Raw genomic sequence first — 57,671 nt, 5'->3', positions numbered from 1 at the left:
TGTTACCACATATAAAAGCAATACCTTACTATCATTTCTTCGCTATAAAGAACAATCGTTGAGAATCTTCTTTAGATTTTTGCAGATCGAAATCACCAAAAACTTTTATATATCCGAATCCGACTTCCTTTAGCAGTGTTACCAATTCGCTTTCTTCATATGCTCTTTGACGATGAAGCTCTCTATATCTTTCGTATAGATTGTCTTCCTCATCGTCTTCAGCTTCAACCTTTACAAAGAAATCTAATTCCATATCTATCAGCTTCGTTTCTTCGTCAAAGTAATTTGTCCACATATACGACAGGCTTTCCCTAGACTCTCCCATGAAATTATTACCTAAAATATTTTTTATTTTATAATATGAGCTGATATCAAAAATAAATACACCTTCTTTTTTCAATAATTCATACACTTTTACAAATATTTTCTTTAAATTATCTATTTCAGTTATGTAATTAAACCCATCACAGGCACATAGTACACAATCTAAATCGTACAAATCGAAATCTAATTCAACCATATCTTGCTCCAGGAGAACTAAAGGTATTCCCCTTTCCTCTGATTTCGACAGTGCAACATCTAACATCGAGTACGATATATCCACACCTGCGATGTCGTATCCTTTCTCTGCCAATGGAATGGTAATATTTCCTGTTCCACAAGCTAATTCAAGAATATTTTTCACACTCGATCCGCTTTTTTCAATAATTTTTTCAATATGACTTACCCACATTTCATAGTCTACATCATCCATCAAATCATCGTATATATACGCAAAATTTTCGTATTGACCCATATTTTTTCTCCATATTTGATACTACAAAAAAATGGTATAGAGACAAAATGCCCCTATACTCATTAAATTAACATTCAAACCACTTTGCCAAACCACCCTTGGCAGTTTCTCTATACTTATCCATCAAATCTATACCAGTTTCTTTCATTGTCACAGTTACCTGATCGAAAGAAATAGTATGTGTTCCTTCGGTATTTAGTGCATATTTTGCAGCTGCAATAGCTCTTTCTGCTGCCATTGCATTTCTTTCTATACAAGGAATTTGAACATAACCATATACTGGATCGCATGTCATTCCAAGGTGATGCTCCAATCCTATTTCAGCGGCATATTCTATTTGTTCCAATGTTCCACCAAATAAATATGCTGCACCTGCTGCTGCCATTGAACAGGCTGTTCCAACTTCACCCTGACATCCAACCTCTGCACCTGAAATCGAGGCATTTGTTTTTACTAGATTACCTATAAGACCCGCCACGATTAATCCTTCTATTACATGTTGCTTAGTATATCCATTGTGTACCATCAGCGAATAGAAAACACCAGGTATTACTCCTGCCGCACCACAGGTTGGAGCTGTTACTATATTTCCACCAGAAGCATTTTCTTCAGATGCTGCCAATGCAAATGCATAATCAAGTGTCGTATAGTCTTTCGTAGCTAGGTATTTTTTATAAAATCTCGGTGCACGTCTCTTCAAGTTAAGCTTTCCAGGTATTACAGTGTTTGTTTCAATACCCTTGTCTATAGAGGCTTTCATCGCATCTGCAATTCCATTCATAAAATCTAGAAAATCGTCATCCTCTCTTTCCAAAACGTACTCAACAAAATTCATTTCTCTTTCTTTACAGTATTCTATTATATCATCCAATTTTGAGTGTTCATAATATACTTTACCAGTTGTCTCGTTTCTTTTTCCTTCTTCGGCAAGTGTTCCTCCACCTACAGAAAATACTGTCCATTCATCATATAAATTTCCATCTTTATCCAATGCCTCAAGCTTCATTCCATTAGGATGAAACTCAGGATTGATATCGGCTCTCCAGATAATTTCAACAGATTTTGGAGCAATAGTTTTCTCAATGATGTAGTCAGTTAAATGACCCTTACCAGTTGCCGCCAAACTACCATACAATGTACATCTGTAGCTATTTGCCTCGGGATTTTTATCTATAAACCGCCTAGCAGCTCTCTGTGGTCCCATTGTATGTGAGCTCGATGGTCCAGATCCTATCTTATATAATTCTTTAAGTGTATCCATTTTTCCTCCATTGTATTATCTACAAATTAATTTTTTCTTCACATTAATTATATCATAAATATAAATAAATGTATTAATGTATTTATTTATATTTATGATATAATTAATGTGTATTAGATACTACATATGGGTATGAAATACTTATAATTAGGTTTTAGTATCAATAAAATTACAGGAGGAATATTATGATTAATAAAGGTTTATCTATAAATTTATTAACACCATTCACAGAAACAAATGAAATAGATTTTGAAAGTATTGAAAGACAAATCGAGGTATATATTGCAAATGGTGCAAAATCATTAATTTTGGGGCGTTCTTTCGGAGAGTTCTTGACAATGAATGATAACGAAATTATCGATGTGGTTGAGTTTGTAGTAAAAAAGGTAGACAAAAGAGTTCCAGTTATTGCACAAACTGGCTTTAACGATACGATTAGATCAATAAAGCTTTCGTTAAAGGTAAAAAGCATTGGCGTTGACGCTATAATATTGCTTGCTCCATATTATAGCTTGGGCAATGAAGCCGGAATATTAAATCACTTTAAATCAATTGCCACTGCTGTTAGATTACCATGCTATATTGAAAATGATTACGAAAAATCAGGAGTTGATCTATCAGAATACATTGCGTCAATTTCAGAAATTAAAAATATTGTCGGCATAATTGAAAATACTGATGACACAAGAAAATACATATCAATTATTTCAAAAGTAAGCAATGATTTTCAAATAATCTGTGCAAATGATAGAGCCATATTCCCTGCACTCAGTCTTGGTATTAAGGCTTTTATTTCACCAATTTCAAATATTTGTCCTTCTGATATTAGTGAAATCATTGATTTTTTTGAAAAATCGGACATTGTTAAATCTAGAAATAAATTTTTATCTATGCTGGAGTATTTCGATGTATTCTATCAAGATATTCAACCAGTTCCAATAAAAACTGCAATGAATATGCTTGGTTATGATGTTGGAGATTTCAGATTGCCATTGAGTGGAATGAATACAGACCATGCTGCAAGAGTCGCAACATTGATTATGGATCAAAATATAAGAAAGCTTTAGCTTTAAAATGGGATTGACTAAAAAGCCACCGAAAATAAATCAAAATCATTGAAATTATATTTTTGAAATAAGCTCTATACAAAAAGCATCCAAGCATTCATTTTCATACTTGTAGGATGAGGATGCTTTTTTGCATAGAGCTGACTTTTGAGTCAGACCTTATTTTTTAACATTTACTGTCTCCAAATAATGTCTTTAAATTATTACAATAACGAACGTATTTCTTTAATATTTATATACTTCCATCCAATGCATTTGATAATATCCATCCTGTTACACTAACATTTTTTGTAGAAAAATATGTTACTTTACACCACATTCTAGATGAATTTTCGATATGTGTATCTTCAACATAGACCATATCTCCTTTTTCTAGAGTATCTGTTATCATAGAATTTTTATCATGATTTTCTCTAACATTTGCTTTTACAGCCGTAACATACTGTTCACTTCCTATAATAGACTTCGATAATTCTAGCAGCCTCTGATGAATTTTGATTTCCATTTTTCTTATCCAGTATTTTTTCTCTAAGTGCAATTGCATACTCATTGTCTGGCAGTATATTTATCATTTTCTCAATCTGAATAAGTGCAGAGTCCAAATCATTTTTCAAGTATAACAACTCAATTTCGTTGATCCAATTATTCGCCGCATCATCTATCAATTTATTAATATTCTTTATCAGCTTTTCGTCAGTTGTAGATATCGTCAGTAGTCTTTCGATAGCATTTTCATAATCCTGAGACATAACCATTGAATTAGCTTCTTTCAGCAATTCCATATTTTCTAATACAGATTCAATTTGCTTACATTTTTTGTCATATTCAATATCGCCAGTTTCATAATATAAAATTTTATAAAGATCCATCGCACCTCTATAGTTTTCATTTGCCAAATGTCTATCTGCATCCGCTTCCAGATGAGATATTCTTGTTGAATATCGCATGAAAATCAGACCAAATATGACTAACAAAATCAACACCAAGAAAATAATTAATGCCAAAATTTTATTTTTCCTTCGCTTGACGACTTTTCTATGTTCTTCAAATTCATCCAATTCTCTTTTGGTAGCTTGTTCCTGATATTTTCTAATTACTTCGCTGTCCAGCTTTATTTCCTGAGTGTTTTGACTCAAATCCTTGCTATCGATAACTCTATGCCTATTTATATCTTTATTTTTCCATATCATTATCTGCCTCCAAAGTGTTAGAAATCAATATAAATTCCTACTCTTCATCAATTCTAGATTCAATCATATAAATTAGAGATTCAACCGGCATATCACCCATTTCTGCCAATAGCTCAAGTGTTACTTTTTCAAAATCAGAGCTTGCCGTAATGGTTTTTAATACATTAAATCTCGGATTTATCATCAACAAATATTCTTTTACAAATGGATATTTCTCAAACATTTCCTTAACTGAAGAGCTATATTTAAAGCCCAGTCTGCTTACATCAAATATTTCTTCATCGATTTCCTTTGGCAAGCTTTTATACATTCTTTTTATTTCATTTTCAGGAATATATTCCAACGCAAACTCAAATCCTTGCTTTCTAATAGTGTTCAAAATCTTTACTCTTGGTTCAATCCCTCTAGAAAGCATATTAACAACATGACTACTAAAAGATTCTAACCTAAAATTATCTTCTCTATTTTCATAGTAAGCTTTCATTATATTGTCATATTTCTCTATAGCTTTGCCATAGTCTTCTTCTATTTTATATTTGTTTTCGAATACCTTTAATTCTAGCTCCATCCTTGGTTTAACATCTGGATCTTCATCAGGATAGCCAAATTCCAAACCTAAGGCTGGAAAAGTATATTCTGGAAGCTCTAACAAATCAATTAATTTTTGAGAATCGTTCAATATGCTTCCCAAAAAAACACCACCTAACCCCATACTTTCCAATGCAACCATAACATTTTGTGCACTTAGCAATGCATCAGAAAAGCCTTGAAAAAATCTATCCATAGAATTACTATAGTCTGTATATACATCCTTACTTGCAGAAATCTTTGCATTTCTATAAGCATCCACAACAAATATCCACACTTCTGGTGCAACAGACACGTGTTTTTGCATACAAATATCAGATATTTCCTTTTTTAAATTACTATCGGTAATTCTTATTATACTATACCCCTGCATAGCAACACTAGAAGATGTCTGATTTGCAACATCCAACAATGTTTTTATGATTTTGGGTTCAACAGCCTTGTCCTTAAACCTTCTTATAGATCTGTGATTAAGCTGATTATTTATAGTTTCATTAACAATGCTATTATTCATTACAATTATCCCTCCATAGATTATTTATATGGATATCTATACCCAAAAAACACACTATTGCTTCTATTCTTTACCAAATTTTTTGTAAAAAAAGTTTCCTAATGTATCACAGCTAATTGCCAATACTGCACCGCACAAGAATGAAATAATAACATATAGAATTTCTCCACTCAATACATTTATTCCCATTGACGCCACACCGAAGGTCGTAAAGCAACCTATGAACGCTCCAGGTATAAACCACAACACTTCAGCCTTTGCTTGCCAACACATCGTCGCAGAAATCACGCCTGTCATAATAACTGAAAGTGCCATAGAATTTGGAACAAAGCTTGAAACAAACATAGCTACCAATGCGGAAATCATTCCTGACATAGTCGAAAATATTGCCGTTTTTACGCCTTCTAACCCATGCTTACCGGAAGCAAAATAAGCTGTACAACCAGCAAATCCAACCCAAGTTATCAATCCCAAAGCTTGAAATGAAGAAATTAATCCCCAAATTCCACAGCAGATTCCCGTCCCTAATCCAAGGGCAAATAACATACTCATCTATCTTATACCTCCATCCTTTATATTTCTAAATAACTAAACCAATTCTTTTTTAGATACCGCAGCTTTTACACTTACGCTGTCGATTGCACCTATTTTCCCAGTTAATTCGTTAATATCATCCATTGTTCCAATCACTGTAATACTTACAACAGAAATTCCTTCTTCCGGAAATGGAAGTCCCATTCTGCCTCTAACAATATCCTTATATTCTGACACAATACGATTGAAATCACTCTGGCTTTGTACTGGATTATCCAATACAGCACTTATAACAGCAACTCTTTTTTCCATAAATTATTTACCCCCCTTGAAAATATTTTCTCGTCTACTATATTATACTACATTTGAGTTCGAATTCTCAAAAATATATATCAAAAAAAATAAAGATTTATTGCTTTTTTTTGATACTAGTTATAAAATATAATAAATTAAAAAATGGAGGGAAAATATGTTCGATATAAAGATTTTTGATGGTCTATCAACTGAAGAAAAATACGCTTCGATGGTTATGGCTATAAGAGGACTTGTCGATACCGACGATTCTGTAGTGAGTAAATTAGCAAATGCATCTGCATTGATAAATGCAATTGTTGGAAGAATGAATTGGTGTGGATTTTATTTAGACAATGGAAAACAGCTTGAGCTGGGACCTTTTCAGGGAATGCCAGCATGCACAAAAATAAATTATGAAAGTGGTGTTTGCGGAAAATCCTTTAGCATAAAGAAGACATTGAGAGTAGATAATGTTCACAATTTTGAAGGTCATATCGCCTGTGATGCTGCTTCCAACTCAGAGCTTGTAATTCCTATCATAAAAGACGGCGTTTGCAAGGGTGTATTAGATATGGATAGTGCTGAGTTTTCACGATTTGGTGAGCTAGAAGAAAAATATATAGGTGAATGTGTAAAAATTATAGAAGCTCATGTATTTTAATATTTATGGAGGTATAACAATGAAAGTAATCGAATTTTTAAACAATGCAAAGGTATATTATTTGGCAACTGTCGATGGAGATCAGCCACACGTTAGACCAATAGGCTTCGTGATGGATTACAAGGATCAATTAGTATTTTCAACTGATGCAAGAAAAAAAATGTGCAATCAAATTAAGAAAAACCCAAAGGCTGAAATAAGTGCAATCGATGAAAATATGAATATCCTTAGACTTACTGGAAAAGTTAGATTTATTACGGACACAGATTCTCAAGCAGCAGCTATAAACGCATTCCCTCTTTTTGGTCAAATGTATACTGTTGGTGACAGCAACTTTGAAATATATACACTTGATGAGATAGAAATATCTTATACAACAATGACCGGAAAAAAACTAGATGGCATTAAGCTATAACAAATAGGTATAAAAAAACAGCTAATTCAATACCTGTACCGCCCCCCAAAAGCTAGACCTAAAAATCTAACGATTGGGAGGTCGGTACAAATTTTTATTGTACCAATAGAAGGCTATTTTTGATTTTAATTTACAGACTTTTTTACAGTCTCCAATAAATTAATGCATGTCAAGGTGCTGCTCCAAAAGCCCCTTCTGTAATATTAAGCTATGCAATTTTTTATTTTGCTACTTTATGGCTGTAAATCAAATCAACAGCTAATCCAATTAGAATAATGATTGCAATCAACACATATAATATTATGCTTCGAAATATCAAGCTAAATATTGCAATGAAAATTCCTGTTATCATAGTTGCAATCCCTGAAATTCTTTGACATTTCTTCCATGCTTCATCATTTTTCATACTATTCCTTGTTCTAAACCCCAAAGCACCATTCTTTTTCAGCTTAGGCATTACATTGCCAATTACAATAAAGACAATTCCCACAAAAAAGAATAAAGCTTGTTCAAACTCAAAAGAGGCAAAAGACAATTTTTCAGCCTTACTCAAACCCGAATAAATCATCACTCCAGAAATGATGTTAAAAATCAACAATGAACAAATTCCAATAATTAAGCCGTTCTTTTCGTTATTATTCCCTTGTACCTCTTGTTTCTTGGCAATTCTCCCCATAAGTAATAAAAATTGTCCAAATAGAATTGTTACAACTGGGAATATCAAAATTTCATATTTGCTGCCCCATCTATCAATCTTATTGTCAATATTATAGTGAGCGGGGATTAAATCCGGCAAAAACAACAATGCAACAATACTCACAACTAATGGTAAAAACATAAGTATATAAAACAGTTTTTTATTCTTCATTTTTTTCTCCTTTCAAATCGGAAATCCACATGATCGCTTCATCTAAAATAGATAAATTTAATTCATAAAAGATAAAATTCTTATACTTTGTTTCGTAAATCAAATCAGATTTTTTCAGTTTCGCTAAATGATAAGATAAGGCTTGAGGAGACATTCCCAAATTTTCAGCCAAATCCCCGGAATTTATTTTTCCGTCCTTTAATTTCATCAAAATATTTCTTCTATTATCATCTGCTAATGCTGACAAAATATCTTTAATTGCCATTACATCACCTCGCAGTCTATTTTAATAATTATTTAAATAGATTATAGCTTTTTCAATAAAAGAAATCAACACTATTTAAAAATATTTTTAAATAGTTATAGCGCTATATTTTTTCGTTACCTCTTGTAAATTGATGCGAATGTTACTGCACCTTTTTTAACTTTGCTCCCCATGTTATATCTTCATTTAATGGTAGCATAAGTAGGCTATGGACGTGTGGAAAAATTTTTTAAAAATAACTTATGACAAATTCTTATTTTTTTACATAATGTTGAATTGCATCACAAACATATTGTGCAGTTCCTTTACCAAACTTATCCAAGTTATCCCTAAATTCATCATTTTGTACATATCCAAAGCCGATGCTAGAAAACACGTCAATAGTGCAATCAAAAGCATATTCACAAAGAAGCTTATGTAATCTTTGTGCTAGCTCTACATTTTCTTTATCCAAGGAATTTAGTCCGTTCGACATATTTTTTGAAAAAGCAAAGAATATTTCATTGAATCCATCAGTGATTTCTTGTTCCTTTCCTCTTTGTCTTTCAATAGCCTGCTCAATAACATCTTCCCCATACATATCCACTGCTGCTTGTTTGTATTTTTGATTATCATGATATGTAAATCCATTAAATTTTTCCTTTGCTGACATATTCATTCTCCTTTCTCTTGATTCAATTGTCTTTTCCAATGTTTCTATCAACGTTAGGATACGTTCCTTCTCTTTTTGCATTAAAATCAATTGTTTTTTCAAATGAAAAGTTATTTCTTTTCCATCATTATTTATCAATTCTTTTATCTGCTTTAGAGAAAAACCCAAATACTTATAAAATAAAATCATCTGCAAAATAGACATATCTTCTTCAGAATAATATCTGTATCCATTTTCATATTTTTGAGGAGAAAGTAAACCAATCTCATCATAATGATGTAAAGTGCGCACCGATACACCACTAATCTCACTAGCTTTTTTTATCAAGTACATAAAATCACCTCCTAACTATAAAGTATAGGCTATTACGTTATGTTATAGTCAACATGTTTTCGAAAAATTTTCAACAAAAAATATGTTTCCATCTCTCACAAATAAATTGTTATGAATTACATTAAGTAAAAAAGCTACAACACTCTATTTCAATTCAGAATGTCGTAGCCAATCTCATTTATCGTATAAACGATACTAATATTTTCCTGTAATTTCCCTCTCTATTCTTCTTTGAGCATCCTTTTTCGCTATAGCTTGACGCTTATCATATAATTTTTTCCCCTTAGCAAGTCCAAGCTCAACCTTTACTTTACCATTTTTTAGATAGACACTCAGAGGTATTAGAGAGTAACCCTTTACTGTTGTCGCCCCTATCAGCTTTCTTATCTCACTCTTGTGTAGCAATAGCCTCCTATTCCTAAGAGGATCAACATTATATCTATTCCCTTGCTCATATGGGCTGATATGAACCTGCTTCAAGAAAACCTCGCTATTATCAACAGAAGCATACCCATCCTTCAAGTTTATTTTTCCCATTCGTATTGATTTTACTTCAGTTCCCTTTAGCTCTATTCCACATTCGTAAACTTCATCTATAAAGTAGTTATGTCTAGCCACCTTATTTTTGGCTAGTATCTTAACTCCAGACATAAAGCTACCTCCCCTTTTAAATATTTCAAGTTATCAGTTAATTTTTTTACCATTTTACCTTCTATTACTAAAATCAATTCATTTTTAATTTAAAATATATACTCTATTGATTTTTTATCGTAGCCTATTCCTGTATAAAAGAAAAATCTATTTTTCTAGTTTCGACTTCAACTTTTATCAATTTTACCTTGTGCTTTTGACCTATTTTGTATACTTTCTTTGTAGTTTCCCCAACTAAAGTCTTACTTCTCTCATTATAAATATAATAATCTGGAAGACCTTCCAAGCTTATCATCCCTTCTACACCATTTGACAGCTCGACAAAGATACCAAAATTTGTTATTCCAGAAATATGTCCTTCAAACTCGTCTCCAATCTTGTCGCTCATAAACACTGCTTTATAATAATCGTCCACATCTCTTTCAGCCATTTCAGCCTTTCGCTCCAGCACTGAACTCTGATCACTCACTCCATACAATATATTTTCATAGTGAGTTATTCTCTTATCGCTCAGCTTTCCTGAAATATGTTCCTTTATTATCCTATGAATCTGTAAATCTGGATATCTTCTAATTGGTGATGTAAAATGACAATAGTACGTCGCAGCCAAGCCAAAATGTCCCAGACATTCAGGAGAATATCTAGCTTGTCTCAATGTTCTCAGCATGATTGAACCAACAGCCTGTTTTATTTCAAAATCTTCAATGCTATCCAGTACTCTTTGTAAATCACTCGGTCTAATTCCACCCTTTGAAATTCTCAATATAATATCTAATTCATATAAATATTCCTTCAAAATTGTGACCTTTTCATTGTCAGGTAATTCATGAACTCTATACACAAAAGGAGTTTTCAACCAGAAGAAATGCTCCGCAATAGTTTCATTTGCCAAAAGCATAAACTCCTCTATTAATTTGTTTGATACTCTTCTTTCGTATGGCGAAATCTCAATTGGATATCCATTTTTGTTAAGTACTATTTTTGATTCAGGAAAATCAAAATCAATTGCTCCTCTTTTAAATCTGTTTTTTCTCAATAGTTCAGATAACACACCAGCATTCCTCAAGCTATCAAATAGTTCCTCCGTTAGCTCTGGATTATCTATATTCTCAATCAGAGATTTATCGTCATTTTCCAAAAATTCACTTACCTCATGATAAGTCAATCTGGCATTCGATCTAATCACAGATTCTGAAATTACATGACGAACCACCTTTGCATTTTGAGGATTTACTTCCATAATACAAGATAAAGTCAATCTATCTACATGTGGATTCAAAGAGCATATACCATTAGAAAGCTTTTGTGGAAGCATCGGTATTACTTTATCAACCATATACACAGAAGTCCCTCTTCTCAAGGCTTCTCTATCAAGTGGAGAATTTTCTTTTACATAGTATGCTACATCAGCAATATGAACTCCCAGCTCGTAATTTCCATTATCCAAAAGCTCCACACTTATTGCATCGTCAAAGTCTTTAGAATCATCCCCATCGATTGTATAAATCATTTTTTCCCTTAAATCTAGTCTTCCATCTATCTCGTTAGGCTTAACCTTACTTTCAATCATTTCTAATTGAGCAATAACCTTATCTGGAAATTCCTCCTGAAATCCATGACTCCTAACAATTGAATCTATTTCTACAAATCGCTCACCACTCTGACCAATTATCTCAGTAATTATTCCCTCCGGTTTTTTTTCATCATCGGGCCATACCTCAATTTTACAAACCACTTTGTCATTATTTTTCGCTCCACTAAAGTATTTTTTTGGAATAAATATATCCTTATCAAATTTTTTATTGTCAGGAATCACAAAACCAAAACCATTATTTTCGTGAAATAAACCAACGATATTTCTGTTCGCCCTCTCTAAAATTTTTATAACTACACCTTCCTTATTCATTCTTCCTGTAGGCTCTTTTGTAATTTTTACCAGCACAGTATCTCCATCAAAAGCACCATTTCTATCATCAGAATCTATGTATATATCAGAATTATCTTTTTCGGATGTTACAAATCCAAAAGTTTTTCTTGTAAATCCATATCTACCTTTTATCATTGAGTAGCTTTCCAGACTTCCTACCTTCCCTTTTTTGTTTATGAAAAGCTCACCATCCTCAAACATATCTTGAATAAGAGCTTTAACTTCGCTTATTTCGACTTTATCCTCTGCAAAAATTGTAACTAATTCATCAATGGGCATAGGTTTGTATGCGGTTTCTTTTATTAAGCCCAATATTCTATTTTTAACGTCATTTCCTAACATATATTTTCACCCCCATTTATGAAAAAAGCCCCCTTACTTACGTAAAAAGGCATCACAATACTATTTCATTACTGTTACTAGAGCAATTGCATTTACAAAAAATAAAACAGCTATTATTCTTGTAGTTTTCTTTAAAAATGCTTCTTTTCCTTTTGGTTTAAAATACGCTTGATAATCAGAATCCTCCAAAAAAACCTGTGTTTGAGCTTGTTTACTCTCTTGAGGCAACACCACTATTATCAAAAAAATGCTCAATACTAATTGTGTTAACATCAAAATATTACTTATACTCATATCTCTATCCTCCTAAAACATAGTTAATGTCTACTAATTTTCACAATAAAATCCATTTATAAGTATATCATAAAATATCACTAAATTCAATCAATTTAAGGTATAATCTAAGAACATTTTTGAAGAATTCACTTTGCAAATTTATCATATTTTTGTAGTATTACAATTGATATAAAACAAATAATATTAAATAAAATATACTACTATTTACAATTTAAACATTTATAAAATAATAAAGGGATCCTTTTATTACGCTTGAAATCATGGCCCACCCATCAAACATGTTGTTTGTACAAGGGCTATAAGCCCAAAAGGGTTACCGACCAGCATCTAAAGACTTTCACTCTGTCCAAGCTCAGCCCTTAACTCGTCTCTATCCCTTAGGACACAGCCCTATAATATTTAACGTTGATGAGAGAAATTATTTTCTATCATCAACGCCAAATATTATACAATCAAAATAAAAAGTGCTATATATGATATATTAAAAAATCAAATCTATAGCACTTATCTTTATAGCATTATAATACTTTTTAAATAATATTTTTATAGTAAGTCAAAATTCACATTTTCTCTATCCTCTACCTGCTTATTGACCTTTTCCAAGAATTCAGCTACATTCATTGAGCCTAACTCACCCTCTTCTCTAGATCTAACAGATATTGAAGCATTTTCACTTTCTTTTTCTCCCACAACTATCATATAAGGAATCTTTTCCAACTGAGCCTCTCTAATTTTGAAGCCAACTTTTTCTGCTCTATCATCCAACTCAACTCTTATATTGTTGTCAAATAATTTCTTTCTAACTTTATCTGCATAATCATTGTATTTATCAGAAACTGAAATTACCTTAACCTGACATGGAGCCAACCATACTGGGAATTTTCCGGCGTAGTTTTCTATCAATATTCCTATAAATCTTTCAATCGATCCCAGACATACTCTATGAATCATTACTGGCCTATGCTTTTCACCATCTTTTCCAACATAAGTAGCATCAAATCTCTGTGGAAGCTGCATATCCAGCTGAATTGTTCCACACTGCCAAGTTCTACCTATACAGTCTCTTAGGTGGAAGTCAATCTTTGGTCCATAAAAAGCACCATCACCTTCATTTACTATATAATCCATACCAAGCTCTTCCAAAGCACCTCTTAATCCATCCTCTGCTACTGCCCATTCTTCATCAGTTCCCATTGAATCCTCAGGTCTAGTAGACAATTCAACATGGTAAGTGAATCCAAATTTTGTATATACCTTATCAATTAGCTTAACAACGCCCTTAATTTCATCTCTTATTTGTTCAGGTAGCATGAATATATGAGCATCGTCCTGAGTAAATGCTCTAACCCTCATCAAGCCATGTAATGCACCAGATAACTCATGTCTATGTACACGACCTCTTTCAGCAACTCTCATAGGGAAATCTCTGTATGAATGAGGCTTGCTCTTATAAAATATCATTGCACCCGGACAGTTCATCGGCTTGATAGCATAATCTTCTTCATCTATTTGAACAGTATACATATTTTCTTTATAATGGAACCAGTGACCAGAAGTTTCCCATAATTTTCTATTCAAGATAATTGGAGTTTCTATTTCCACATATCCGTCTTCTCTATGAATTTCTTCCCAGTACTTCATTAAAGATTTTTTCAGCTCCATACCTCTTGGCAAAAATAGAGGGAAGCCAGGACCTTCCTCTGGAATCATAAATAAATCTAATTCCTTACCTATTTTTCTGTGATCTCTTTTCTTTGCTTCTTCCAGCATCTTTAGATATTCTTCCAAGTCTTTGTTCTTCTCAAAAGAAGTACCATATACTCTCTGAAGCATTTTGTTGCTCTCGTCACCTCTCCAGTATGCTCCAGCAATACTTTGAAGCTTAAATGCCTTTATCTTCTTAGTACTCTGCAGATGTGGTCCTCTACATAGGTCAACAAATTCACCTTGTCTATACATAGATATTACTTCACCATCTGGAAGCTCTTCTATCATCTCAACCTTATAATCTTCGCCCTTTTCCTTCATCAATTTAATTGCTTCTTCTCTAGAAACCTCAAAGCCTTCGATTACCAAATCTTCCTTGACAATTTTTTTCATTTCAGCTTCTATTTTTTCCAAATCTTCTGGAACTAGCCTGTAGTCCAAATCGAAATCGTAGTAGAATCCATTTTCTATTGCCGGTCCTATCGCCAGCTTTGCTTCTGGCCAAAGTCTTTTCATCGCCTGAGCAAATACATGTGCTGAAGTATGTCTAAATACCTCTTTACCTTCTGGATCATCAAATTTAAAAAAGTTTACCTTGCAGTCTTTTTCAATTTTTTTATTCAAGCTTTCAAGCTTACCATCAATAGAGCCTACTAAAACACTTCTAGCAAATCCATCACTAATTCCCTTTGCAATATCAAATAGTGAAGATCCATCTTCTACTTCTACAAAATTGTCATCTCTTAATTCAACCTTTAACATAGCCTTACCTCCATACTATATTTTATTTGTTTTAGTACATTATATGTAGGGGATTTTTTTCAACAAAAAAATCGCCCCGAAAAAATTGGGACGATATACTCGCGGTTCCACCCAAGTTGGCATAATTAACATTATACCCTCTCGAAAGACTTTAAGGCAGTCAACCGGACACTTTCACTATAGCTACTAAGTCCTGCTCAAAGGTAGTTTTCAAATAGACCATACTAATGAACTTTCAGCCAAGGCTCATCTCTCTGTCAGATGTATTCTATTTTACTTGTCCTTTTTCATAGCAAATTTTTATTTTTTATAATTCTATCACATATTTTTTATGATTGCAATAGTTTATTGTTTAAGTTTTTAATTTAAAAAATCACCGATATAATACCTTGAACAACACCAATGACAAACCCAAGGAACAATCCTAGATTCTCGATATGCTTTAGCTCCTTACTTGCAATCACAAAAATTATTTTCTCCAATTCCACCAAATCCAGCTCGTTGATTTTTTCTTCTACCATCCGTCCAACATCAATCCTTGAAATCGCCTTTTCCTTCGCAATCTCTAATAAAGAATCAATTCCGGAATCAAACTCACTCTCAATCACTTGATCGACAAATTCAGCCACCTTTGACCTAAATAAAAATGGAATAAAGCTCGCCTTTTCCTCGATTATCACTGCAATCCTCTCTTTTAGAGCTCGCTTTAAATTTTCTTTGTCTTCTTCCTTAAACATATTGTTTATCAGTTCATCATAGTCGATCAATTGCTCTCCAACTGTAGTTCCGATACTTTTTGCTATATCAGCTCTTCTCTTGGGAATCAAACCTACGATTTCAAAACCAAAAACAGGTATTTTAAACGGTTTTAATGGTCTAAAAAGCATCTTAACAGCCAAAACGTTTGTCACATATCCAATAATACCTCCAACAACTGCCATTGTTAATATTTTTATCATTATTATTTTATCCATTATATAGATAATTTCATTGTAGTTAAATTAAAGAAAAATTAACTGTTGTATCTGAAACACATAGAATTTAGTTTTTTTCTCGTTTTTCAACTAAATATTCTCAAATAAATACATACCACCATAGTCTACCAATTTTTCCTTACCTAATGAAATTATTTTTTTCCCCCTTTCAGTTATAAATTCCTTTATTCTAGCACATTCTGGATGTTTATCCAAATCTCCAAAGAAAAATACATCATCCTTGTAGACTGCACTAGCCCCTCCAATAAATCCGTAATCCATATCGAATAGAGATATACCACCACTAGATATCTTTAGAACATCAAGCTCCTCTTCAATCAATTTTTTATAAATTCCATTGTCTGCTGTTATAAACGATCTTTCGTCTATTGCGAGAATTGAGCAATTAGCATATCCTTGTTTGACATTTATCACTTTCAAATCGTAATTTACATTATTTATTCTATCAGAAATAGATTCATCTGTAAAATTAAAATTTCCAATATGAACATTACTCACGCTACAGACATTGTAAAAAATATTATTTGGATATTTCTCTGATAGAGTTTTTCTTCCCATTAACAATGATTTTTTTATACCAAGCTCTAAAAAAAAGCTATTATAATAATCAAATGCCTCTGGAGCAGAAATAAAAATATTCCCGTCATAATAAAGAGAAATATCCACATGTCCATTTATAGCATCATATACCTTATCATTTCTGAAAGATGGTATCATTTTGGAAATTCCACACTCAAATAAAGCTTGTTTTATTTTTTCATCCATTCTGTAATCCACTATGCAAAATACATTTCTATTAAAAATACCATTACTCATTATAACACCCAATTTTACAACAACTTATTTTTCAAACGACAACCGATTTTTTTAACAATTGATTTTAAGTAACCAAAAATAATTTTTAGACTACCAATCATTCGTAATCGAGCTACTTATTATAACAACTAATTTTCAGTTATCAAAGCCAACAATCTTTCAGACAAACCATACCACGACAGATTGCTTATGTCCAAAAACCTCTCTCTGTTATTTTTTCTATATTCAACTGCTTTCTCCAATGCGAATTTCAATCTATTTTCAAAGCCTTCCATCTGTTCAAAAACTGGTGTTTGAATGTCAATCATTTCAGGTAATTCCACCAAATTAAACATCCCGCTGTTTTTAATACTATCACTCAGCCATTCTTCTAGTCCATCTGTGTTGGTACAAATAACATAACAACCACATGCCAAGGCTTCAAGAATTACAAGTGGCAATCCTTCATAATATGATGGCAAAACAAAAATATCACTTGAGTTAAATAAATCAGCCAATTCCTGTTGATCAATTTTTCCAACAAAATCAATTTTACGACATGACTTTTTTGCCAAAGCTATTATTTCTTTTAACTCATCACAATCACTAGCACCACCGGCAAAGATAATATCAATATCATATTCTGAAATATCAATTTTATTCAACGCATTAATAAATGGAATTAATCCCTTGCTACAAGATATTTTACCAGCATAAGATATTTTGATGCTTCCAGATTTTTTTACCATTTTATTATTGAAAATTGAACTATCATATCCACTTCCAATTGTTTTTATCTTTGATTCACCAATACCAAAGAGTTTTTCAATAGTTTTTTTCTGCTCATTATGAAGAGCAAATACACCATCTAAGCTCCCAATTTTTTCAATGATGTAATCTCTCATAAAATCATTACTCATTAACTGCCTGATACAGGTTCCATGACAAATTGCGTAGATTTTTTTATTTGGCAATAGCTCTCTTGTTATTGAAGAAATATAATATAAATGATGACATATAATCACATCTGGATTTTCCTTATCAACAGCATCCATCAATAGCTTTGAAAATTCATCTCTCATTTTAGCTGCCTGATCGCTTGTTATATCTCTGTATCTGGTACTAGGATACGGCATATTATCGCTCATTCCAGGTACATTGAAATCGAGTACCTCACTGTTATATTTTAATGGATACAGAGAAACCTCTCCATCGAATTTTTCTAGAATTGCCTGCTCGCTATCAGCTATATCTATCCCCACTATCAATGCCTGATCTATATTTTTTTTTCTAAATCCATTTATTATTCCACTCATATAGATGCCACTTCCGGTTGAATCTGGCTTTTGAGCACTAATATGTAATACTTTCATATCAACCTCCAGCTATTCCTTATCTATTTTAAACATCAGACACGTACAATCATCCATTTTTTTAAATCTCGGGATAAATCTTACCTTATCTTCATTATTTTCAAACTTCCTCAGTAAATGAAACAATGATACGATGCCCCTATCAAAAGACAATTTCAACAAATCCTTCTCTTCAAAGATTCCATACTTGTCACAAATGGCATAATATCCGTCGCTAGCCATCAATACTTTCATATTCTCACTTATTTTACAAATTCCATATACAGCATTGTCAACAGCCTTTTCATCGAAGCTTAGAATCCAATACCCTCCCTCTATATTATTTTTGAGTCTATTTTCAATTATTTGATCCATTACCCTATCTTTGATTTCGGCAAAATTAATATAACCAAAGTCATTTAGATTTTTCATCGACTCAAAAACTTGACTATCGAAATTTGAAATTGTTTCATCAGCGATTTTAGGAATACAAGAGTTATCTGTGTAAATTCTACAATCTCCAAGTACAAAATATTCCATATCGTCCTCATTTATTCTTATTAAAGCAATCGAAGCTGACGGATAATCCAATTTCAAAATATCCTCAAAGCCCAGCCCATGACTATCACTTAAATTTTGCTCAAACTCAGCTCTTATTTCTCGGATTCCTCTTTTCATCAATAATTCCAGAGAAATATTATCTGTAATATTATCTCTCAAATATTTATCCCACCAAAGCGAATACCATCTGGCATCAGTCTCTGATGGCATAAAATTTTTTCCATTTAAACCAGTAGCACCATCAATTACCCAGGCAATATTCTCCTTGAATCCACACACATCTTCATTGTAAATATTTGAGCCTGATGTGCACAGGGCTACCAGATCCTTTATTTTATAATTCATTTCTACTCCAAACTATATTAAGCTCTTTCTTTGTATTCTGCATTTTTAATATTCTTTCTTCGATTCTATCTATCCTTTAGCGAAACTAAAAATAGTAGTACATCATTCCTTTGAAATTGCTCCACCATTTTTTCTATTTTATCATTTTCTCCTGTCAACTTATAATATTTCTATATTTTCCTTTTCACATTCAGAAATAATTAAATCTAATACAAACGTGAACGATGAATTTCATCCGTTCTCATTTATATCTATATAATAAATTTCTTCAATTTTTCCAGATAATTCCCCAAATACATCCTATGTCTCGTTCTTAGACCTTTTGTTCATTTTTTTTATTAATTTTAATTGTATCTTCCATATTTGATTGCCCGATTACCACCTATGTATTGTAGTTATAAATATAATATCAAATTAATGTTTAATTGTAAATTACAACAAAAAAAGAGAACTAAAATAAAAAGAGCGAAACAATTTTCTATCACTCAAAGTTTCGCTCAAACACTATATTATTTTGCATAAAATAAAATTATATTTCGTTCTTTCAATTCTTTTTTATCTGTCTTAAAATTTAAAGCTTTTACATGCATCTTTGTTTTAATATTTACATCTTACCCTTACACCTATAATCATTTTTTAATACTTTTTATTTTGAAAAAACTACCCAGCTATCAACCTTAGCTTTAGGCTTTTCCCAACTTGCAACGACTTCGGTATTATTGTTATCAGTATCAGAAGCTCCTAATCTACCACCTTTACCTAATATATACAAGGTATAATTAGTCATTGTTTTTGCCTGAAAGGAACCCCGTACATTATTCCCTTCAATTCCAGCCTTCCAACCACTTAATTCAGGGATATCAATCTCTTCAAATGATTTTTCTTTTGTTTTAACATTTAACTCTATATTTGCGCCCTTTAATTCCTTTATACTAACAGCTTTGATATCTTTTAGATATATTGCTTTTGATTTTGATACACTTCCAGTATCACTAACTACTACTATAGAAACTTCGTTAATTTTATTTGTAAGTTTCTCAGGAATATAGAATTTATCCCCATTCGTCTTATTTAAAATCACTTTATTATCAGACAAAATTCCGACTGCTTTTAATTTTTCAGATGTCTCATTTTTTATTGTAATTGATGAATCTATATTATCATTATTTCTTACAAAGTATATAAAGCCTATTATAATTACAAGTAAAATTATACCTATTCCGAATATTTTCCTTTTCATACTAGACACTCCCCTTTAAGCTTCCATTTTCTATTATATAGCTCTTGTGAGCAACTTTTTCAAAATCTCTGTCATGACTTACTACAACTATTGTTTTCCCCTCTCTATTCAGTTTAATAAGTGTATCTATCACTATCCTTTTATTTTCACTGTCAAGAGATCCCGTAGGCTCATCCGCAAGCATAATATCAAATGGTTTTACCATATTTCTTGCTAAAGCCACCCTTTGTTGCTCTCCACCGGACAGCTCATATACTTTAAATTTCAATTTATTTGCCACACCCATTTTATTGAGCGCATTTATTATAAGCGTTTTTTTATCCTTCTGACTATTATATTTAATCGCAAGCATCATGTTTTCCTCAACAGTCATTTTCTCAACCAATGCAAAGTTTTGAAATAAATACGCTATGTTCATCCTTCGTAAATATTCGCTTGCCTTATCACTTCTCACTGGATCATTTTTTGAAAAACAAATCACCTTTCCCATATCATAATTTTCAAGTGTTCCCATTATGTTTAGGAGAGTTGTTTTCCCACAACCACTTTTGCCAAATATACAAACAAAATCTCCTTGATAAATATCCAAACTAATATTCTTTAAAATACTGTGATTTCCATATTTTTTAGAAATATTTCTTAAGGTTATTTGCAATTCCTTTTCTTTTTGCATTTAACAACCCTCCTTCAACCTAAGTACAATGCTTCTTTCGCTTTTCTTTAGCTGTAAAATTTCTATGCCAAAGCATATAAAGCTTCCACAAATACATATTATTAAACTCATCAAAAGTTTATCCACATTCCAGCCATCTCTTGGAATAAATAATCCAACATCACTTATTACTCCCGTTACCATAATAACCATAAACAAAATAATAATACTTATGATATAACCAATTATATTTTCAATAAGTTTCTTATGATGTATATCTAAAAATCCATATCCCAACAGCCTAGAAACATCTATTCTTTGTCCATGATTATAAAAATATGTTTCTTTATCTATTTTTAATAAAGTTACTAGAATAATAATAGATAAGACAAGACCAATAACATATATACTTGCCTCCATCTTATATTCGTCTATTCTTGAAACTATATCATCGTAGACTGAGCTGATATAGAGTATAAACGGCTCAGATTCTGTTTCTTCAATTATGTCCTTCAAACTCTCGTATGCTCTACTAGGCTCTTTAACATATGGATGTAGCTGCCCATTTACTAAAGATGATAGTTTGATTCCGTAATCTGGGAGTAATTCTTTCCCATTTACTGCTACCAAAACATAATTTTTCAAGTTTGCTTCGTCAATCCTTTTGCTACTATCAAAAGAAAATACACTTTGATTGTCTTTTAATCTTACGTATGTTTCTATAATTGTATCTTGTTTTTTTATGTTCTGAAAAATATGTTCTTCATGAATTTTATCTTTATCAAATTCGGTAATTTCAACATCCTCTGGAACAAAAATAATCCACTCGTTTTCATGTATTTTATACTGTTCTATTTTATTCACATCTTTGTCTAAGAGATTTGCAATATGTAAATAATTTTTATTTACATAGGCATAATTACCCTGAAAAGCTTGTTGCCTTAGATAGTCCTCATCATTACTCATTCCTTCTTTTCTGGCGTTTGGTGCATTAAACAGTATTGCTCCCTCATCATCCAAACTATTCCATAAATCATTCAGCTTTGGTATGACTATTTTATGAAACTTTTTATCATCTTTTTCATAACTCCAAGACCATGCACAAGCCATATTTGCATAATGTTTGGAACTTTCCCAAGTTGGAATATATTGCTTCATACTCAAATAGTCACTAAGTCCTAAAAAACTTACAATTGATAGATAAAAAACCATAACAATCGAACCTGTTTTTATAATAAAGGAACTTCTATGATAACTTCTTCTATAACCTTTCAATAAAGCAATGACATTAATTCCTTTTAATTTGATATAAATCAGTATAAACTCTATTGATATTAGAACCCCTATTATAATAGCAATTAAAATAAATATTGTTTTCATTGATATCATAAATCCTAAAATATCACTAGGAGCAACTAAATACCCTATAATCCCAATTGTCAATACAAGTCCCACTATTGCTGGTATTGCAAAAAGCTTTAACACCTTCGCAATAGCTAAAGTTAATTTGTCGTATCCTAGTAAAATTGATATCGATAATTCCTTTGAAAGCATACCATTGTAAATAATTAGACAAAAGACAATAGCTACAAATATAATAAAAATCGTAAGCATATATAAGTATGCTTGTTTCTGTGTGAATTCACTAGAAACAATAAAATCTGGATTAAGCACTGCTTCTGTTTTTAATTTTTCATTTTGATTTATTTCTTCGATAAATTTATTAACATTTACTTCTGTACCTCTTACATGATAATCCCCATTCACTTTTTCCATACTGACATTTTCAAAAGGAATTAGACTTATATCTTTTGCTGTTAATAAGCTCATTGATTTTACATCCTCAAAACCATTTAGTTTATCCTTACAATCAACAATAGAGATATTTCTAAAAGATTTTTTGAACCACTCAGAATCATTTAAATGAATGTAAATCTTTAATTTTTGTTTGTCAAACTTACTATTTTTAGGAACATATTCTTCTTTTATAAAGCTTATATCATTTTTATTGGCTATTTTTTGCAATTCATTTATTGTCTTGTCGGCTACTTCTGGCTTTGTTATAATATTTACAGTCGTATTAAAATCTTTTATGAATATATTTAAAAACATACCATCTGAATGGAAAAACTTTCCAATGCTAATCACTATAATTAGCAAAATTGCCAATATACCAACTGTTTTTTTCATTCTGTATCATCTCCAACTTTATAAAAATAGCGAGTATGAGTAATGCCACAATACTAAAATAACAACGTGGCACCGCTCAAGCTCGTTCAACTATTTTTTATTTATTGTTATTTAACATCAGCCCAAGCCCTATTACCACTTAAAGCTTTTTCCCAAGAAGCCTCTGCTCTACTTCCCGCACTTATCCAACCCGAATAAGAAAACTTACCACCAGCCCCTTGTACTGTAGTTTTATGTGTTTTTTTACTGTGATCATATTTAGACCAAACATAGCGACTACCTACACCATGTCTCCATTTTCCACCTAAAAAATTTTTCCATCCACTATCATAACTGAACAATGTTGGCTGAGTATAATCTTCTTCAAAAACTTCCATCTCATAACCAAGTCCTTCAACATATGGCAAGTTTGTTTCTTCTGCTGCAAATGCTGGTACAGATGATGCTAACATCAAACCTGTTAATAATACTAATGACAATGCTTTTTTCATGATAAATTCTCCTCTCTCAAATACTTAAATTTTTTGTAAAATTTTTCTTCCGAATAAAGTTTCCCAAAACTCTACTCAATCTCCGTTCCTATACCTATGAGGATTATTGTAATTCATAAAACTACACCTCCATTTTATATATTTATAATCACAGATGATTATTCAAATTAATAATTCCATTCAAATATAAAGGAGCTATCCTTACTCATATTATAGAATAGCTCTTTGCTTTATACTTAACGGTATCTTTGAATAATTCTTGCGTTTTCTTTGCGATTTAATTTGGTATATATGGAAGCATTACTTTAGCACAAACTCTTTTATTCTCCTCTCCAATTTCAAAAATTCCACCCAAATGTTTTACAATATCATTTACAATTGTAAGTCCAAGTCCCGATCCATTATTGCTTATTCGTCTTGATAAATCGCCCCTATAAAACTTTGAAGTAACCATATTCCAATTCACATTTAAATTTGGAGAAACATCATTTATAACACTTATTTTTAACATTCCATTTATTTCCTCAACATTTATATTTATGCTTGTTCCTTTCACAGAATAATTAACTGCATTTGTAATCAGATTCTCCATTATTCTAAGTAAAAGTTGTGGTTCCGTTTTAATCTTACTGTTTTCCAAATCTAAAAACTCCAAAATTAAAAGATGATCTTTTATAGATAAGCTTTTTTCTTCTTCCCACTGACTAAAAAAAATTTTTACATCTACATCCATTAAATTTAATGGAATTTCATTTAAATTGAATTTTAAATATGAAAAAAAATCTTCACTTAAACGATTTAAATATTTTATGTTCTCATATATAACATCAACAAACTTATTTTTTTGTTCTTCAGAAAGATTTTTTTCGTCTTTTAATAGTGTTATATAACCTATCATATTCGCAAGAGGAGTTTTTATATCATGAGCTAAATACGTTAGCAGATCTGTTTTTTCTTTATATACCAGTTCATATTCCTTTTCAAGTTCTTTATGGTAATTATGAAGTTCTATAAACAAATCTCGTTCCTTTGATAATGACTCATGAAATGGTATTAAATCTTTATCTTCACTTTTAAGATAATTCAGTCCAGACTCAAAATATTGATTATATACATAAAACCTTTTTTTCTGTATTATAAATGTCCCTATCAATATAGTAACTACCCCTAGTAAAAGTATTATATATTTACCTATTTCAAAATAAAAGGAAGAAAATTTATCTAACGGCAATTCTGGATTTACACTGTCAACAAAAAAATTATCCATTATTTTGTAAATAATGAAAAATAGTATTGTACTTACAAATATCCATAGTATTTGGTAAATAATACCTTCCACAAAAAAACTTTTTCTCTTACCCATTGATTTTATACCCCACTCCCCAAACGGTTAATATGACTGATTTTAAACCAATCTTTTCAAACTTACTTCTAATTCTTCTTACATGAACCATAACTGGATTAACTTCATTTTCTAACACCTTATCACCCCATATTTTAAAGTGTATATCGTCCATATTATACACTTTACCAGGTTCTTCCATAAGCAACCACAAAATATCAAATTCTTTTGGTGTTAGTTCAATCTCTATATTACCATAGTAAACTTTATGTGTTTTAATGCTAATCCTTAAATTATTAACTTCTCTATCACAATTAATTGTATTTACAATATTTTTTGTAAATACATAATTTCTTCTAAAATGAGAATTAATTCTCGCAATCAGTTCAGATGGTTCAAACGGTTTTACGATATAGTCATCTGCACCAATATTCAATCCTTGCACTCTATGAATAGAATCTTCTAAGGCAGTAAGCATAATAATTGGCATAGTGGACGTTTCTCTTATCTTTTTGCATATTTCAAATCCATTTATATCAGGAAGTAAAATATCCAATAATATCAAGTCATATTTATTTTTTTCAAGTTCCTCTAACGCCCCTTTTCCAGTATGAAAAATGCTGATTTCCCAATTCTCTGATATTAAATACATCTTTATAAGCTCTGCTAAGTTAGTATCATCTTCTACAAGCATTATTTTCATTTCAGTCATTCACTTCCACCCTCCTTAAAACTAAATACATCATTTGGAGTACATTTCAAGGCATTACATATTTTTTCCAAATTTTTAAATGTAATTGGCTTATCTTTTCCCATCTGTGCCATGACATTAGTTGTAATCTGTGCCATAACAATAACTTCCGTTTTCTTTAATCCCTTTTGGGCAAGTTATATCCACAAGCATTTATAATTTAATGCCATACCGTTTCCTTTTTTCTTTAGGTATAATTTTTATGTGTATTATACCATAATCATTAATTGTATTCAATTTTTATTTGAGAAGTTGTTTTGCTCTGAAATTTTAATTATATTGTCATATTAAAATAATTTTGATTTCTAAATTATTGATTAAGTTCCTGTTGGTACTTAGCATTTCTTTTTACATATCTTTCCTCCATTTTTATTTCTTTTGATTTAATCAAAAAAGACCACGATTTTTCTATTTTATCATGGTTTTATCTATATTTTTTCATATTAAATTTTATTTTTTGTTCATTCTAGCTTCTGTTTATTTTGAGCAAAAGTTATACCTCATTAGCTTGATTAGACCTTGTTTCCCGTTTAGCATATCCAAGTAGATTTGAAAAAGGAGTTTTTATATCATAGGCTAAATAGGTCAATTTATACCACGTATATTGAATTTATTCAATTTATAAGTCTGTGCAAACTATTATATGACGTTTTATCAAAGATAACCTCAAAATAGGCTGACCTAAAAGGTCAGCCTATTTTTGTTAAATATTATATATTCACGACTAATAGAATGTCATATTAATACTATCCCAAGCAGGAACTAAATATTAATACATTTCAGCCATTCTCTTGTATCCTTCATATCTTTCCTTAGCGTTCTTTTCAGCTAAAGCGAATAATTCTTCACTTTCTTCTGGGAACATCTTAGCTATAGAAGCATATCTGTTCTGTGCCATAATAAACTCTCTGAATGATTCAGTTGGTTCCTTAGAATCAAGTGTAAATGGATTCTTTCCTTCTTCCTTCAAGCTTGGATTGAATCTGTATAGATGCCAGTATCCACTCTTAACAGCATCATCTTCATTTTCAACTGTCTTGCCCATACCCTTCTTTAATCCGTGGTTGATACATGGAGCATAGGCTATTATTAATGATGGACCGTCATGCTTTTCAGCTTCTATCATTGCTTTTAAGAAGTGGTTCTTGTCAGCACCAATAGCAACCTGAGCAACATATACGTTACCGTAAGTAGCAGCCATCATACCAAGATCTTTCTTCTTAGATCTCTTACCAGCAGCAGCAAACTTAGCCATAGCAGCAACTGGAGTAGCCTTTGAAGACTGTCCACCTGTATTAGAGTAAACCTCTGTATCAAATACAAGTACATTCACATCTTCTCCCGATGCAAGAACGTGGTCAAGTCCACCGTATCCGATATCATAAGCCCAACCGTCTCCACCAAGAATCCAGTGAGATCTCTTAACGAAATAATCTTTTAGTTCAACTAATTCTTTTACTAATTCAGCAAAGCTTCCTTCAGCAGCATATTTATCAACCAATGCTTCAAACGCAGCACTTGTTGCAACAGTAGTTTCACCATTCTTCATATTTTCAACGAACTCAGTAACAACTGACTTGTCAGCTTCTGGAGCAACTACAGCCAATTCTACAGCTAGATCTCTAACCTTTTCTCTCAACTGCTTAACAGCCAAATACATACCATATCCGTATTCAGCATTGTCTTCAAATAATGAGTTTGCCCATGATGGACCCTTACCTTCGTGGTTCACTGTGTAAGGAGTTGATGGAGCTGAAGCACCCCAGATTGAAGAACAACCTGTAGCATTTGCTATCATCATTCTATCACCAAATAGCTGAGTAGCCAACTTGATATAAGCTGTTTCACCACAGCCTGCACAAGCACCTGAAAATTCAAGAAGCGGTTGTTTGAACTGAGAGCCCTTAATAGTTGTAGCTGGCATCACTCCTGGTTTAGCAGAAACTTTACTGAAATCAGTCGCAAAATACCAATTAGCTTCTTGCTGCTCTTTCTGTTCTTCCATCGGCATCATAATTAATGCTTTATTCTTTGCAGGACAGATATCTGCACAGTTTCCACAGCCTGTACAATCCATAGCAGAAACCTGTATTCTGTAATGTAGTCCTTCTAATCCCTTACCAACAGCTTTCTTAGTTATAAATCCTTCTGGAGCATTCTTCAATTCTTCTTCAGTCAACAAGAATGGTCTGATTGCAGCGTGAGGACATACTAATGAACACTGGTTACACTGAATACAGTTATCTATCTGCCATTCAGGAACATCAACTGCTATACATCTCTTTTCATACGCAGCTGTACCAGCTGGGAAATGACCATCTTCTCTACCATTAAAAGCAGATACTGGTAATCCATTACCCTCAACTGCAGCCATAGGTCTCAATATATTTTTGATAAATTCAGGATCGTTGCTTGCTTCAGCATTGCTATCAACAGCATCAGCCCAAGAAGCAGGAACATCTATTTTAACAAGAGCATCTATACCCTTATCAACTGCTGCATAATTCATGTTGATAATCTTATCACCCTTCTTACCATAAGTCTTAACAATAGAGTCTTTTAGGTATTTTACTGCATCTTCAGTTGGTATTATTTCAGCTAGCTTAAAGAAGGCAGCCTGACAAATCATATTTATTCTGTTTCCTAAGCCTATTTCCTTTGCTATATTAACAGCATCTAGAGTATAGAACTTGATATCATTTCTTGCTATATACCTCTTCAATGAAGCTGGAAGGTTAACATCAAGTTCTTCAGGAGACCATATTGTATTTAGTACAAAAGTACCACCTTTTCTTAAGCCCTTGATTACATCATATTGGTATACATAGCTCTGCTTATGACATGCTATATAATCAGCTTCATCCAATAAGTATGTAGATCTGATTGGACTATCACCAAATCTCAAGTGTGACATAGTTACACCACCAGATTTCTTTGAATCATAATCAAAATAAGCTTGAACATACTTGTTAGTGTGATCACCTATAATCTTGATAGCCTGCTTGTTAGCACCAACAGTACCATCTGAACCAAGTCCCCAGAATTTGCATCTAACTGTACCTGGCTGTGCTATCTTAACTTCTTCTTTTATTTCTAGTGAATGATTAGTTACATCATCAACTATGCTTAATACAAATCTGTTCTTTGGAGCATCAGAAACTAGGTTCTGGAATGCGGCATTTAGATCAGTTGGTATAGTATCCTTTGATCCTAATCCATACCTACCACCGATTATCATTGGAGCATTTTCCTGTCCGTAGTATACATCTCTAACATCAAGGTATAGAGGCTCACCATTTGCACCTGGTTCTTTAGTTCTATCAAGAACAACTATTCTTTCAACAGTGCTAGGCATTGCTTTTAAGAAATGTTCAGTTGAGAAAGGTCTGTAAAGATGAACCTTAACTAAACCGTATTTTCCACCCTTTGAATTTAAAACATCTATCAATTCTTCAGCAGCTTCTGTAACAGAGCCCATAGCTACCATTACATACTTCGCATCCTCTGCTCCATAGTAATCGAACAATGAATGCTTTCTACCAGTAACCTCTGACATCTTATCCATATATTTTTCAACAATTCCTATCATATCATTGTAGAATTTGTTTGAAGCTTCTCTCGTCTGGAAGTAGATATCAGGATTCTGAGCAGTACCTCTAGTTACAGGATGATTAGGAGATAATGAATTATCTCTAAAAGATTTTACAGCATCAAAGTTCAATAGCTTAGCATAATCTTCATTTTCTAATAATTCAACCTTCTGAATTTCGTGAGAAGTTCTAAATCCATCAAAGAAATGAATGAATGGAAGTCTTCCTTCTATCGCAGCATAATGAGCAACTGGAGCAATATCTGCAACTTCCTGTACTGAACCAGAAGCTAATAGACAACAGCCAGTCATTCTTGCTGACATAACGTCTTGATGATCTCCAAATATCGAAAGTGCTTGAGATGCAAGAGCACGTGCAGAAACATGGAATACACCTGGCAATAACTCACCAGCACACTTATACATATTTGGTAGCATTAAAAGTAACCCCTGAGATGCTGTGTATGTAGAAGTAAGAGCACCTGCAGCTAATGAACCGTGGAATGCACCTGCAGCACCACCTTCAGATTGCATTTCAACAACCTTTACAACCTGACCGAAAATATTTTTTCTTTCCTGTGAAGCCCATTCATCAACAACTTCAGCCATTGTTGAAGATGGAGTGATTGGATATATTGCCGCAACATCAGTAAACGCATAAGATACATGCGCTGCAGCAGTATTACCATCAACTGTTTTCATAAATTTAGCCATGACTTTATTCCTCCTTAAAGAATAACAAATATAAACTATAATTTTTATAAAATACTGAGCATCAAATCGAAGCTCATTCAAAAATTAAAAACAAGCATACGACATCCTTGAATTCTTGGATTTTTCAATTGATAATACTCGATATTTGTATTATTTCATGAAATTGATGAAGTTATACTTTCTTTTAAAAATGAAAATCCATCAATTATCAAACTTATTATACTAAAAAAAAACTAAAAAATCAACTTATACAAAGCATATTTTTTAAATATTCTGTTTTTTTGTTAAATCATTATCTTTGTTGCGTATATGTAATTAATTTAACTCATTCTCGGTTTTATTTTTAAAAAATACAACCAAAATATCATCTTGCTTTTCACGATTTGAGCTGTATTTATGAATCTCAGCTTTAATTTTTCTAATGACGCTTTCCTTGCTTTTATTAATATTTTTTAACAAAAATCTTTCCAATCGTTCAAGACCAAACTCCTTACCCAAATTATTTTTCATCTCCAAAATACCATCTGTGAAGAAGCAAATACTCTCCTTATCATCCAAATTGATTTCTATCTCATTGTATGAAGAATTTTCTAACACCCCTACTGGCAATCCCTGCTTTCCATCTGATATATCGACACTTACTCCTTTTTTATCAATAACTATAGGATAGTAATGACCAGCATTTGAAATAGTCATTTTTTCATTATATTTATCAAAAATCCCAACCAGAGCTGTCGCATACATTCCGATTTCATCAAATTCCTTATAGATATACTGATTTAGATTTCTCAAAATTTCCTTTGGTGAATCAGAATACCTTATCAAAATATTAAAGGCTCCTTTTAAAAGTGCCACAATATAATTTGACGCGACTCCATGTCCCATCACATCTGCCACAATGAATACAACCTTCTCACCCAAATCAATCGCATTATAGAAATCTCCACCAACAACCTTTGCCGACTCTTGATAAAAATACATTTCCTTGTTGCCGAAATTTCCATCACTACAACAATCCATTATCAATTTTTGTTGCTTTTTCAATATTGACAATTCATTTTCAATATCCTTATGCTTTTCTTCAATCTTCATATGCTCGTAGGTCTGGATATTTAAGTAAATTTGCCTAGCCAATATAGAGATAGTCTTTCTATCATCATTTGAGTATTCAGCACTGTCAATACACCCTACAACCAATTCCGTCTTCGAGTCTATGATGAATTTTTTGTATAGATAACACTTAGCAATACCGCCATCTATCAGTGAAAATTTTCCGTTGTTATTCACCTCCACATTCTTTTTTGAATTTATAATATGTGTTACCAGGCTTGAAAATTCATCTTTTTTGGAATTCGGTCTAACAACATCGATTACATTTTCTTCAATATTATCCTCTGAGTCTCTTTTTATCATCCTAATAAATGTAAATTCACTATTCAATGATTCCAAAAGTACAGAGGTCATTTTATTCAAATAGTAGTCCAAATTTTTCGTTGAATAAATCTCCATTGAAGCTTTGTTAATATTATTCATGGAGCTTCTCAGCTTATCTACCAGCTTATTGATACCATCATTTTTTTCGGTAATTGAAATGGACAGTGTCAATAATGATGCAACTTGCGAGATAAAATCTATGTCATCCTGTTCCAGCCTTTCTCCCTTCATTATATAGCATGACATAAATCCAATAGTTCTATTTTCCAGCACAAATGGAAAAACTGCTCTACCAACATATTTTTCATTTAATGCCATCATTTCTTCGCCTTTTGCACCCTCGTATTCAAATATATTTTCAACAATAACCTGCTTTTTTTCTCTGACAGCTTCATGAATATATTTTGGATACAAATCGAAATCTATTTTCGAGCCATACTCCTCGTTTTGAGGAAAAAGAGTAGGGATATAATCAAGTGTAGCAGAGCAAACCAAATGTGCATATGAATAGTTATCGCCATAGAATAGATTAACACATGCTTTTGTAGGATGTACAACACTCAACATTTTCTTGATTACTATATCTTTAATCTCATAGAAATTATCCGAGCCTGTTACTATTTTTGAAATTTCAACAAGATCCTTCATCTTCTTTATATTTTCCAAACCAATCAACCTCCTTTTCAATAATCTATATAATAATACATACTTATGCCACAATCATTTTACAAATTTTTATTTTATTTCCATCAGCATTTCTCTGATATATTTTTTTGACACTGGATGACAGTAGTATGGTTCAATTTCAAACAAAGGCTTTAAAACAAAATCTCTCAAATGCATCTCTACATGTGGTATTTTCAAATTTTCGTAATTAACCACCTCATCACCATATGATATAATGTCTACATCAAGAGTTCTTTCTCCCCATCTTCTTGTAGTTTTTCTTCCTGACAATTTTTCCACATTTTTACAAAAATCCAACAGCTCAAATGGAGTAAAAATAGTTTCGACCTTTACAACACCATTTAAAAAATTTGGCTGATCTTCAACTCCATACGGAATGGTTTCTATAAAGCTAGATCTCTTTATTTCTTCTATATAGTTACATTTTTGTATTTCGTCAAAAACCATGCTCAAAAATTTTTTTCTATCTCCCAAATTTGAACCTATTGCAAGATATGCGATAACTCGTTTTCTATGGATATTTATAGATACATTAGAAAACTTTGTAGGAATTGGTGCATGAGGCTTCTCAATGCTCAGCTTCAATTCACATATTCTATCGTATTTGCAAAGAATATACTTTGACAAATCATTGCACAGTACCTCTAATAGATCATATCTATTTTTTTCGCAAAACTCCCTAATGCCAGCTGCAACATCAGCATAGTTCACTGTTTTTTCTATATCATCGTAAACCCTAGAGGTATCCATAAAAAACTCACAATTAACAGAAAACATTTGACCAAGAGCTTTTTCACTCTCCAAAACTCCATGGTAACCATAAAACTCAATTCCATCAATTTTTATCGAATCCATTGTCTCTCCTCCAAAACTGATTTGGTAACCTTTATTGCATCAACGTTCTCATCTACATCGTGTACTCTGAAAAATGTAGCTCCTTTCATCAATCCTATTACAGTTGTTGCCAGAGTACCAGCCATTCTGTTTTCGGTTTCCTTTCCAGTAGATGCTCCTATAAATCTTTTTTTCGATGTTGCAATCAATATTGGATATCCAAGCTTACATAATTCATCAGTTCTATTTACTGCAATTAAATTATGTTCATATTCCTTTTGAAACCCCACTCCAGCATCCAATATTATTTTATCATCACCAATACCACTTTTCTTCGCAATGTCTATCGTTTCCTTCATATCAGAAATAAAATCATTCCAAAAATCAGTGTAATCAAGCTTTTTTCTATTATGCATCAGACAGCATGGCAATCCAGTTTCAGATATCAGACTCGCCATTTTAGAGTCATACTTTAATCCCCAAATATCGTTGACAAGGTCAATATTTGTTTTCAATGCATTTATTACCTCACTCTTATAACTATCTAGTGACACAGGAATATCAAAATTATTCTTTATTTTTTCAATGACCGGCAGCACTCTGTCGATTTCCTCTTGAGCCGATATCTGAACATGCCCAGGTCTCGTAGATTCTCCGCCAACGTCAATTATATCCACACCAGCTTCAATCATTTTCTCTACATGGAACAAAGCATTATCCACAGAATAAAACCTTCCACCATCTGAAAAGGAATCAGGAGTAACATTTAGTATCCCCATTACATAAGCACCATTTTTTATATCAAATTCTCTATTTCCTATCTTCATAGCTTACCTCCTCTATACTCAACTACGAACAATACAATATAAGCACTCCATCATGCTCATAATATGAACGTACTCGACTTTCCAAAAATTTTTATTTAAGCTTAATATTCAATTACCTTATTCTTTTTTTCATCCGACCAATAGCATTCCTCACTAGCCAAACACAAAAAACAATTTCTGCTTTTTTTGTCAGCATACTTCAATAAATTTGAAAGCTCATTATTGCAGTCTTTATTACTGCTATGACTTCCAATAGCACTATTAATTATCTCTATTTCATCTTCTAAAAATCCACACATCAAAAGAATTTTTTTTGATATTTCTAATCCTGCAATGGAATGCTCTCTTCCATTTTTGTACTGTTCAGCTCTTCCTATATCATGCAGCAATGCAGATGCATAAATCAACTCTTTGTCCAGACCCAAACCGTTCTCCAGGTTGCTTATATGCATTATTCTCGCAACACTCGCTAAATGCTCTATATCATGCTTACAAAAGATACGATCCTGTTCCAATTCGGTTATCTCATTATTAATGTCCAAAAACAATCTATTGCTCAAAATCTTTTTTATCCTGTCCATCTAATCTGACCCTTCCACTTGAAATTAATCGAAAATACTCTATTCCTTAACCATTCCAAGAACAGTATTTCTTAGGTCAGAATTTTTCTCAAATTTACCTCTTGTAGCTACTGTAATTGTTTTACTTCCTATCTTCTTTACTCCTCTCATAGTCATACAAGTATGTTCTCCTTCTACAATCACCATAACACCCTGTGGAGATAATTCTTCAACTATACTATCTGCAATCTGAACCGTCATCTGCTCTTGTAATTGTAGCCTTCTAGCAAAAACGTCAACTAATCTTCCCAATTTACTCAAGCCAACAACCTTGTCACTAGGAATGTACGCTATATGAACTTTTCCAAAAAATGGCAGCAAATGATGCTCGCACATTGAATAAAAAGTAATATCTTTTTCCAACACTATATCGGATCTTTCCGAATTAAAAACTTTACTTAAATGAGCTTTTGCATCGTCACAGTACCCTTGTAAAACCTCCTCATACATCTTTGCAACTCTCCTTGGAGTTTCTACTAACCCTTCTCTGTCGGGATCTTCACCAATAGCTTCTAGCAATAGTCTAACAGCCTTCTCTGCCTTATCAAAATCTACCATATTTCCTCCTAGATAATAAACCAACGCTCCTTATATTTCGAAGTCATATTTGCTTATTATTTCAAATTTGTTCTTGTTATATTTTATTAGTCCTTCCTTTTGCATCTTACTCAATTCATTTGACAATGCACTTCTATCAACACACAAATAGTCAGATAATTGCTGTCTATTGTATGGAATCTCAATTATTTTACCTTCTAGCTTACGAGATAGATACGATAAATATGACACAATCCTACCTCTTATCGATTTCGAAGATACATGATATATTTTTCTACTTAAATTTAGGTTTTTAAGAGACATTATTTTTAATAAATTTAAAGCAAGCTTGTCTTGATAATGAGCAGTATACTTCTCTGAATCAAATAGCCTTGACATTTTTAGAAAAACTATCTCACAGCTCTCATTTGCAACTACATCGACCATCAATTCTTCATCGTCGGCACATGCATAAACCTCTGCAAAAGCTTGACCAGAAGCTACATTATCAAAAATACTCTTATTTCCCCAAACATCATTGCTTTCGATATTTACACTCCCTGTTAGCACGATTCCCATTGACGAAACTTTATCGCCAGCCATAAGGATTATATCTCCTTTTGAATATCGTCTGATCTCATATCCCAGCCAATCAAACAGTTTTTCCAAATCGTCAGCATCGATTCCTCTAAAAGCCTTTATCTTTGTCAGAAATTCAAAATCCATAATACCCCCCAATAAATAGTATTAGGTTTATTATAACACAATATCATTATCTAGTAATGATTATTCTTTATTTAGATAGTATCAATTTTTTACTAAAAAGAGTAATATCAAGAAATAAATATAAAATAAGATCAACATATATTTTAAAAATAATAATTAAATTTAGTTCTAAAAAACTATAAATCTATGCTCAATTATCGTTTCATTTTTTTTCAACACTATTAAAAATTCCATATATTTGTTGGATTTTACTACGTTTTTTTTATAATAAAGCTTTTCAACATAGTTTCCTATTTGATACTTGCCTACTTGGCTAATATACAGTATTTTATACTCAAGCGAAATTTTCCTTCTAACAACTAACTCCTTGTTGTCTTTACTGTAAACATCATAAGCAAGCTCTCTTATTTGAATATAATCATCTTTATTACCAATTTTAGAATGATAAATTACCCCTACCAGGTTATTCAAATCAACTCTTATTGTGTCTTCAATAGAATAAGCAATCTCTCTTAACTCTAGCTCATCCTTAAAATGATTATATTTCGAGGTACTCTCTTTTATCATAACAACAGAAATTGCTAATACAACTGTAATAACCGCTATGTAAATCAACATATTCAAAAGAATAAACCCATTTTTTTTAGACATGTTCATCATTTCTATCTCCAAAATATTAGATACTTGTTTTTTGCTATTTTTACAATTACAATCTTGAAATAAGCCCATCAATAAGTGATTTTTTTTCCAAATAATCTTCTTCATATGATATTACTCGACCACTCCCCAGCATCATTGTTATTCTTTCTAAATTCTTATTTCTTTCATCAAATACATATATAGTAAAGCCTCTATTAGGTGCTCCAAATCTAGAGGTCGAATAGTAACCTATACTCTTTTCTCCAGACAAAATATAGATGTTTTGGGGGAATTTTTTCTCTCTTACCAAATTGTTTTTTTGATAAATTTCATAGCCATTTTTCACTAATAGAATACTATATTTATAGTATTCATCAGATGATTTTATCAAATATTCTCTTAAATCCGATTTTGTTTCAAAAACTGCAGTTTGAAATTCTTTGTCATTGAAATTTATTCCGAGATAAGCAATTGAAAAAATTAGTGCAATTAATGAAACTGCTACCATAATTTCCAAGGTACTAAAGCCCTCTCTCTTGACATTTTTGACTATATCTTTTCTGATATTGTCATCAAATACATTTTTCATTTTTGCTCTGATTCCCTCCCTAATGTTACCAAAACTAGTTAATAATCGTAAATAGTGACTTTATCCTATTTTCGTCAAGATAAATTTTATCAGGACCATATTTTTCATATGGGTTATATACTCTACACTTATGTATACTATGTCTTACTGTATATCCTTCACTATAAGTCAATTGTAAGTAAAATTCTGTATATCCCTTCGCTTTCCTAATAAATTTGTATGATGAACTGCTATCGGGTACAGAAATTGAGATTTTTTTATCCGAATAATATTTTTCATTTATTACAGCTTTTATTCCTTCTGAATAAAAGTTTACATAATTAGCTTCAAATTCACCTTTTGTCTTAGATCTATTAAAAGAATCTTCTATTGAATAATAGAAATTTAATTTTAGCATTTCCTTTGCAATAGAAGATTTATAGTCATTTTCAAGTCTTATATAGTTACTTTCTTTCATTCTTCCAAAGCTTTTTATCATACTCATCGAAGAAATAACTATTCCACAAATAATGCCAACCATAAAAATCATAAAAATAGAAATATTTCCTTTTTTTCTACTCAAAATATTCATCCTTATCACTGTCTCCTAAAAAAGATAATATATTGAAGCTTCTATCCGCATATTCTGACTCTATTCTAATATCACTATTTACCATTTCAAATTTTTCATCAACCACTTTTCTAACTATGTAAACATCTTTTTTCTCTATTTCATATGCCTCTATCTCTGGTAATAGTGACGCATCTGAAATAGTTGCCAAATATTCTTTCTCTTTTTTAACTACGCTTGATAACACATAATTGTCATAGGACCTTTCTTTCAACAATAAAACAATATTTGTGATACCAAACGAAAAGATATATATTCCAATTGATAATATTATCAGTGAAACGACTGCATCAATCATCACGTATCCAGTTCTTTTTCTTACCATTAATGATCCCTCCACCTCTATATTTAATATTTTCCAGAAATCTAACAATGAAATCATCATTTAAATTATTATAGACACTCACAAAAAAAATAAACCAAAAAATTTTGGTTTATTTCCTCACCTAGTATAATATTTCATATTATTCGCCTAATTCCTCAATTTGTTTTCTAAGCATAAAGTTCATACCGATATTTACCGGCAGCTTCATTTTCACTATTTGTCTTGGATGTGGTGCCTCCATTATAGCATCTCCATCCTCATTAAGCATTGCTTCTATCTTCGTAACAATCGTATCAGTGTACGGTCCAATTATTTCTATCTCATCACCAACAACCATTTTGTTTCGCTGTTCAACGGTTACCAAACCATTTTCATCAGCCAACTTTACCACGATTCCTACAAAATCATAATTTCTCACATAAGAAGCCGATTTATAGTTTTGTTCCTCATGATTCGGCTTTTCGTTGTAAAAGCCTGTTGTAAAATGTCTGTGACTCCCCTTTTTCAACTCATCTAGCCACATTGGATTAAATTTCCACAAATCAGGATTTTTGTAATATTCATCAATTGCCATCCTGTATGCTCTTACAACAGTCGCAACATAGTATGACGTTTTCATCCTTCCTTCAATTTTTAAGCTAGTAATTCCAGATTTAATCAATTCCGGTATGTATTCTATCATACATAAATCTTTCGAGTTGAAGAAAAAAGTTCCTCCTTCATCTTCATAAACTGGAAAATACTCTCCTGGTCTTTTTTCTTCAACCAAACTGTATTTCCATCTACATGATTGAGCACAGGACCCTCTATTTGCATCTCTTCCAGTCATATAGTTACTTATCAAACATCTTCCCGAGTACGAGATACACATTGCTCCATGGACAAAGGCTTCAATATCCATACTACTAGGAGTCATTTTCCTTATTTCACTTATTTCGTCAAATGACATCTCTCTGGCAACTACTACTCTTTTTATTCCCTGTTTATACCAAAAATTAGCACTATGATAATTAGTTGTATTCGCCTGAGTGCTCAAATGTATTTCCATTTTCGGAATTGTTTCCTTGATGACCTCTATCACACCGGGATCAGATGCTATCAAGGCATCTACACCGGCTTTTTCCAAATTAATCAAGTATTCCTTAAATCCTATAAAATCTTCATTATGTGGAATAATATTTACTGTAACAAATATTTTTTTTCCACGCTCATGAGCAAAATCAGCACCCTCTTTAATATCCTCTATACTAAAATTCTTCGCTGAAGATCTCATACCAAAGCTTTCTCCACCAAGGTATACAGCATCAGCTCCATATTCAAAAGCAATCTTCAGTCTTTCAAGATCGCCTGCTGGAGCAAGTAATTCAACTTTTTCCATAATCTCTCCTCTCACAGTAAAAAACTATCTATCATACTTCTTGTAAGAAATTGCGACACCATCTCCAATAGGAATTATCGACGTGTCAAGAAATTCTTGATGACATATATAATCCAAATAATCTCTCATTCTCTTTACAATCGTCTTCTTTCTTTTTACCACAAAATCATCACTGGCAATCATACCTTTATATAAAATATTGTCCGAAATGATAATTCCGCCATTTTTCACCTTATCAAATACAATATCAAAAAATAATTTATACTGCCCCTTTGCCGCATCAATAAATACCATATCAAAATCTCCATCAATGTCTTTCAGCGTTTCTTCAGCATCTCCAACCAATATTTTAATTTTATCTGATAGCCCTGCTTTTTTTATATTTTCATATGCTTTTTCTAGCATTATTGGATTTCTCTCTGTCGTAATTATCTCCACATCATTATTCAATACGTTTGCAAAAAAAATTGAAGAATATCCAATTGCACAACCAATTTCAAGTATTCTCTTTGGTTTGTGAATTTTCAATATGACCTTTAATAACTCAGATACCTCTTTATGAATTATAGGAACGGAGTTCTCCTCAGCATATATTTCCATATATTCTAGAATACCGTTATTCATTTTTAAAGTTTTCCTAATGTAATCCTCTACTAGGTCATTCACAATATTACTCATACTATTTCCTTTCAAAATCAATAAATTTTTTAGACAGATAATCCAATTTTTCAAGCTTATTCCAACAATACAGTTCCTAACAATAAATTATTAGGAACTGCATTAAATCTATTTATAATCAATTATTGTTCGTTGTTCAAATTATTTGTATTTGATGAACTGGAATCACTACCACTCTTTGATGAGCTCTTACCTTCTAAGGCATCTAGTTCTTTATGATATTTCTTCGCATATACCATATGTTCTTCGTAAGTTTTGCTATAATAGTTTTTATTGTCTGTTCCTGTTACAAAATATAGGTAGTCGCTTTTTTCTGGACGGGCAGCAGCAATCAACGATTTTATGCCAGGATTCGCTATCGGAGTAGGTGGCAGTCCATCATGCAAATAAAGATTATATGGAGTCTCAACCTTTAAATCCTTATACATAACCCTAGATTTTCTCTCTGGCAATCCATACTGCAACACAGCATCAGATTGCAATCTCATCTTCTTTGATAATCTATTATAAAATACTCCAGCAACCAAGCCTCTATCTTCATCCTTTACAGTTTCCTTTTCAACAATAGAAGCCATAATAACTGTATCATAAAAGTTATACTTATTTTTGTCAGCTATGCTCTTTACACTTTTATTATAATTTTTCTCAAATTCTGATAACATTCTCTCAAAAATTTCTTTTTCAGTTATTCCATTTTCAAAATAATATGTTACCGGATATAAGAAGCCTTCCAATGTTACGATTCTAGAATCCTTCAAAAATGAAAATTTACTTTGGAACTCCTTTGGATTCCTAAATAATTTTACAAAGGTCGCTCTATCTCCAAGCTTGTTTTTAACCAGCGTATTTACAATATCTGTAGAAATGCTTCCTTCTGGTATGGTAATTTTTGTACCATCTTGATACACCATACCATCAACCATTTTCTTTATTATAGCTTCATTGTCCATATTTTGAGACAGCTTATACTTACCAGCCTTTATTTTTTCAGCCTTCTCAGAATTTTTCGCATTCTGAACAAATACTCTCTTGTCTCTAATCAGTTTTTTTTCCTTCAAAATATCGGCAATTTGAGGAACCGATGAACCATTTGGAATCTCAACAACAATGCTTTTTGTACTATTTGGATCCACTGCTTTTGACGCTCTTCTGAAATAAAAGCTTCCTGCAATACCTACTATCGACACAAGCAAGAAAAACACAATAATAATTCTGTAAATCCTGACTTTAAACTTCTTCTTTTTCATTCTAGAAATGTTACTACTCTTTTTCACTAACTCATCCCCTTCATACTATATTTTTTCTATCACTGCTTTGATAAGTGACAAAAAATCATTTTTTACCCTATTAGAAGTTTCAACCACTTCTTCATGATTTAATGGCTGATTTAGTATACCTGCTGCCATATTTGTAATACATGAAATTCCCAAAACATCAATTCCAGAATGATTTGAAACTATTACCTCAGGTACAGTAGACATACCGACTGCATCTGCTCCTAATAGCCTAGCCATTTTAACTTCTGTTGGAGTTTCGTACGATGGACCTGAAAAATACATATAAACCCCCTCTTTTATACTTATCTTCAAATCATCTGCACACCTTTTTGCAGCTTCAATCAATTTCTTATTATAAGCATTACTCATATCCGGAAATCTAACACCAAAATCATCTAAATTTTTACCGATAAGCGGATTTGAACCACTAAAATTAATATGGTCATTTATTATCATCAAATCTCCAGGATTCATAGATAGATTACATCCTCCTGCAGCATTTGTAACTATCAATTTTTTAATTCCGATTTTCTTAAAAACTCTAATCGGATATGTTATTTCCTGTTGTGTGTAGCCTTCATAATAATGAAATCTTCCCTGCATAACAAGAACATATCTTCCATTTAATTTTCCAATAACCAATTGATTTTTATGTCCTTCAACCTCTGAGACCATAAAATTTGGTATCGAGCTATATGATATTACAACCTTATCTTCAATATAATCTGCAAGAGCTCCCAATCCTGAGCCTAAAATAATCGCAATCTCTGGACGATATTCGGTTGAGCTCAAAATAAATTCCGCACTTTTTTGTATCTTATTTTCCATATGTTCACCTCTATAAAAATACACCTTTTAATACATAATTTCATTTTTCACAAAATCACATATTTCCTTTGCAACAGTTGATGCTGCTACAAAGAATTCCTTGTCTTCCTCAAAAGCTCTTCCCATGCTTCTCACTTTTTGTCCGAAGTGTGCCAGGTCATCTTCGGTCTCTTTATATGAATTAAAAATAATTCTGTGTTTCTCATTTATACTGCTATCATGCAGCTGCTCCATTATCAAGTCAAGCTTACCTTGCTCATAGTTGTCGTTAATAACGACCCTAGTAGATTTATTTGTAATTTCACTCAAAATAGTTATTGTATGATGAGATATTCCTCTATGCCTTGGTCTCAAATCTGCAAAGCTGATTCTCGGAATGACAAAGGAAGTCCCATTCATCTTTTCAACTGCATCAATTATTGAGCCCTGATCAATTCCACTAAAACCATACTTTGTACCAGTGCCCGCAATTCCGGGTCCCATTGATACTATTACGCAATCTGCTTTGCATATTTCCTTTGCGGTGATGAGAGCAGTATAAATGTTAATACACTCGAAATCTCCACCAAAAGCATTACCATATGTTATTGTGCTGTCTATCAGACCAATTTTTTTTAAATTTTCGACATTTTTACTAAAAGCAATTGGCAATGCCGCACCATCAGTCATAATGTAAACCAATTTTTTTTCTGGATAATGTCTTTTAAAGGTTGCTGCAAATGGCTGTAGCATACTATGCAAGGTTCCAACAGCAACTGGCAGCTTTTCCAAGCAAATAAAATCATTAAATACATCGTGATATTCACTTCTTTGTTCTTCAACAGAATCCACCTTTATTTGCATAGGAGTGTATCTTAGCTTCATTATATGTCCACCAGGTGAAAATGTGGAATTCTTGTTATTCAGATTATACATCACAAAATGGAATCCACCAGTACCAAGGTTTAATTCGACTGCTGTTGTATTTAGAGCAACTTCGTCACCAATTCTTGCAATTCCTGTAATCTGAATATAATTATATGCCCTTTCCAAGCTCCCATCAATGTCCACAACAATATCTTGTATTAAATCATTTTCACCCCTAATATCAACAATTTTCCCACATTTTTTACTTATCATGACCCTTGTTCCTTCCAAATTCATCAATGTAGTTTAAAACCTTGTTATTCCTGATAATCTTAGTAATAGAATATTTTTCAGCAACTATATGCACAAGTATCAACAATATCAACACAAATATCTGTACATATATATTAAATGAAATAACGATAAATATTCCCAAGGATATTCCCAAAATGTTGGAACCAGCATCACCCATCATAGCCATAGCTTTAATATCATAATAGAAATATGCTATCACTGCTGGAACTATTAGCATCATCAATTCCCTTTCAAAAACTGAGCAAAAGAATAAACATAGAATAATTACTAACAAATAAACTTTTATTGCTCTACCAGGTCTCAAATCCAGCAAATTCATAAAATTTGTAGAAAGAGCAATTACTAGCGTGCCCAATATAATGCTAGGAATATCCTTCGAAATAGCTACCGAAATCAATAATCCTACAATTCCTCCTACCAAGGCCTTAAACGCTCCGGTCGTCAGCTCACCTTTAAACAAATTTGAAAAATGTCCTTTTAATCCAGTCACATCACGATTGCCAATTGCGTCATCGATTATTCCAACAAAGCTCATCGAAATTATGCCAAGAGTAACAACAAGTATTTTTATCAGTCGTTCTGGATCTACATTTGAAAACAAAAGTACTATTGTATTTAAAAGTAATGATGGAATAAATACAATTCCCATGCCCACAGGAATTATTTTACCTCTATAATTCTGCCTAACCAATCCACAATTATCAAGCATTTGTTTTATGAATTGAATAGAAATCAAAGTCACACTTATACCCAAACTGAATAAAATCAATAACATTAAATAATCGTACAAGTTAATCCCTCCATTCTTTTTTCTTTTGCTTTACTATTTTTTTAATATGAAAATATTGCTTTGCTCTGTGAATAAAGCCCTTCAAATCTCTCCCCGTTTCGTTATGAGTCATATCGACTAAATATTCGTTTACTCTATATCCCCATTTCAAAATATCTACTGTCATACCAACTTCCACACCATAGCCATCTGGAATAGAGTCAAATCGATCAATAACCTCTCTTTTAAAAGCTCTTTGTCCTGATATTGTAGAATTCAGTTCCACACCTGTAATTTCATATACAGAATCCTTTGCCAATCTCTTTACAAATCCCATTCCGCCTTTTTTTGATGCTGGTCTAAACCTTGCAATAGCAACATCACATTTATCAGCCAAAACTGGTCTAATGATTTTGATTACATCCGAGGAAGTTTTTCCAACATCTGCATCAAGAAATACAACGATATCAGCATCTTTTCTCATAATCTCCAGCCCCTTTTCAAGAGCCCTTCCCTTTCCGGAATTTTTCGTTTGAATATAGAATTTCAGCTTTTCGATATCCATAGATTTTACCACCTGTGCGGTATTGTCACTTGAACCGTCATCCACAACTACTATTTCATCAATTTCAACCAAATCATTTATTCCATTGATGGTGTCAACAATTCTTTCTGATTCATTATATGCTGGTATAATCACACTAGTTATCATTCAATCACTCCTTAATTTAGAAATGCTTTATTTTGAAATCGCCAACAAAGATGAGTTATCATCAATCTTACCAAAGTTACCGATCAAATCCTTTTCATTTATCAATGTCACCAAATTAATGTATGACCACTGTTCATCCGCATTTGACAAAGTTGAAATTCTATATTTAGAAAAAGTCTTTGCCATATCTACTTCTGAGCTACTTTTCTGAGCCACTATTGTGGGCTTCAAGCTCTTTATTTTTCTAATAAATCCACCTTGAAATTCCTCGACTTTTACATTTTTGGCATCCATAGTATTGTTCACAATTAGGTTTGTCACATTATCAAAAATATTAATAAATCCATTTATTTTAATATATCCCAAATCTTGAAGCACTGATAATCTACCATCAGTATTAGATACCTTTATCGAATCCACTATCAAGGTCTCCAAATCCTCCTTCTTTTCCAATTTTTTGTCAAGTTTTTCATTTATTTTCTGTAATGCATCCTCTTGATTTATTGAATTTTTAATTGTTATATAAAAAGAAACCTCACCACCAGTAGATGTAATAACATCTGAAACAAGATTGCTTGTGCTATCCTCGTCAAACGATATTATTCCTATCCTCCTATTCAAAAGCTTCGATTTAATCAATACTTGATTATTATTTGAAAGATAAGTCTTAAAATCGTCTATATTCTTCTGAACCTGTTTATTCTCAATGGTCAATTCATCATTTACTGCTTTAAGAGCATTTACTTTTGAATCAATATCCTTTATTATTGATGCATTTTGTTTCTGGATAGACTCATTTGTTCCAAGTGAAGATCCTATTAATATACCTATTCCCAAAGCTATGAAAATCGAACCTATCGATACTATGAAATATTTAAAATTTATGTGCATTTCCAATCCTCCTAACAATTTTGAACATTTAATTCTAATGGAAATATTTACATTTTCATCAATAACCTCAGCTTAATTTGAAGCAATTGAATTAAAGTCTGAACCTTTGGTGATAGCGATGCAACTATTAAAATTGGGAACAAAGCAGTTATTATCAATGCAAATATATATTTTATTTTCAGTCTACTTTGGTACAAAATGCTAACTCCTCTTGCATCAATCAATTTCGATCCTATTTTTAATCTGACAAGAAATGTAGAAGCCATTCCCTTTCTTCCTTTTTCCAAGAAATCTATCATATTTGAATGAGTACCAAGTGCGACTATCAATTTTGCATTATATTCATATGCAGCCAGCATTGCGATATCTTCACTAGTGCCTGGAGCAGAAAATACCACAGCTTCAAGTCCCAATTCTTCAATCCTTTTCAAACCAGGAGCTCTACCATCAGTATAAGCGTGAACCACAATTTCATTTGCCGACTTTAAAGCATCATCACTGACACTATCCATATCTCCTACTACAACATCGGGCTTATATCCAAACTCTAATAATGCATCTGCACCTCCATCAACACCTATCAGGATTGGCTTTACCTCTTCAATATATGAAATCATAGCCTGCAAATCAGCTTTATAATTATGACCTCTTACCACAACCAAAACATGTTTTCCACCATACTTTGTTTTCATTTTTGGAATCTCCAGATCTCCCAAAATCATACCCTTCTCTTTTTTGGCATATTCAATCGTATTATCGATAAATCTATCTAGTTCAACTTCAATATTCTCATAAGCTTTCTTTATTTTTTCATTGACAGCAGACTTATCCATTACCTCACCAGATCCAATTAGCTCTCCATCTCTGAATATTTTTCCATCCTCAACAGCTATAAAATCATCCTCATTTAATTTATCGAATACTTCCATACCAACATTATCGATAATTAATATATTATTGCTGGTCAATATGGTAGGACCAACATTGGGATATCTTCCACTTATGGATTCTGTTGCATTTATAACCAAGCTAATCCTTGCTTCAACCAATGATTTTGCAGCCACTTCGTCGATATCAACATGGTTTATTAGCGCTACTTCACCATGCTCAATTCTTTTTGCAAGTTGTTTAGTTTTTTTGTCCTTTTTGAGTCTCGCCTCTACTCGCATAGCCTCCTCCTAGTAACCATCTAGTTATTCTTTATCCTTTTTGCACTTTCTATTATTTCATCTGCATGCTCTATAGTTTTTTTTGAAATAACCTTTCCTGAAATCAACCTTGCAATTTCATTTTTCTTTTCTCCATCTCCCAGCTTAGAAAGCCTCGTATACGTTCTATCATTTTCAACATTTTTTTCTATCTGGAAGTGATCATCTGCAAACGATGCAATCTGAGGAAGATGAGTTATACATATCACCTGCTTTTTTTTGGATATATTTGACAGTTTTTCTCCAACTATCTGTGCCGCACGACCACTTATTCCACTATCTATCTCATCAAAAATCAAAGCTTCAATCTTGTCTACATCCGACAGTATAGACTTAAATGCCAACATAAATCTCGACATCTCTCCACCTGATGCTACCTTGCTCAGAGGATTAAGATCTTCTCCTAGGTTGAAGGAAACGAAAAATTCAATATCGTCGCATCCGTTTTCATTATAATCCAAGCTATTGAAATTAACCTTAAATCTCGTATTTTTCATATTTAGACTATTTAATTCCTCTAGTAACCTAATCTCCAATTCCGCCGAAGCCTTGATTCTTGTATTTGTCAATTCAGCTCCACTCTTTTTAAGCTCAATAAATTTCTTAGACAATTTTTCTTGCAAAGAACTTAAAATTTCGTCTCTATTTTCTATATCGTTTAATCGTCTAGACATCTTTTCTAGGTAAGAAAGTATTTCATCAATAGAATCTCCATACTTTCTTTTCATAGTATTATATACATCTATTCTCTCTTGAATTTCATCCAATTCATGAGGTTCAAATTCAATTGAATCTATATAATGTCTAACCGAAGTCGATTTGTCTTCTAATTCATACATTATGCTTTCTATTGCCTCATTGATTTCTAATATTTTATCATCATACTTAGAAACTCCTGATAGCAAGGATACACTCCTTCCAATCAATTCTAGAGCATTGAAATCACTAGAGTTCAAATTTGAATAAACTTCATTTAGTGCCTTATATATCTTTTCACTATTGACAAATATATCTCTTCGCTTTAACAACTCGTCATATTCATTTTTATCCAGTCTAGCTTTTTCAATTTCATCTATCTGAAATTTCAACAAATCTTTTTCTCTTTGGACTTCTTTTTCACTCTTATTATCATTAATTTTTAAAATTTCACGTTTTATCTCATTGTATTCCTTAAATACTTTTATATATTTATCATATACACCTGATATTTCAGCCTTTCCAAATAAATCAACAAATTCAATATGATTGTCCCTATTATACAATGCTTGATTTTGATGCTGTCCATGCATATCTACAATCAAAGACATCAGTTTTTTCAGGTCTCCAACTCTTATGTTTTTACCATTTATCTTCGTTGTACTCTTACCATCTAAAAAAAGCTTTCTCGAAACGATTACGCTACCGTCCTCTTCTCTCTGAACATCAAGCTTGTCGAGCATATCAGTAAATTTTGCATTTTTAGAGAAAAATAACGCCTCAACCTCTGCAAAATCACATCCTTTTCTAATATATGTCCTATCAAACTTTCCTCCAATACACAGATTTAGTGCTTCCAATATTATAGATTTTCCTGACCCAGTTTCTCCCGTCAAAATATTCAATTTTTTTCCAAAGTCAACTCTCAATTCTTCAACAAGAGCACAATTTTTCATATATAGATCATAAATCATAAAAAACACCTACCTTATTCCAAAGAGTGTGATTGTTCAACAAGCTCCTCTATGTATTTATAATATTTTTCAGCATCATCCCATCTTGCCAGCATTTTGTTTTCTATAGCAAAAGCATTTATAAGCTCTAGCTTTTCATTATCGAAATCAGATGCTGATTCAATTTTACCAATATCAATCAATTTACCTATTTTTTCCAAGTATACTAAATATTCAATATTCCCTTCTGGTCCCCTTATCGGTGAGTAATCAAGTCCATGAATTTTAAATCCATCACTGATTGCAATATTTGAAACATATTTTATTACTTCGATGTGAGTTGACTTTTCTCTGACTACACCCTTTTTTCCAACCTTATCTCTACCTGCTTCAAATTGTGGCTTAATTAAGGCTACTATATTACCATTATCTTTCATCAACTCATACGCTTTTGGGAGTACCAATCTTAGAGAAATAAAAGACACGTCTATTGAAACGAACTCAGGCTTTTCAGCCAATTTCTCCGCTTCCAGATGACGAATGTTTTGCCTTTCCATACACACGACTCTTTCATCTTGTCTGAGCTTCCACGCCAACTGACCGTACCCAACATCGACTGAATACACTTTTATAGCACCATTCTGCAGCATACAGTCGGTAAATCCACCAGTAGATGCACCTATATCCATACATACCTTGCCATCTAGATTAATATTGAAGCTACTGATAGCTTTTTCAAGCTTTAATCCTCCTCTGCTCACATAAGGTATTTGCTTGCCTTTCACCACTATTTCAGCATCAATTCTGACAGCAGTACCAGCCTTATCAACTTTTTGATTATCTACAAATACATTTCCTGCCATTATATGTCTACGTGACTGTTCCCTACTTTGGAAATATCCCATATCGACCAATAGCAAATCTATCCTTTTTTTCATAAAACAACCTCTATATTTCTTTGAGAACTCTTTTGATACCATCAGGAGATATACCCAGCTTATCCATCAAAATGTCAGTATTTCCATGAGCTATAAATTCGTCAGGTATTCCCATTATCTTTAATGGTTTATTTATTTCATTCTCTTTCATTATTTTTTCAATATTACTACCCAAACCACCAATAATAGAATTATCCTCCAGTGTAACTACTATATCAGCCTGTTCCAAATATTCTATGTATCTTTCCTCGGACATAGGCTTTAGATATCTTGCATTTAATAGGCAAGCTTCCATTAAATTTTCTTCTGCATTTGCCTCAGCAAAATATTTTTCCAATGCATTGATTGCATTAAATACCATATTTCCAATGCCAATAATTAAAACCTTTTTATTATTTTTTTCCGATGTATTCTTAAAACTATTAAAAATAACCTCAGGCGTTCCAACTGTGTAAATATCTACTGGCAATTCCTCTGTTTCTTCACACTTAAAAAATAATTTATAGTGACTTTTGTCAATATAATACTCATTTCCTCTAGGGTACCTTATTGCCAGAGGAGCTTCAAATCGCTCCGAAAACTTTATCATTCTTATCATCTCATCAGTATCCTTTGGTGCCATAACAGTCATATTCGGTATCAAGTTTAAATAAGAAAGATCGAACTGCCCATGATGAGTTTCTCCATCATTTCCAACTAAGCCACCTCTATCAATCAGAAATGTAACTGGCTTATTAGTAATACATACGTCATGTATCAGCTGATCATAGCCTCTTTGCAAAAAAGTCGAATACACTGCAAAATACGGCTTTAGTCCATTTTTTGCGATACCAGCTGCAAATGTAACTGCATGTTGTTCCGCTATTCCAACATCAAAATATCTCTCTGGATGAAATTTTTCAAAAATATTTAATCCAGTACCTGTTGGCATTGCAGCAGTAATTGCAACTATTTTTTCATTGTAATTTGCCATCTCAGAAAGTGTCATTCCAACCACTGAAGAAATTGATTTCTTATCAGAGGCTAATACACCGACCTTGTAATCGAATTTTCCTACTCCATGATAATTTTCCGGATTATTTTCTGCAAATCTATAGCCCTTGCCTTTTACTGTCTTTACGTGAATAAACTTCGGTCCTTCAATATATTTTACATAATCAAAAATATCTATCATCTCTGAAATATTATGACCATCTATTGGACCAATATATTTAATCCCCATTGCATCAATAAATCCACATTTTTCTGGTAAAATACTCGTAATTAGAGTATCTGTAAGCTTGTTAGCTTTTTTTGATATTTTACATCCAACCTGTGTCATATTCATGATTCTATCAATATTGTCTTTCAGCATCAGCGTTTCAGTATTTCTGATAATCTTTGACATATACGAAGAAAATGCACCTGTATTCTTATCTATCGACATTTCGTTATCATTAAATATTACTACCATATTTTTCTTTAAAAAACCTAGATTATTGAGTGCCTCAATCGACATACCACCTGTAATCGCACCATCTCCAATAATTGAAATAACCTGATAGCTTTCTTTCTTTATATCTCTTGCGACTGCAATACCCAAACCAGCTGAAATAGAGGTCGAGCTGTGTCCAGTATCGAAAATATCATGTTCACTTTCAGATTCTTTTGGGAAGCCTGACAAACCATCGAATTGTCTAAGAGTTGAAAACTCATCCTTCCTCCCAGTGATTATCTTGTGAACGTAGGATTGATGTCCAACATCCCAGATCAGCTTATCCTTTGGGCTATCAAAAACTTTGTGCAATGCCAATGTCAGCTCTACGACTCCAAGATTAGATGCTAAGTGACCTCCAGTTTTAGAAACATTCTTTACCAAGAATTTCCTAATATCTTTGGAAAGCTCATTTAACTGATTTACATTCAATTGTTTTATATCCCTCGGAGAATTTACTCCGTCTAAAAATTTATACATATACTCACCTATCTTACATAACTACTCCAACGATTATTCCCAATATCGCACCAAAAAACACCTGTTTTGGAGTATGACCAATCAATTCCTTCAGCTTTTCATGCTTTATCGGTAACCCTTTTTGCAGATCCTCTATTATTTGATTTAGCATTGTCGCTTGTTTTCCGACAGCTTGTCTAACGCCAGATGCATCATACATGACAATTGCAGAAAGAACGGCTGCCATTGCAAAATATGTGGAATTAAATCCATGCTTTATTCCAATCATTGTCGCCATACATGTCACAAAAGAGCTGTGAGAGCTTGGCATTCCACCTGATGTAAAGATTCTAGCAATATCAACATTCTTTTCTCCTGTAAATATTTTTAATACCTGTGCCAAAAAGCAAGCGAATACACTTGTCCAAAATATATGGTTAGAAGATATTTCTTTAAAAAAACTCATAATTCCTCCGTTAATTACTTCTATTCAAAATAAACTCTGATAGGGAAATCAAAAACTCAACATCACTATTGTCAAAAATACCTATACTTTTCTTCGCTTCATCTATTAATCTATTTGCAATTTGTTTTGACTCCTTCATGCCTAATAATGACGGATAAGTAGATTTCATATTATTAATATCACTTCCTACTTTTTTCCCAAGAGCTTTTTCATCACCTTCAATATCCAAAATATCATCAACTATTTGAAATGCCAATCCAATATTCTCGGCATAGCTCGTCAACGCTTGAAGCTTTTCATCGCTGGCTTTGGCAAGAATTGCACCACATCTTACACTCGCAATTATCATCTTTGCAGTTTTATTAATATGAATAAAATCCAGTTTATCTTTTTTTATTGATTCGCCCTCGCTTTGAACATCGACAGTCTGACCACCTATCATACCATAAATACCTGCACCACTTGCAATTTCATACATAGCCTTTATATGTAGGTCTGGTCTATCGGAAGCCTTCGCATATGCCAGCATCGTTTCAAATGCGTGATTTAGTAAAGCATCTCCTGCCAATATAGCCATAGCTTCACCAAAAACCTTATGATTTGTAGGTTTACCTCTTCTCAAATCATCATTATCTAGTGCTGGAAGATCATCATGAATCAAAGAATACGTATGAATCATCTCAACAGCCATGCTGTATGGAAGAAAATCCTCACCCAATCCACCACAAGCTCTGTACGCCTCCATTATCAATATTGGTCTCAATCTCTTTCCTCCAGCATTTAAGCTATAGTTCATTGCTTCAAAAATCGTTTTTTGATAGCCAAGCTCTTCTGGAAGAAATTTTTTCATTTCTTTTTCTATATAGTTAATTCTATTCTTTAATTCGAGCGTAAACTCCACCTTTTTCACCTCTAATATTTCTTAGTCATAAATTTAATATATTGTCATATAATACTACAATATTATTAAAGCTCAACCTCTTCCTGAATTTCATTGAACTTAATAACCTTAAGCTCTGCTTCCTCAAGAATTTTTGCACAATATTTATACAAATTAATCCCTTCTTCATATAGCTTCAAAGATTCATCTAAACTAATGTTTCCTCTTTCCAATTTGTTCAAAATATTTTCCATCTTGTCATACGCATCTTCATAAGACATATTCAACGTATTTTCCACACTCATAACTAAATCTCTCCATAAAATATATAAAGTTTTTTTATCTGTATTAATCTGTCTATCTATAGTTATATTGATATTTCAACAATATAACTATATAATACTATAACTCTATATCATTACTTCATCATTACCTATAGACTATTTTTTGATAACCTCACATTTTACCTTGCCATCTGAAAAAATGACATCCAAATTGTCGCCAATTTCCAATTTTTCTCGAGATGAAACAAGTCCATTTTCATTTTCTACTATCGAATATCCTCTTTCCAAAACCGAAAATGGATTGAGACTTCCAAAGCTACTCGCCAGCATATTCAGTGAATTTTTTTTCGTGACAAATAGCTTTTCCATAGAGTTTTCCAAAGACAAATTTATTCTGTCTAAATCCATATATCTATCATTTATTACAGCTTTTTCTAGCTGTACATTATACTTGTTTTTGCTTAACTTTATCTTTTCTTTTTCAACAGAAATAATATTTTTTATAGATTTTGACATTCTCAGCATCCTGTTTTTTTGAGTATACTCCAAATCAAATAAATTTGGTGTCGCAATTTCTGCAGCGGCGGACGGTGTTGGCGCTCTCATGTCTGCAACGAAATCACAAATCGTAAAATCCGTTTCATGACCAACAGCCGAAATCACAGGAATATTTGAGTTGTATATAGCCCTCGCTACGATTTCTTCATTGAAGGACCATAGTTCCTCCAAAGATCCACCACCTCTGCCGATAATCATCGTATCTATATCTCCGGCATTATTTAAAAATCTAATACCTTCAACAAGAGTTTTTGCAGAGCTCGCTCCCTGCACCTGTACTGGATATAGCTTAATATTAACCTTTGGATATCTTCTACTCACAACATTTATTATATCTCTAATCACTGCACCCGTTGGCGAAGTTACCACACCAATGTTTTTGGGAAACCTTGGAATTTGCTTTTTGTGAGTGGTGCTAAACAAGCCTTCTTTATCCAGCCTTTCCTTTAATTTCAGAAACTCGTAGAACAGAGCTCCCATACCTTCAATTTCAATTGACTCGATATATAGCTGGTATACTCCATCTCTCAAATATGATGAAACATATCCAGTGGCAATGACTTTATTGCCATCTTCTAATTTTAATTTATTGTTCACATTTTTCTTGTATATCATGCAGTTTATTTTAGATTTGTCATCTTTTAAAGTTAAGTAGATATTTCCAGAAGAATGTGTTTTTAAATTTGATATTTCCCCCTTTACTTTTACATTTGAAAGTATCGGATCGTCGTTTAACACTCTATTTATATATTGATTTAATTCTGAAATCTCTAACGTCCTTATTTTCATTTTCTCACCACCAAACCGCATAATATTCTACAGTATATTATAACACAAATAAAGGTAGCTAAAAATATAAATATTTTCAGCTACCGAGCATTGATATTATTTTATTTACGTTATCCTTTATTATTTATTGATTAGTTTTATTATTTTATCATTCATGCTATCATAAGAATCCCAATACTCATTTTTAAGCTCAATTCCTGTATAATCGAACATCCTTTTTAATTTATAGAAAATTTCATTACTATTATATCCTGTTCTTTCTTTTATTACATCGTCTGTAACACTGATTATCTCATGAGCAGTATCATTCCTAATATCTTCTTCTATTTTTCTTAAATCATATGCTGTTTTAATACAAGTTTTATCTTTTACTAATTCAGATATTAAGAATACTAAATCTCCTGATTTTACAAAGTCATATGAGAAACTGCTTTTGTAACATTCTCTAGCGTATGTTGTTAATAAATCATTTATCTTGATTCCTTTACTACTATTAAGAAGTTTCTTTTTATTCCATTTTACTACACCTTTTTTATTTCTTTTGCAGTAGTTATCTATTTCTATATTTGCCTCTTTCTTTAATACTAGCTTAAATAGGTCTACAATAATCGGACTTATACCTCTAATAAAATCTGGAAAATCATTTTTCTTAACTTTTATGCCCAGACTAAGTGTATATTCGAAATACTTCATGCCTTCCCTGTCATAAAAAGGTAATATTTCTCTTTTTTTAAAAGGTATGAATTTATACATATTATCAAAATCCAGTAAAATTCTACAATTCGCCATTTTTATAGCATTAATATATCTGCTATTATTTTTACATGTTTTTGCTATTTCCAGTGCTGCTGAATAGTCATATGACCTAATAAGCATTTTTATTATTTCTTCTTTCTTCATTTCCAAAAGAGATTCACATATTATTTCCTTACATCTATCTTCATAACCATCTCCATTGTCTTCATTAAGTTCCCATAGTACTTCCACATCATATTTTTCACTATGCTCATGAGTGTTTATTTTTTTAACCGGTGTACTTACCTGAATAGCTGTCAAATCAAATTCACCCAATGTGTTAATTACCTGTAGTGAACTTTTCATTGCTGGAGTTCCTGACGAAATATTTAGCAATATTTTATCATCCTTATCAATCTCATTGAATAATTTTTTTAGAATATCAGTAAATTCACCATAAAAAGTATCATATTCATGTACATTTACTAAATCTTCTCGTTCAATTATTTTATAATTCATTTTGAAATTTTCTTTTTCAGATAATTTATCCAAACAGTAAATATACCTATTGTCTTTTCTGTGATTTGCCAACATTTCATTTGATAGATACAAAATCACATCTGTCGGCTTATACTTTCTACAAATATGCAAAAGTGAACCATCTCTCATATTGTGTTCGTGAATCGGATCTGTTCCTCCGACTGGTGAAAATAAAATTGTTCTTACCATAATATCCTCCAAAATTAAATTATTATTATTTCTTCATCTTCTATAGAGAAATTTTTTCCAAAAATAATTACATCATCATAATACATTCTATAAATCCTAATACTGTCATTTTCTTCATCCAAATAGTTTGAAATATTTTTTATTATTTTTTTTAACTGACTTTTTGTCACAATTGCTTCAAAGGCTGACTTTTGAACTCTATATCCATATCCCAATAAAAACTTTACAAGTTTTGTTCTAGTCTTGTTTTCAGATATATCATAAATAATCAAAATATGAATCTTTTTGTTTTTTTCATCTCTTTCATAATCAATAAAATCGTTATGATTTTCAGACCAATTTTCCATAATATATTATCGTATTAAAATAGGTAAATATAATAATACATCCTCCTCTTCTATTGCTTTAATTAAATTTCCAACTTGAATATCCAGAGAACGCCTATATGATATATTATACCCTACTGTCTCAAAGTATCTATGAGTTGTATTCATTTTTTTTCTAATTTCTTTGCAAAAATTTTCAATCCATTATCAGTAAGAAATACACCACCATCTTCTCTATAAAAATCGGACACACGTATCTCCCTCCCACAAACTAAGCTTAATACTGTAGAGTCAACTATCACTGCTCTCCATTCCTCCATTAGGTCACTAGCAAGAGCTGGGTGTTTTTCTCTATCTGAGTGCATAATCCCAAAAAAAGGATTCAATCCCCTTCCTTCAATTTTACCATACAACTCATTTAATAATATTGAATAACCAAAACTTATCATTGCATTGAATTCGTCTCTTGGAGGTCTCTTACTCCTTTTTTCAAATTTAAATTCTTCTGGCACAATCTCACCTAATATCTTAAAGTAAAATTTTGCGGCAGTTCCTTCATTTCCCATAACTTCTGCAATAGTGGTAGATTTTTCTAATCCAACCAGCATTCTTTTCATCATAGATATCGCATATTCTGTATTAGGATTGTCTTTACCATATCTTCTCATCACAGTTATTTGATTTCGAATTTTAGCTGATACTATCCGTTTTGAAAACTCAACTCTAAATTTTTCGTTATCATATATTTTTGCTTGTATCCGCTGTCGTTTTACATTCACATGATTTGTAGATATCAATCTTCCGTAGTATGATCCCTTCTTTGAGTAAAATATTACGTCAATTCCCTTTGTTAAACAAACATTGATGCATCTATTTGTTAGTGTTACATTTCCAAATATTTGTATGCTTTCTATTGTTTCAATTGGAATACTCTTTGTTAGAGAATTATTACAGGAAACCTCAATTCTGTTTTCCTTTACAGAAATGCTTGCTCCCTGCTCGTTTACGTATAAATATGACATTTTTTGCCCTCCCTTCCGTTATTTCAGATTAAATATTACTACTACAATTTTATTTTAGTGTTTTAAATTACTATACTTTCTTTACCATCTAACTATATACGAAATTTAGTTTACTGGTGCGCAAACTTCATTTGTCCTAAGATTATGGAAAAATCACACACTACATCAACTACTTGAATACTATTTTCTGTTTAAACTTTATATAATATATAATCAGATATACAAGACATCGTCAACTAATATTCTATTATTTTTTATTTGTTCAACTGGAATATGAACTCTTATCATATAAACTGTTGAAGTTTCCATTATATCTAATCCAAATTGATAGAAATCTTCTTCATAATTTCTTATACAATAAAGTCTTTAAAAATAGTTTCCTTCCCCTTACGAGGTTATCTATTTCTTAATTGGAGGTATTTTTATGAAAAAGAGAGTTGGAATTTTTAAAATCAGTTTCCGTCCCCTTACGAGGTTATCTATTTCTTAAT

57 protein-coding genes, 1 pseudogene and 1 other annotated feature are annotated in these 57,671 nt (G+C 32.1%); of the genes and pseudogenes, 3 read left to right on the top strand and 55 right to left on the bottom strand.

Annotated elements, in window-relative coordinates; genetic code table 11:
- Positions 1-31 precede the first annotated feature (31 nt).
- Positions 32-796 carry a class I SAM-dependent DNA methyltransferase gene (locus BM120_RS07910; protein WP_091994721.1) on the bottom strand — a complete coding sequence of 255 codons (765 nt, stop codon included), beginning with the start codon at positions 794-796 and terminating at the stop codon, positions 32-34.
- Between the two features lie 67 nt (positions 797-863).
- Positions 864-2,057: an L-serine ammonia-lyase gene (locus BM120_RS07905; RefSeq protein ID WP_091994719.1), complete on the bottom strand. Its 1,194-nt coding sequence runs from the start codon at positions 2,055-2,057 to the stop codon at positions 864-866.
- Between the two features lie 185 nt (positions 2,058-2,242).
- Between BM120_RS07905 and BM120_RS07900 the strand changes: the two genes are divergently transcribed.
- Positions 2,243-3,124 carry a dihydrodipicolinate synthase family protein gene (locus tag BM120_RS07900; protein ID WP_091994716.1) on the top strand — a complete coding sequence of 294 codons (882 nt, stop codon included), beginning with the start codon at positions 2,243-2,245 and terminating at the stop codon, positions 3,122-3,124.
- 232 nt (positions 3,125-3,356) lie between these two features.
- Here the strand turns inward: BM120_RS07900 and BM120_RS07895 are convergent, their stop codons facing one another.
- The 5 genes from BM120_RS07895 to BM120_RS07875 all read right to left on the bottom strand — a co-directional run bounded on the left by BM120_RS07895 (position 3,357) and on the right by BM120_RS07875 (position 6,262).
- The gene (locus tag BM120_RS07895; protein WP_091994714.1) at positions 3,357-3,629 is read right to left on the bottom strand and encodes an SH3 domain-containing protein; all 273 of its coding nucleotides are present in this window, start codon (positions 3,627-3,629) and stop codon (positions 3,357-3,359) included.
- Positions 3,571-4,314: a hypothetical protein gene (locus BM120_RS07890; protein WP_091994713.1), complete on the bottom strand. Its 744-nt coding sequence runs from the start codon at positions 4,312-4,314 to the stop codon at positions 3,571-3,573. The genes BM120_RS07895 and BM120_RS07890 overlap by 59 nt, the downstream gene beginning before the upstream one ends.
- A 37-nt stretch (positions 4,315-4,351) precedes the next feature.
- A complete protein-coding gene (locus tag BM120_RS07885; RefSeq protein WP_091994710.1) occupies positions 4,352-5,416 on the bottom strand; it encodes an NADPH-dependent oxidoreductase in 1,065 nt (354 codons plus the stop codon).
- A 63-nt stretch (positions 5,417-5,479) separates the two neighbouring features.
- Complete coding sequence (locus BM120_RS07880; RefSeq protein ID WP_091994708.1) at positions 5,480-5,968, bottom strand: DUF1097 domain-containing protein; 489 nt, start codon at positions 5,966-5,968, stop codon at positions 5,480-5,482.
- Positions 5,969-6,004: 36 nt separating this feature from the next.
- On the bottom strand, positions 6,005-6,262 hold the full coding sequence (locus tag BM120_RS07875) for a TM1266 family iron-only hydrogenase system putative regulator (RefSeq protein WP_091994705.1): 258 nt from the start codon (positions 6,260-6,262) through the stop codon (positions 6,005-6,007).
- A 157-nt stretch (positions 6,263-6,419) separates the two neighbouring features.
- On the opposite strand from BM120_RS07875, the gene BM120_RS07870 reads away from it, so the two are divergent.
- Both BM120_RS07870 and BM120_RS07865 read left to right on the top strand, forming a co-directional pair.
- Positions 6,420-6,905 (top strand): GAF domain-containing protein, encoded by a 486-nt coding sequence (locus BM120_RS07870; protein WP_091994702.1) that lies wholly within the window; start codon positions 6,420-6,422, stop codon positions 6,903-6,905.
- A 19-nt stretch (positions 6,906-6,924) separates the two neighbouring features.
- On the top strand, positions 6,925-7,320 hold the full coding sequence (locus BM120_RS07865; protein ID WP_091994701.1) for a pyridoxamine 5'-phosphate oxidase family protein: 396 nt from the start codon (positions 6,925-6,927) through the stop codon (positions 7,318-7,320).
- Positions 7,321-7,540: 220 nt separating this feature from the next.
- Here the strand turns inward: BM120_RS07865 and BM120_RS07860 are convergent, their stop codons facing one another.
- The 48 genes and pseudogenes from BM120_RS07860 to cas1 all read right to left on the bottom strand — a co-directional run bounded on the left by BM120_RS07860 (position 7,541) and on the right by cas1 (position 57,180).
- Positions 7,541-8,188 carry an SdpI family protein gene (locus BM120_RS07860; protein WP_091994698.1) on the bottom strand — a complete coding sequence of 216 codons (648 nt, stop codon included), beginning with the start codon at positions 8,186-8,188 and terminating at the stop codon, positions 7,541-7,543.
- On the bottom strand, positions 8,178-8,453 hold the full coding sequence (locus BM120_RS07855) for a metalloregulator ArsR/SmtB family transcription factor (protein ID WP_091994696.1): 276 nt from the start codon (positions 8,451-8,453) through the stop codon (positions 8,178-8,180). The genes BM120_RS07860 and BM120_RS07855 overlap by 11 nt, the downstream gene beginning before the upstream one ends.
- A 253-nt stretch (positions 8,454-8,706) precedes the next feature.
- Positions 8,707-9,438, bottom strand: coding sequence for a MerR family transcriptional regulator (locus BM120_RS07850; protein ID WP_091994693.1), 732 nt, complete (start codon positions 9,436-9,438; stop codon positions 8,707-8,709).
- A 195-nt stretch (positions 9,439-9,633) separates the two neighbouring features.
- Entirely contained in the window at positions 9,634-10,089 is a 456-nt protein-coding gene (gene smpB / locus BM120_RS07845; RefSeq protein ID WP_091994691.1) for an SsrA-binding protein SmpB, read from the bottom strand.
- A gap of 124 nt (positions 10,090-10,213) precedes the next feature.
- A complete protein-coding gene (gene rnr / locus BM120_RS07840) occupies positions 10,214-12,358 on the bottom strand; it encodes a ribonuclease R (RefSeq protein ID WP_091994688.1) in 2,145 nt (714 codons plus the stop codon).
- A gap of 60 nt (positions 12,359-12,418) precedes the next feature.
- A complete protein-coding gene (gene secG / locus BM120_RS07835; RefSeq protein ID WP_091994686.1) occupies positions 12,419-12,652 on the bottom strand; it encodes a preprotein translocase subunit SecG in 234 nt (77 codons plus the stop codon).
- Positions 12,653-13,198: 546 nt separating this feature from the next.
- Positions 13,199-15,124, bottom strand: a complete 1,926-nt coding sequence (gene thrS / locus BM120_RS07830; protein ID WP_091994683.1) for a threonine--tRNA ligase — start codon at positions 15,122-15,124, stop codon at positions 13,199-13,201.
- A gap of 83 nt (positions 15,125-15,207) precedes the next feature.
- Positions 15,208-15,424 (bottom strand) — a binding site (T-box leader).
- Positions 15,425-15,489: 65 nt separating this feature from the next.
- Entirely contained in the window at positions 15,490-16,083 is a 594-nt protein-coding gene (locus tag BM120_RS07825) for a DUF445 domain-containing protein (RefSeq protein ID WP_242941587.1), read from the bottom strand.
- A gap of 105 nt (positions 16,084-16,188) precedes the next feature.
- Complete coding sequence (locus tag BM120_RS07820; RefSeq protein ID WP_091994679.1) at positions 16,189-16,935, bottom strand: DUF6873 family GME fold protein; 747 nt, start codon at positions 16,933-16,935, stop codon at positions 16,189-16,191.
- Between the two features lie 128 nt (positions 16,936-17,063).
- Positions 17,064-18,287 carry a glycosyltransferase family 4 protein gene (locus BM120_RS07815; protein ID WP_091994676.1) on the bottom strand — a complete coding sequence of 408 codons (1,224 nt, stop codon included), beginning with the start codon at positions 18,285-18,287 and terminating at the stop codon, positions 17,064-17,066.
- Between the two features lie 12 nt (positions 18,288-18,299).
- Positions 18,300-19,172: a hypothetical protein gene (locus tag BM120_RS07810; RefSeq protein WP_091994674.1), complete on the bottom strand. Its 873-nt coding sequence runs from the start codon at positions 19,170-19,172 to the stop codon at positions 18,300-18,302.
- 646 nt (positions 19,173-19,818) lie between these two features.
- Positions 19,819-20,412, bottom strand: coding sequence for a hypothetical protein (locus BM120_RS07805; RefSeq protein WP_091994673.1), 594 nt, complete (start codon positions 20,410-20,412; stop codon positions 19,819-19,821).
- Between the two features lies 1 nt (position 20,413).
- Entirely contained in the window at positions 20,414-21,085 is a 672-nt protein-coding gene (locus BM120_RS07800; protein WP_091994671.1) for an ATP-binding cassette domain-containing protein, read from the bottom strand.
- A complete protein-coding gene (locus BM120_RS07795) occupies positions 21,086-23,254 on the bottom strand; it encodes a hypothetical protein (RefSeq protein ID WP_091994670.1) in 2,169 nt (722 codons plus the stop codon). It abuts the gene before it with no gap.
- A 107-nt stretch (positions 23,255-23,361) separates the two neighbouring features.
- Complete coding sequence (locus BM120_RS07790; protein ID WP_242941586.1) at positions 23,362-23,733, bottom strand: lactococcin 972 family bacteriocin; 372 nt, start codon at positions 23,731-23,733, stop codon at positions 23,362-23,364.
- Between the two features lie 289 nt (positions 23,734-24,022).
- Complete coding sequence (locus tag BM120_RS07785; RefSeq protein ID WP_091994667.1) at positions 24,023-25,108, bottom strand: sensor histidine kinase; 1,086 nt, start codon at positions 25,106-25,108, stop codon at positions 24,023-24,025.
- Entirely contained in the window at positions 25,101-25,799 is a 699-nt protein-coding gene (locus BM120_RS07780) for a response regulator transcription factor (RefSeq protein ID WP_242941585.1), read from the bottom strand. Before BM120_RS07780 ends, BM120_RS07785 begins: the two co-directional genes overlap by 8 nt.
- Positions 25,796-25,963, bottom strand: a pseudogene (locus BM120_RS07775) (helix-turn-helix domain-containing protein); the annotation flags it as partial. The pseudogene BM120_RS07775 and the gene BM120_RS07780, both read right to left, overlap by 4 nt.
- Before the next feature lie 644 nt (positions 25,964-26,607).
- Positions 26,608-30,141, bottom strand: coding sequence for a pyruvate:ferredoxin (flavodoxin) oxidoreductase (nifJ, locus tag BM120_RS07770; protein ID WP_091994665.1), 3,534 nt, complete (start codon positions 30,139-30,141; stop codon positions 26,608-26,610).
- Between the two features lie 315 nt (positions 30,142-30,456).
- Positions 30,457-32,241: a GAF domain-containing SpoIIE family protein phosphatase gene (locus BM120_RS07765; protein WP_091994662.1), complete on the bottom strand. Its 1,785-nt coding sequence runs from the start codon at positions 32,239-32,241 to the stop codon at positions 30,457-30,459.
- 69 nt (positions 32,242-32,310) lie between these two features.
- Positions 32,311-33,117, bottom strand: coding sequence for a 2-amino-4-hydroxy-6-hydroxymethyldihydropteridine diphosphokinase (folK, locus tag BM120_RS07760; protein ID WP_091994661.1), 807 nt, complete (start codon positions 33,115-33,117; stop codon positions 32,311-32,313).
- Positions 33,105-33,923 (bottom strand): dihydropteroate synthase, encoded by an 819-nt coding sequence (folP, locus tag BM120_RS07755; protein ID WP_091994658.1) that lies wholly within the window; start codon positions 33,921-33,923, stop codon positions 33,105-33,107. Before folP ends, folK begins: the two co-directional genes overlap by 13 nt.
- Before the next feature lie 101 nt (positions 33,924-34,024).
- Entirely contained in the window at positions 34,025-34,504 is a 480-nt protein-coding gene (locus BM120_RS07750; protein ID WP_091994656.1) for an HD domain-containing protein, read from the bottom strand.
- 39 nt (positions 34,505-34,543) lie between these two features.
- Entirely contained in the window at positions 34,544-35,101 is a 558-nt protein-coding gene (gene folE / locus BM120_RS07745; protein WP_091994654.1) for a GTP cyclohydrolase I FolE, read from the bottom strand.
- A gap of 30 nt (positions 35,102-35,131) precedes the next feature.
- Positions 35,132-35,806, bottom strand: coding sequence for a Crp/Fnr family transcriptional regulator (locus BM120_RS07740; protein WP_091994652.1), 675 nt, complete (start codon positions 35,804-35,806; stop codon positions 35,132-35,134).
- 168 nt (positions 35,807-35,974) lie between these two features.
- Complete coding sequence (locus BM120_RS07735; protein ID WP_143076524.1) at positions 35,975-36,571, bottom strand: type II secretion system protein; 597 nt, start codon at positions 36,569-36,571, stop codon at positions 35,975-35,977.
- Complete coding sequence (locus BM120_RS07730; RefSeq protein WP_091994647.1) at positions 36,513-37,034, bottom strand: pilus assembly FimT family protein; 522 nt, start codon at positions 37,032-37,034, stop codon at positions 36,513-36,515. The genes BM120_RS07735 and BM120_RS07730 overlap by 59 nt, the downstream gene beginning before the upstream one ends.
- Before the next feature lie 34 nt (positions 37,035-37,068).
- Positions 37,069-37,596, bottom strand: a complete 528-nt coding sequence (locus BM120_RS07725) for a hypothetical protein (RefSeq protein ID WP_143076523.1) — start codon at positions 37,594-37,596, stop codon at positions 37,069-37,071.
- Positions 37,589-37,969: a hypothetical protein gene (locus BM120_RS07720; RefSeq protein ID WP_091994644.1), complete on the bottom strand. Its 381-nt coding sequence runs from the start codon at positions 37,967-37,969 to the stop codon at positions 37,589-37,591. The genes BM120_RS07725 and BM120_RS07720 overlap by 8 nt, the downstream gene beginning before the upstream one ends.
- A gap of 139 nt (positions 37,970-38,108) precedes the next feature.
- Complete coding sequence (locus tag BM120_RS07715) at positions 38,109-39,347, bottom strand: peptidase U32 family protein (protein ID WP_091994641.1); 1,239 nt, start codon at positions 39,345-39,347, stop codon at positions 38,109-38,111.
- 24 nt (positions 39,348-39,371) lie between these two features.
- On the bottom strand, positions 39,372-40,025 hold the full coding sequence (locus tag BM120_RS07710; RefSeq protein WP_091994639.1) for an O-methyltransferase: 654 nt from the start codon (positions 40,023-40,025) through the stop codon (positions 39,372-39,374).
- A gap of 122 nt (positions 40,026-40,147) precedes the next feature.
- A complete protein-coding gene (mltG, locus tag BM120_RS07705) occupies positions 40,148-41,299 on the bottom strand; it encodes an endolytic transglycosylase MltG (RefSeq protein ID WP_242941584.1) in 1,152 nt (383 codons plus the stop codon).
- An 18-nt stretch (positions 41,300-41,317) separates the two neighbouring features.
- Positions 41,318-42,130 carry a purine-nucleoside phosphorylase gene (locus BM120_RS07700; protein ID WP_091994636.1) on the bottom strand — a complete coding sequence of 271 codons (813 nt, stop codon included), beginning with the start codon at positions 42,128-42,130 and terminating at the stop codon, positions 41,318-41,320.
- A gap of 27 nt (positions 42,131-42,157) precedes the next feature.
- Positions 42,158-43,249: a DUF3866 family protein gene (locus BM120_RS07695; protein ID WP_091994634.1), complete on the bottom strand. Its 1,092-nt coding sequence runs from the start codon at positions 43,247-43,249 to the stop codon at positions 42,158-42,160.
- Positions 43,239-44,081, bottom strand: coding sequence for an MraY family glycosyltransferase (locus BM120_RS07690; protein ID WP_091994632.1), 843 nt, complete (start codon positions 44,079-44,081; stop codon positions 43,239-43,241). The genes BM120_RS07695 and BM120_RS07690 overlap by 11 nt, the downstream gene beginning before the upstream one ends.
- A gap of 1 nt (position 44,082) precedes the next feature.
- Positions 44,083-44,772, bottom strand: a complete 690-nt coding sequence (locus tag BM120_RS07685; protein WP_091994630.1) for a glycosyltransferase family 2 protein — start codon at positions 44,770-44,772, stop codon at positions 44,083-44,085.
- Positions 44,773-44,799: 27 nt separating this feature from the next.
- Positions 44,800-45,663: a copper transporter gene (locus BM120_RS07680; protein ID WP_091994628.1), complete on the bottom strand. Its 864-nt coding sequence runs from the start codon at positions 45,661-45,663 to the stop codon at positions 44,800-44,802.
- A gap of 47 nt (positions 45,664-45,710) precedes the next feature.
- Positions 45,711-46,832, bottom strand: a complete 1,122-nt coding sequence (steA, locus tag BM120_RS07675; protein ID WP_091994626.1) for a putative cytokinetic ring protein SteA — start codon at positions 46,830-46,832, stop codon at positions 45,711-45,713.
- Between the two features lie 20 nt (positions 46,833-46,852).
- Positions 46,853-48,541 carry a DNA repair protein RecN gene (recN, locus tag BM120_RS07670; protein ID WP_091994624.1) on the bottom strand — a complete coding sequence of 563 codons (1,689 nt, stop codon included), beginning with the start codon at positions 48,539-48,541 and terminating at the stop codon, positions 46,853-46,855.
- A gap of 14 nt (positions 48,542-48,555) precedes the next feature.
- On the bottom strand, positions 48,556-49,458 hold the full coding sequence (locus BM120_RS07665) for a TlyA family RNA methyltransferase (RefSeq protein WP_091994623.1): 903 nt from the start codon (positions 49,456-49,458) through the stop codon (positions 48,556-48,558).
- Between the two features lie 10 nt (positions 49,459-49,468).
- Positions 49,469-51,412 carry a 1-deoxy-D-xylulose-5-phosphate synthase gene (gene dxs, locus BM120_RS07660; RefSeq protein ID WP_091994621.1) on the bottom strand — a complete coding sequence of 648 codons (1,944 nt, stop codon included), beginning with the start codon at positions 51,410-51,412 and terminating at the stop codon, positions 49,469-49,471.
- Between the two features lie 13 nt (positions 51,413-51,425).
- Positions 51,426-51,857 (bottom strand): divergent PAP2 family protein, encoded by a 432-nt coding sequence (locus BM120_RS07655; protein WP_091994619.1) that lies wholly within the window; start codon positions 51,855-51,857, stop codon positions 51,426-51,428.
- 10 nt (positions 51,858-51,867) lie between these two features.
- Positions 51,868-52,758, bottom strand: coding sequence for a polyprenyl synthetase family protein (locus BM120_RS07650; protein ID WP_091994617.1), 891 nt, complete (start codon positions 52,756-52,758; stop codon positions 51,868-51,870).
- Positions 52,759-52,823: 65 nt separating this feature from the next.
- Positions 52,824-53,042, bottom strand: coding sequence for an exodeoxyribonuclease VII small subunit (xseB, locus tag BM120_RS07645; RefSeq protein ID WP_091994616.1), 219 nt, complete (start codon positions 53,040-53,042; stop codon positions 52,824-52,826).
- A gap of 135 nt (positions 53,043-53,177) precedes the next feature.
- Entirely contained in the window at positions 53,178-54,368 is a 1,191-nt protein-coding gene (xseA, locus tag BM120_RS07640; protein WP_091994614.1) for an exodeoxyribonuclease VII large subunit, read from the bottom strand.
- Positions 54,369-54,488: 120 nt separating this feature from the next.
- On the bottom strand, positions 54,489-55,832 hold the full coding sequence (gene csm6, locus BM120_RS07635) for a type III-A CRISPR-associated CARF protein Csm6 (protein WP_091994613.1): 1,344 nt from the start codon (positions 55,830-55,832) through the stop codon (positions 54,489-54,491).
- A 14-nt stretch (positions 55,833-55,846) separates the two neighbouring features.
- A complete protein-coding gene (cas2, locus tag BM120_RS07630; RefSeq protein WP_091994611.1) occupies positions 55,847-56,179 on the bottom strand; it encodes a CRISPR-associated endonuclease Cas2 in 333 nt (110 codons plus the stop codon).
- A 143-nt stretch (positions 56,180-56,322) separates the two neighbouring features.
- Positions 56,323-57,180, bottom strand: a complete 858-nt coding sequence (cas1, locus tag BM120_RS07625) for a CRISPR-associated endonuclease Cas1 (RefSeq protein WP_242941582.1) — start codon at positions 57,178-57,180, stop codon at positions 56,323-56,325.
- Positions 57,181-57,671 lie beyond the last annotated feature (491 nt).

The organism is Peptostreptococcus sp. D1 (assembly GCF_900112955.1).
Taxonomy (GTDB): domain Bacteria; phylum Bacillota; class Clostridia; order Peptostreptococcales; family Peptostreptococcaceae; genus Peptostreptococcus.
This window is presented reverse-complemented; position numbering and strand designations above follow the sequence as displayed.

Coding starts and splice junctions, on each gene's coding strand:
- BM120_RS07910 (WP_091994721.1), bottom strand. CDS start 796: ATGGGTCAATACGAAAATTTTGCGTATATATACGATGATTTGATGGAT.
- BM120_RS07905 (WP_091994719.1), bottom strand. CDS start 2,057: ATGGATACACTTAAAGAATTATATAAGATAGGATCTGGACCATCGAGC.
- BM120_RS07900 (WP_091994716.1), top strand. CDS start 2,243: ATGATTAATAAAGGTTTATCTATAAATTTATTAACACCATTCACAGAA.
- BM120_RS07895 (WP_091994714.1), bottom strand. CDS start 3,629: ATGGAAATCAAAATTCATCAGAGGCTGCTAGAATTATCGAAGTCTATT.
- BM120_RS07890 (WP_091994713.1), bottom strand. CDS start 4,314: ATGATATGGAAAAATAAAGATATAAATAGGCATAGAGTTATCGATAGC.
- BM120_RS07885 (WP_091994710.1), bottom strand. CDS start 5,416: ATGAATAATAGCATTGTTAATGAAACTATAAATAATCAGCTTAATCAC.
- BM120_RS07880 (WP_091994708.1), bottom strand. CDS start 5,968: ATGAGTATGTTATTTGCCCTTGGATTAGGGACGGGAATCTGCTGTGGA.
- BM120_RS07875 (WP_091994705.1), bottom strand. CDS start 6,262: ATGGAAAAAAGAGTTGCTGTTATAAGTGCTGTATTGGATAATCCAGTA.
- BM120_RS07870 (WP_091994702.1), top strand. CDS start 6,420: ATGTTCGATATAAAGATTTTTGATGGTCTATCAACTGAAGAAAAATAC.
- BM120_RS07865 (WP_091994701.1), top strand. CDS start 6,925: ATGAAAGTAATCGAATTTTTAAACAATGCAAAGGTATATTATTTGGCA.
- BM120_RS07860 (WP_091994698.1), bottom strand. CDS start 8,188: ATGAAGAATAAAAAACTGTTTTATATACTTATGTTTTTACCATTAGTT.
- BM120_RS07855 (WP_091994696.1), bottom strand. CDS start 8,453: ATGGCAATTAAAGATATTTTGTCAGCATTAGCAGATGATAATAGAAGA.
- BM120_RS07850 (WP_091994693.1), bottom strand. CDS start 9,438: ATGTACTTGATAAAAAAAGCTAGTGAGATTAGTGGTGTATCGGTGCGC.
- smpB (WP_091994691.1), bottom strand. CDS start 10,089: ATGTCTGGAGTTAAGATACTAGCCAAAAATAAGGTGGCTAGACATAAC.
- rnr (WP_091994688.1), bottom strand. CDS start 12,358: ATGTTAGGAAATGACGTTAAAAATAGAATATTGGGCTTAATAAAAGAA.
- secG (WP_091994686.1), bottom strand. CDS start 12,652: ATGAGTATAAGTAATATTTTGATGTTAACACAATTAGTATTGAGCATT.
- thrS (WP_091994683.1), bottom strand. CDS start 15,124: ATGTTAAAGGTTGAATTAAGAGATGACAATTTTGTAGAAGTAGAAGAT.
- BM120_RS07825 (WP_242941587.1), bottom strand. CDS start 16,083: ATGATAAAAATATTAACAATGGCAGTTGTTGGAGGTATTATTGGATAT.
- BM120_RS07820 (WP_091994679.1), bottom strand. CDS start 16,935: ATGAGTAATGGTATTTTTAATAGAAATGTATTTTGCATAGTGGATTAC.
- BM120_RS07815 (WP_091994676.1), bottom strand. CDS start 18,287: ATGAAAGTATTACATATTAGTGCTCAAAAGCCAGATTCAACCGGAAGT.
- BM120_RS07810 (WP_091994674.1), bottom strand. CDS start 19,172: ATGAATTATAAAATAAAGGATCTGGTAGCCCTGTGCACATCAGGCTCA.
- BM120_RS07805 (WP_091994673.1), bottom strand. CDS start 20,412: ATGAAAAGGAAAATATTCGGAATAGGTATAATTTTACTTGTAATTATA.
- BM120_RS07800 (WP_091994671.1), bottom strand. CDS start 21,085: ATGCAAAAAGAAAAGGAATTGCAAATAACCTTAAGAAATATTTCTAAA.
- BM120_RS07795 (WP_091994670.1), bottom strand. CDS start 23,254: ATGAAAAAAACAGTTGGTATATTGGCAATTTTGCTAATTATAGTGATT.
- BM120_RS07785 (WP_091994667.1), bottom strand. CDS start 25,108: ATGGGTAAGAGAAAAAGTTTTTTTGTGGAAGGTATTATTTACCAAATA.
- BM120_RS07780 (WP_242941585.1), bottom strand. CDS start 25,799: ATGACTGAAATGAAAATAATGCTTGTAGAAGATGATACTAACTTAGCA.
- nifJ (WP_091994665.1), bottom strand. CDS start 30,141: ATGGCTAAATTTATGAAAACAGTTGATGGTAATACTGCTGCAGCGCAT.
- folK (WP_091994661.1), bottom strand. CDS start 33,117: ATGGATTCGATAAAAATTGATGGAATTGAGTTTTATGGTTACCATGGA.
- folP (WP_091994658.1), bottom strand. CDS start 33,923: ATGAAGATAGGAAATAGAGAATTTGATATAAAAAATGGTGCTTATGTA.
- BM120_RS07750 (WP_091994656.1), bottom strand. CDS start 34,504: ATGGACAGGATAAAAAAGATTTTGAGCAATAGATTGTTTTTGGACATT.
- folE (WP_091994654.1), bottom strand. CDS start 35,101: ATGGTAGATTTTGATAAGGCAGAGAAGGCTGTTAGACTATTGCTAGAA.
- BM120_RS07740 (WP_091994652.1), bottom strand. CDS start 35,806: ATGGATTTTGAATTTCTGACAAAGATAAAGGCTTTTAGAGGAATCGAT.
- BM120_RS07735 (WP_143076524.1), bottom strand. CDS start 36,571: ATGAAGAAGATTATTTGGAAAAAAAATCACTTATTGATGGGCTTATTT.
- BM120_RS07730 (WP_091994647.1), bottom strand. CDS start 37,034: ATGAAAAATGTATTTGATGACAATATCAGAAAAGATATAGTCAAAAAT.
- BM120_RS07720 (WP_091994644.1), bottom strand. CDS start 37,969: ATGGTAAGAAAAAGAACTGGATACGTGATGATTGATGCAGTCGTTTCA.
- BM120_RS07715 (WP_091994641.1), bottom strand. CDS start 39,347: ATGGAAAAAGTTGAATTACTTGCTCCAGCAGGCGATCTTGAAAGACTG.
- BM120_RS07710 (WP_091994639.1), bottom strand. CDS start 40,025: ATGAGTAATATTGTGAATGACCTAGTAGAGGATTACATTAGGAAAACT.
- BM120_RS07700 (WP_091994636.1), bottom strand. CDS start 42,130: ATGGAAAATAAGATACAAAAAAGTGCGGAATTTATTTTGAGCTCAACC.
- BM120_RS07695 (WP_091994634.1), bottom strand. CDS start 43,249: ATGATAAGTAAAAAATGTGGGAAAATTGTTGATATTAGGGGTGAAAAT.
- BM120_RS07685 (WP_091994630.1), bottom strand. CDS start 44,772: ATGATAACTAGTGTGATTATACCAGCATATAATGAATCAGAAAGAATT.
- BM120_RS07680 (WP_091994628.1), bottom strand. CDS start 45,663: ATGCACATAAATTTTAAATATTTCATAGTATCGATAGGTTCGATTTTC.
- steA (WP_091994626.1), bottom strand. CDS start 46,832: ATGCGAGTAGAGGCGAGACTCAAAAAGGACAAAAAAACTAAACAACTT.
- recN (WP_091994624.1), bottom strand. CDS start 48,541: ATGATTTATGATCTATATATGAAAAATTGTGCTCTTGTTGAAGAATTG.
- BM120_RS07665 (WP_091994623.1), bottom strand. CDS start 49,458: ATGAAAAAAAGGATAGATTTGCTATTGGTCGATATGGGATATTTCCAA.
- dxs (WP_091994621.1), bottom strand. CDS start 51,412: ATGTATAAATTTTTAGACGGAGTAAATTCTCCGAGGGATATAAAACAA.
- BM120_RS07655 (WP_091994619.1), bottom strand. CDS start 51,857: ATGAGTTTTTTTAAAGAAATATCTTCTAACCATATATTTTGGACAAGT.
- xseB (WP_091994616.1), bottom strand. CDS start 53,042: ATGAGTGTGGAAAATACGTTGAATATGTCTTATGAAGATGCGTATGAC.
- xseA (WP_091994614.1), bottom strand. CDS start 54,368: ATGAAAATAAGGACGTTAGAGATTTCAGAATTAAATCAATATATAAAT.
- csm6 (WP_091994613.1), bottom strand. CDS start 55,832: ATGGTAAGAACAATTTTATTTTCACCAGTCGGAGGAACAGATCCGATT.
- cas2 (WP_091994611.1), bottom strand. CDS start 56,179: ATGGAAAATTGGTCTGAAAATCATAACGATTTTATTGATTATGAAAGA.
- cas1 (WP_242941582.1), bottom strand. CDS start 57,180: ATGTCATATTTATACGTAAACGAGCAGGGAGCAAGCATTTCTGTAAAG.